This window comes from Pseudomonas sp. NFX5 (genome assembly GCF_049132125.1).
Lineage (GTDB): Bacteria > Pseudomonadota > Gammaproteobacteria > Pseudomonadales > Pseudomonadaceae > Aquipseudomonas > Aquipseudomonas marginalis.
This window is the reverse complement of the sequence record NZ_JAFMZG010000002.1, coordinates 1-57,671: the sequence shown is the minus strand read 5'-3', so window position 1 is coordinate 57,671 and position 57,671 is coordinate 1. Positions and strand designations below refer to the sequence as shown.

Below are 57,671 nucleotides of genomic sequence, written 5' to 3'. Positions count from 1 at the left end.
GAAAGGTCTATGAGTGAGCCTGTCATGGGTTGGGTTGTTTGCCGCCCACGCGCCGCACGCAGGGTTGCGTTGCTGGCCGCAGCGCTCTCGCTGTTTGGGACTGTCGCGTTGCCGACCGTTGTCCAGGCCGCCAGCGATAGCTCTTTTGCGATTGAATCCCTCAAGGCCGCCAAAGGCCTGATGATCGATGTCGTGCATGCCGGCAAGCGCCTGGTGGCGGTCGGTGATCGCGGGCACATCCTCTATTCCGATGACCAGGGCAGCACCTGGACCCAAGCCAAGGTCCCCACCCGGCAACTGCTCACGGCGGTGTATTTCGTCGATGACAAGCAGGGCTGGGCAGTCGGCCATGATGCGCAAATCCTCGCCAGCACCGACGGCGGTGCCACCTGGACCCAGCAGTATCAAGACCTCAAGCGTGAAGCGCCGTTGCTCGACGTGTGGTTCAACGATGCCCACCACGGCCTGGCCGTGGGCGCCTATGGGGCGCTGATCGAAACCACCGACGGCGGCAAGACCTGGGAAGACGTCAGCGACCGCCTCGACAATGAAGACCAGTTTCACCTCAACGCCATCGCCCGGATCAAGGACGCCGGCCTGTTTATCGTCGGCGAGCAGGGCAGCATGTTCCGCTCCAGCGACGACGGCCAGACCTGGGAAAAACTCGAAGGCCCCTACGAGGGCTCGCTGTTTGGCGTGATCAGCACCGCACAACCCCAAACCCTGCTGGCCTACGGCTTGCGCGGCAATCTTTACCGCTCCACGGATTTCGGCAGCACCTGGGAACAAGTCGAACTCAATGCCGCACGCGGGGCCCTGGAGTTCGGCCTGTCGGGGGCCACCTTGCTCGAAGACGGTTCGCTGGTGGTGGTCGGCAACGGCGGCAGCGTGGTGGTCAGCCATGACGACGGCCGGACCTTCAGCGTGTTCAATCGCCCCGATCGTATTTCATTGTCGGCCGTCACGGCGGCAGGCAACGGCAACTTGATTCTGGTCGGGCAGGGTGGTGTTCGCGTCGCCACACCCACTGGCGCCGAACCGACAAAACAATAAGAAGGCGGGGAACGCATGAGCAGTCATCACAACGATAAAGCGACCTTTCTTGAGCGCCTGATCTTCAATAACCGCCCGGCAGTCATCGTGATCTGCCTGCTGGTGAGCATTTTCCTGTTCTGGCAGGCGACGTTGATTCGCCCGTCCACCAGCTTTGAAAAGATGATCCCCCTCAAGCACCCCTTCATCGAAAAGATGATGGAACACCGCAACGACCTGGCCAACCTGGGCAACACGGTGCGTATCTCGGTGGAGGCCAAGGACGGTGACATCTTCACCAAGGAATACATGGAGACCCTGCGCCAGATCAACGACGAGGTGTTCTACATCTCCGGCGTCGACCGCTCGGGCCTTAAATCGCTGTGGAGCCCCAGCGTACGCTGGACCGAAGTCACCGAAGAAGGCTTCGCCGGCGGTGAAGTGATCCCGCAGAGCTACAACGGCTCGACGCAAAGCCTCGATCAACTGCGCAATAACGTGCTTAAGTCCGGCCAGGTCGGACGGCTGGTGGCCAACGATTTCAAGTCGAGTATCGTCGACATCCCGCTGCTGGAGTCCTACCCGGACCCGCAGGACCAGGGCAAGCTGCTGGCCCTGGATTACCGCAAGTTCTCCCATGAACTCGAAGACAAGATCCGCGACAAGTTCGAAGCCCAGAACCCCAACGTCAAGATCCACATCGTCGGCTTCGCCAAGAAGGTCGGCGACCTGATCGACGGCCTGGTGATGGTGGTGCTGTTCTTCGGCGTTGCCTTCGTCATCACCCTGGTTCTATTGCTGTGGTTCACCAACTGCCTGCGCAGCACCATCGCCGTGTTGAGCACCACACTGGTGGCGGTGGTCTGGCAACTCGGCCTGATGCACTTCTTCGGCTTCGGGCTGGACCCGTACTCGATGCTGGTGCCGTTCCTGATCTTCGCCATCGGGATTTCCCACGGTGTGCAGAAGATCAACGGTATCGCCCTGCAATCCAGCGAGGCGGACAACGCCTTGACGGCCGCGCGGCGCACCTTCCGGCAACTGTTCCTGCCGGGGATGATCGCGATCCTGGCGGATGCGGTGGGTTTCATTACCCTGCTGATTATCGATATCGGCGTGATCCGCGAACTGGCCATCGGCGCGTCCATCGGCGTGGCGGTGATCGTGTTCACCAACCTGATCCTGCTGCCGGTGGCGATTTCCTATGCGGGTATCAGCAAGCGGGCCATCGCCCGGAGCAAGAAGGACGCGCACCGAGAACATCCGTTCTGGCGCCTGCTGTCGAAATTCGCCAGCCCCAAAGTCGCGCCGGTCTCGGTCCTGCTCGCGCTGGTCGCCTTTGGCGGCGGCCTCTGGTACAGCCAGAACCTGAAGATCGGCGACCTCGACCAGGGCGCGCCGGAGCTGCGCCCGGACTCGCGCTACAACAAGGACAACAACTTCATCATCAGCAACTACTCCACCAGCTCCGACGTGCTGGTGGTGATGGTCAAGACCAAGGCCGAAGGTTGCTCGCGCTATGAAGCCATGGCGCCCATCGACCAGTTGATGTGGAAGATGCAGAACACCGAGGGCGTGCAGTCGGCCATCTCGCTGGTGACCGTGTCCAAGCAGATGATCAAGGGCATGAACGAGGGCAACCTGAAATGGGAAACCCTGTCGCGCAACCCCGACGTGTTGAACAACTCCATCGCCCGCGCCGACGGCCTGTACAACAACAATTGCTCCCTGGCGCCGGTGCTGGTGTTCCTCAATGACCACAAGGCCGAGACCCTCGACCGCGCGGTGCATGCGGTACAGGACTTCGCCAAGGAGAACAACAAGGACGGCCTGGAATTCATCCTTGCTGCCGGTAACGCCGGGATCGAGGCGGCCACCAACGAGGTGATCAAGGAATCGGAGCTGACCATCCTGATCCTGGTGTACCTGTGCGTGGCGACCATGTGCATGATCACCTTCCGCTCCTGGGCGGCGACCCTGTGCATCGTGCTGCCGCTGGTGCTGACCTCGGTGCTGGGCAACGCGCTGATGGCGTTCATGGGCATCGGCGTCAAGGTCGCGACCTTGCCGGTGGTGGCCCTGGGGGTGGGGATCGGCGTGGACTACGGCATCTACATCTACAGCCGCCTGGAAAGTTTCCTGCGTGCCGGTTTGCCGTTGCAGGAAGCCTATTACCAGACGCTCAAGTCCACCGGCAAGGCCGTGCTGTTTACCGGCCTGTGCCTGGCCATCGGCGTGTGCACCTGGATCTTCTCGGCGATCAAGTTCCAGGCCGACATGGGCCTGATGCTGACCTTCATGCTGCTGTGGAACATGTTCGGTGCGTTGTGGCTGCTGCCGGCGCTGGCACGCTTCCTGATCAAGCCCGAGAAGCTGGCGGGGCAGAAGGGTAACTCGTTGTTTGCCCACTGAGCCTGGCTAAAGAGCAGCGAGCGGGCTTGTCCCAATTCCAGGTAGGAGCGAGCTTGCTCGCGAAGCACTCAGGGCCATCGCGGTTATCGAGAATGAACGCGTTGCCTGGGCGTTTTTCGCGAGCAAGCTCGCTCCTACCTGGCATTGTGGCAAGTCCCCTCGCTACAACAAGCGGGCCTGCCACAGTCTTATCAGCGGGCCAGCGGCAGGAACCAGCGCTGCGCCAGCGCCTTGCCGATCAAGCCACGATGCACATCCACCACGGCCTGTGGGCTTTGGGCCCTGGCCAGTTGCGAGTAGTAACTGACCCGGCGCTGTTCGCGGGTCTTCAGGTGGGCGGCGGTGTAGGCCTGCTTGGGCGTGTCGGCTGCCGGGTAGTGGAAGTGGGCGTACCACAAGGGGTAGCCACCCTGGTCGTTGATTGCGTATTCCTGGACAAAGTCCCGGCGGTCGCCGATCAGTTGAATGCGTTCGCCCAGCAGCGCCATGTTCGCGCGCTTTTGCTCGATCAGGAATTCCAGGTTGCCGTGGGTGGGGGGGAGCTCCAGGCACAGTTGAATACGCAGGGCCAGGCCGCGCTCGCTCAGGCGTGCCGCCGCCTGGCGCATGTCACGCTCCAGGTTCTGGTCCGCGAGCGTGCGGGCCTCGGCCGATTGGGCCTGGATGGCCTGATGCAGTTCGGTCGCCAACTTGTCGTAGCGCACCGACTCATACTGCAGCACCTCCTGGACCTCTTCCGGATGCCTGGAGATTTTCTTGTATTGATCGCCGCGTTTCAGGTGCTCTTCCAGCATGCCCAGCAGTTTGCGCGCTTCCCCCTTGACCAGGCTCAGGCTGCGGGGAGCCGGCGCGGTAGGTGAGGGCGGCGACTCCTTGAACTCGATCCATTGTTCGCCCCGTTGCGAGTAGGTGCCCAGCACCTCGCCCGTGACTTCCGAGCGAACCTCCACGGTTTCCAGCGTGCCCAGCGGTTTGACCTCGCCGATAAAGGTGCCTTTTTTCGAGGTGCGGATGACCTTTTTCTGCGGTCTGCCCACCGCCGTCGGGCTGCGCCGGCTCGGGCGCGGGGCGGGCAGGGCAAGCGGCTTGATTTCGCTGGCCAACTGACTGGCGGCCTCCTCGTACAGCGCCTGCACCAGCTTGACCAGCTTGGCGAAATAGTCGCCATCGAACTCATCGGCGTTGACGATCCCAACCCCCTGCAACGAGTCCAGCCCCCGGCCATAGTGCTCCACCAGGCTTTCCAGCACGTTGACGCGTTCCTCTGCCGACAGTTCCAGGTCGTTCAGGTCGGCCTGGGTACGCAAGTGTTCCTGGAGCGGCTCGAGGATATCGATCAGCACCTCCACCAAGGGATGACCAGGGTGTTTATGGGTCATCAGTTCGTAGTTGCGCATCAGCAGGTCCTTGACGGCCAGCACGCTGATTTCCTGGGGGCGTTCCGCGGTCAGGCGAATGTAGTCTTCCGCGCTGGCAGTGCCGAGGTTGAACAGCTGCTCGAGGTAGCGATCGCGCAGTTCGAGCCAGCGCACCGAGCGCTCATTGATGGCAATCATTGCGCGAATGAACTGGCGGTAGGCCGGGAAATCGGTCAGCACCGCTTCGGCCAGGCGGCCGCCCTTGGTAGTGAAGTGAGGGTGGCTGCGGTAGAGCGCCGCGCGGTCTTTTTCGGCCACCACCACGTGTTTGCGCACGTTGTTGATGACATTTTCCAACAGGCTCGCCACCGACCGGGGCGGCAGGGCAATCCCCAGCCTGCTGCGTTCCGGCAGGCTGTCCAGTTGCTGCTGGTAGCCCTGGGTCTGTTCCTGCAGTGCGGTATCGAATCGTTGGCGACTGTCGGCGTGTTGCGCTTCGCTGAAGCGCGAGTCTTCGGCGGTTCTGGTCATCACCGCCAGGATCACGTCGAGCCGTCCCTGCATGGCCACCTGGCCCTGGATGAACTGTTCGAAACTCTTCTTCAGTTCGCTGATGCGTTGCGCCTGGCGCTGGCGTTCGGCGGCAATCCGTTTCGGCGGCATGCCGCCACGCAGTCGCAGGCGGGTGTCTACCGACCACTCCCCGTGGCCGTCGCTGCGCAAGTACGGGCCGTTGAGGCTGGCGTCGCCAGGCATCACCACGCGGATATCGCCTTCCGGCTCCAGGGCAACTTGCAGCCACTGGTTGTCCACCAGGGCATGCCAGCGGTTTTCGACGGGGTAAAGCCCCCGGCGCGGCCCGTTCAACACCGGTTGGGGCAGGGGCGTCGGGCGTGGGGTGCTGAAGCTGGCCAGGCGGCGGCGCTGGAGCGTGGTCAGGCGCGAGCGAGCCTGGGTAAAACTCAAGTCCAGTACGGTGTTGTCCACCCGCTCCAGCGCACCGGGCAGGATAACCGCGCCTTCGCGGATGGCGGGCGGGGGCGGTTGCGGCCACTGCTCGGCGACCCACGGGGCCAGGGGCGGGGGCAACGCTTGGTCCTTGAGCCCCGCCGCCAGCGCGGGGGGCGCGGCGGTGATCGCGGGCACGGCTTCGAACAACAGCAACCCCAGGTTGAGCAGCAGGTCGACGCTGGCCAGTTCGCGCGCTTGCGGGTCTTCGGAGGCCAGTGCCGGAATGTCCTCGCCCAGGCTGGCCATCAGGCCCCACAGCCAGCCGGTCAGCATGGCCGGCCCACGCAGCAGCGGAAGCAACAGGTTGCCGAACAACAGGCTGCTGCCTTCGCGCAGCACCTGCCAGCGGCTTTCGCTGTTGGACACCGATTCGCGGTTGGCCTGTTCGATCAGGGCCCGGGCGTGATCACTGTACAGGTACGTCATCAGGCGCCCGGTCACCAGGCACTGCTGCAACTCGTCATTGATGCCATCGGCGGCCAGGGTGGCCGGCGCTGGCCTGTGCAAGGGGGCAAACTCGTCGCCCTGGCCAAAGCGCAATGAGTGGGGCTCGCGGAACCCGCCATTGGCGTAGATCGGCCGGGCCCTGTCACTCAGCCAGGTCAATACGCTGTCCTGCAGCGGCCCGGTTTCGGCGATGGCCTCCAGCAGCGCCTCACGGCTGGCAAATTCCTGCAGCGCCTCGGCGTACAGCGGGCGATACAACACATGGGGGCCGCCGCCGATGTCCTGCGGCTCGATCAGGTACATGGCGCTGACCGTGTCCGGATGGGCGCCGGGTGCCGACAGCAGGGCCAGGTGACGGATCACCACCGGCTGCTGGTCGACCTTCTGGTTGGCGGCTTCGGGCTCCATCAGTGCCGCCACCAGGCGTGCGCCCCGGGCGCTCAGGCCGGCTTGCTGCTTGAGGGCCAATTCCAGGGCCAGCAACGGCAACTGCACGGCCTGTTGTTGGGCGAACAGGGTTTCGCGCCGGAGTGCCTCGGGGCTTTCCCCCAGCCAGTGGGCCTCCAGCAGCCGCGGGTAGTGCTGGCCGATGTCCACGCGCGCCACCGGGCCGTCGGCTCCCATCAGGTAGTCGGCGGTCAGCCAGGCCGGCAGGGGCAGGCCGTGGCGGTGGGTGAGGGTCACGCTGCCGCTGGGACGGCTGGACAAGTTGTCGATGGCCAGGTCGGTCAGGCTCATGCGTTCATGGCGAATGATCCCTGACGTACCTGGGTAGCCGGCGGCAATGGTGAAGGTCAGTTGCAGGTCATCGGGGTGCAAGGCGCCGACGGAAGGCAATGCGAGGGCCGAGCTGCCCAGGGTCACGGCATCCTGCTGCAAGGCCTGCAACAACGCCTTGACGGTGTAGGTGCGCAGGTCATCGATCTGGCTGAAGGCCGTACGCCCCGCCGCGCGCCGTTTGGCGCCGGCCATGGCGAGGGCGTAGCGCCGGTACGTGGCCTGGTCGTCGGCATCGGCGTCGCGCAGCCAGGCCGGCAGGTGCTGGCGCAGGGTGTCCAGGGTCTGGGGCGGGGCGGTTGGCGTGTCGCGGAAAAACCGCCCCGGGTCGGTGATCTCGGCGTACAGCGCCTGCCAGGTACTGAACGGCTGGCCGGTGGGCAGGCGCAGGTTGCCGAGGTCTTCGAGCTGGCGATCGAGGATCATCGACGCCTGGTGCTCGAAGATATCGCCATCGGGCTCGTAGCGTTGAATCAGGATGTCGTCGACCTGGTACTGGCGGCCCAGTCGCTGGCCACAGGCCTGGATCAGGGCGTCCATGCTCGGGAAAACCTCGGCGGTGTGCTGCGGGTCACACAGCACCACCGAGACCTTGCTGTTGACGGCACGAATCAATGCCAGCTGCGGCCCCATCCGTGTGACCGAGCGTTCGGCGTGGGTGAGGGTGGCTTGCAGGGCGTAGGCAAACACCGCATTCACCCCATGCCGCGCAAGGCGGGCCTCGCGGTCAGGGCAGTCGATCAATTGTTCCAGGGTTTCCCTGGCGGGTTGGTCCAGGCCGGCCTGGCCCAGGGCGCCGATGCGCAGGGTGTCCCGCAAGACGCCGGCCAGCCAGTGCCAGGGGCCGGTGTCCCAATACGCCGCCAGCGCATTCTGCAGGGCGATGGGCAGCGTTTGCGGCAGTTCGCCGACCTGCTTCGCGATGACCTGCATGTCGAGTTTTTCCTCGGTCAGGCCGGGCAGTTTCAGGCGTTTGGGTGGCTCGTCCGAAAGGTACCAGGGCGAGCCGTTGACCTCGCTGAAATCCAATGGCGCACCACTGGCCAGGGCATCGTGGACCACCGGCATAAAGGGTTGCAGCAGCCAGCCGCGGCGTTGTGGCCGGGCCAGGCGGGTGCGGCGCAGGTCCAGGCTGAGGCTGGGGTACGTGGCGCCGATGGCCGTGGCGAGTTGCTCGCGAATCACGGTTTCCAGCGCCGGGCGCTGGGTGAAGCGTGCGCTGACGGCGTGGGCAATAGGGTCAGGTAGTTGCATAAAAATCCTTTTCAGGCGATGCCATGCATGGCGGGGGTTCAGGCGGGCAGCAGGCTCAGGAACAGACGCTGATCCAGCGGTGCCGTGATCGGGTTGTACAGGTCGCGCACGATGCTTCGGTTATCTGCCCCGGCCTGGGCGATCAGGTCCCGGAGGGTGACAAAACGCTGTTCGGGGCGCTTGAGGTGGGCCGCCGTATAAGCGCCCGGCGGGCTGTCGGCCTGGCTGTAGTGAAAGTGCGCATACCACAGCACCGTGAGGCGGTTTTTCTCGCGCACGGCGAACTCCGACACATAGTCCTTGGCGGCGGTGCGTTGCGGGCCGTGGACCAGGCCGATGTCGACGGCGGCATGGGCGCGCAGGAATTCGATGTTTTCCTGGCGCGGGCGCTGGGCCTTGTAACCCTCGATGCAATGCTGGCGGCCTTGGGTGCGCAAATCCTCGGCGCGCAGGCGCAGGCGCTCGACGGTTTGGAGCACGTCCGGCTTGTCGGCCGCGTGGCTGGACAATTCTGTCGCGACGCTGTCGAGGCGCTCGGCCTGGTGCGCGAGCATGTCGTGCCAGTCACGCGGGTTGAGGTCATCGCGACGCGTCGGGTCGCTGAGTTTGCGTTTCTGGAAGTCGATGGAGCGCTCGATGGCCGGCACCTCTTCCAGCAATCGTTGCGCCTGTGCGCGCAGTGTGGACAGCGCCGGAGCCTGGGGTGGCTCGGCGGGACGGCTGGGCCTGGCCTCGACAATTTCCACCCAACCCTCGTTGGGGTGCTCCATAAAGCGCCCGCTGACCTGCTGGGTAATGGGGTTGCGGGTCACGATGGTGGGGAAGGGCTGGTCACGCTGCGCCGGCTCCAGGTCACCCACCAGGGGGCCCTTGTCCCGCGACTTGAACACCCGTTTGGTTCTTGACGGAGCCTGTACCGGTTTGAAGGCCCCCGGTTGCGGCGGCAGGAATTCATCTTCGCGCAGCAGCGCCGCCAGGTCGGCCTCGGCGCTGTCGCGCACGGTGTTCAACCGCTCGATCAGCAGCGGCATGTAGCGCGGGTGCGCCAGGGGCGAATCGAGTTCCAGCAGGCTCTGGTAAATCTGCAGGCGCCGGTTGTAGTGCCTGACCAGGTTGGTCAGCACCTCCTTGCGTTCGGTCGTGGTGAAACCTTCGGTGGTCAGCAGGTCCAGGTGGGAGTCTTCCAGGGCAGACAGGGAGGATTGCAGGTGCCCATGGCGCGCGAGGAAATAGTGCTCCTGCGGGGTGCTGGCCGGGATCGTCCGGTCGATGCTCAACTCGGTGAGCACATCCAGGGATTCGAGGGTGGCATTGAGGCGGTTGTAGAACCGGCGCTTGGGATGCCCGTTGAGGTAATTCAGGCGCTGGGCCGCGCCGGTTTTCAAGCGTGCGGCCATCGCCTCCAGGGTGTCCTCGATGGCAATCATCGCCTGGGCATGGCGCTCGGACACGGCAAAGTTGGTTTCCAGCAGGTCGTTGACATAGCTCAGCGCCTGCACATCCTGGGCGCTGCCTTGCAGCTCGATCAGCGATTCGCCCTGCTCGGACACAAACGTGGCCAGGTACAGGGACGACAACTGGCTGACGCGAATTTCATCGGTGGCCAGGATCGACTGATATTGCTCCACACATTGCCCTTCGTAGTCGAAGCGGCTGTCCACGGCTTTCATCCGCCCGTAGGCCTCGATCAAGGCGCGCCGTTGTTGCAGCAACTCGGCGGCGGCCGCATCGAAGCGCTCCTGAAACACCTGGAACCCGGCCCTGGCCCGGGAGCGCTGGGCGACGCTGGCGAGGTGCTCGGCCACCCGCGCCGGGTCGTCAGGTGCGCTGCGCAAGCGGGTGCGGGCCAGACCCAGGGCGTTATGGGCCTGCTCGAACTTCTGCCGGGCGGCATCCAGCACCTGGTCGATAGGCTGCAGGCGTTTGATCAGGCCGCTGACCTCATCACTGATGCGATTGATCTCCTCCGACGCTTGGGTGCGCTGCTGGTCGATGTGGGCCAGCTTGGCCTTGAGGCGGTTTTTCGGCCCGCCGCCGCGCAGTTTAAGACCCAGGTCCAGGCCCCATTGGCCCTGGGCATTGCGCACCAGCACGAAGCCTGGATGCTGCGGTTTCTGCGGATGGATCAGCCACACCTCACCCAGGTCCGCGGCGATGTTTACCCGAAACAGCAGGCCGCCCACCGAGGCATGCCATTGCTGGTCGATGCGATACAGCCCTTTGAACATGCCGGCGTCCAGCGGCTCGGGGGCCGGCACCGGCCATGGCACATGCAGTTCGCGCAGGGCTTCGAGCAGGCGCCGGCGGCTGGCGTCGCGGGCGTTGGAATGGACAAAGTCGACCAGGGTGCGGTCGCCGGCCGGCGGCTCTGCGGGCAGGCCCACCGGGCCCAGTTCCACTGGTGTGGCCGGACGGGGCGCAAGGCCTGGCGGGCGCTGCAGGGCCGCGAGGGTGGCCGGTAAGGCGGGCTCCGAGGGTAACTCGAGGGTCGGGTGTTGCCGGGGGGCCATGTGCAGCAGGATCAGGCCGATGTTGAGCAGCACGTCGACCCAGGCCAGTTCGCGGGCGGCGGCGTCGTCGCCGTGCAGGGCGGCCATATCGTGCCGCAGGCTGACCGCCAGTTGCACCATCCAGCCTGCAACCAGCGCCGGCCCGCGCAGCAGCGGCAAGAGCAGGGCGTTGAACAGCAGCCAGCCACCTTCGAGCAACACCGCCCAACGGCTTTCGGCATTGGACACCGCGTCGCGATCCGCCAGGTCCACCAGCGCCCGGGCGTTGCTGCCGTAGAGGTACTGGGTCAGGTTGCCGGTGGCCAGGCATTGCGCCAGGGAACCCTCGACTTCGCTGCCATTGAACTCCTGTACCAACTGCGCGGGCGGCGGCGCCGGCCACTGCACCGTGTCGTCGCCCTGGCCGAAGCGCAGGATATGCGGGCTGCGGAAGCCGCCGTGGCTGTAGATCGGTCGGGCCTTGTCGCTCATCCAGGCCAGCACGCTGTCTTGCAGTGCACCGGGCTGGGCGATGGCGTCGAACAGGGCCGCGCGGCTGGCGAATTGCTGCAACGCGTCAGAGTACAGCGGGCGATAGAGAATCGACGGCCCGGCGTCGATGTCACGGGGTTCGATGATAAACATGTTGCCGACGATATCCGGCACGGCAGCGGGCTTGCGGGCGAAGGCCAGCGGGCGCATCACGATGTCGAGGGTGTCGACCACGCGCCCCGCCGCGCTGGCGTGCAGCACCGCCTTGACGTAGCGATACCCCAGGAAGCTGAAGCCCTGTTGCCCGCGAATCGCCAGTTCCAGGGCCTGGTGCGGCAGTTGCACGGTCAGCGCCTGGCCGAACAGCGTCTCACGCCGGCGTACCTGCGGGTTGTCGCCCAGCAGCAGGTCGCGCAGCTGTTGCGGGTAGCGCCGGCCGATATCCACTTGGCGGATCAGGCCGGGCGTGCTGTGGAACAGGCCTTTTTCCCCGAGGATATAGTCCTCGGTCAGCCAGGCCGGGAGGGCGGCCCCGGAAGTGTCCTGCAGGGTCATGCGGCCGTGCGGCGCGGCGGCGAGGTTCTTGATCGCCAGCTCGGTCAGGCCCAGGGTCACCGGTGCCAGGTAACCGCTGTGCAGGTCACCCACCGGGACGTGGAAGGTCAGCCGCAGGTTGTCCGGTTCCACGCTGGCGCCAGGGTGGTCGCGGCGCATCTGCTCGCGCAGGGTGCGGGAGGCAAAGGCCGGCAGGCTCTCGACCCCGTCCAGGAACGACGCCCCGGCCTGCAGGCGTTGCAGGCGGGCCTGTTCCAACAGCCCTTGGCGATAGGCGAAACGCTGCTGGGCATTGGCGCTCTGCAGCCAGGCGGGCAACGCCGTCTGGATGGCGTCCTGATGTGTCGGGTCGGGTGCCGGCGCAGCGACAAAGGCGGCGCTGGGGTCTGTCGCCAGGGCAAAACGCTGCTCCAGGCTGCGCACGCCGTCGGAGGCGGGCAGGGCGATGGCTTCGAGGTCATCCAGTTGCTGGTTGAGCAACAGGGCGGCCTGGGTATCGAAGAGATTGCCATCGGGCTCGTAGCGCCTGACCACCACCTTGTCGACCTGCAACCGCTGGCTCAGGCGCTGGCCCCAGGCCTGGGTGAAGACCTCCAGTGAGGCGAATGGCTCGACGCTGCCCGACGCCTGGCACAGCAAGGCCTGGTGGCCTTGCACCAACAGCAGGTCGCTGCTCAGCAGGCGGGCTTCACGGCCGTGCCGGATCACACAGGCTTCCAGGCAGTAAGCATGCACAAAACCATTGGCCCCGGCCTGGCGTTCACGCCGGTCAGGCTGGCGGGTCACGCTGTCCAGCATGTTCCGAGGTGTGCCGGCGGGCAGCAGGCTGGCGCTGCTTTTGAGGGTGTCCGCCAGTAGATCGCCAAGCCATTGCCAGCGGCTGGAGCCGGTGTCGGCAGCGCCGTTCCAATAGGTGGCCAGGGCTTGCTGAAAAGCGATGGGCAGGGTGAAGGCCAGGTCCAGGATCAGCCGTTCGATCACCGCCATGTCCGGCTCGCGGGGGCCATTGGCCTCATAGGTCAAGCGCGAGGGCGGGCGCTGGGACAGGAAGCAGCGGCGTTGGTCGACCACCTGGGTCAGGTTCAGGGCCGTACCATTGCCCAAATGCTCGAGGACCACATCGGTCAAGCGCCTGAGGTCCCAGCCGCGCCGCTGGTTGGGGGTGGCCAGCTTGAGGGTGGGCAGGTCCAGGGGCAGTGCCGGGAACTGTTCCTGCAGGCGTTCGTGCAGGTGCCGTTCGACCACCTGGCGTAACGTCGGGCGTGTGGCGAACTGCTGGGTGACCGCGAGGGCCGGGGTGTTGCTGCGGTGGGCGAAGTGCAGCGGCCCTGTCGGCGGGGCGTTTGAAGTGTCTGGCATAGGAGATTCCATTCTGTGGGGAGTTCGCCCCCAGAATGGCAAGCGCCGGCCGCTGCCGTGCGGTAGCCCGCTATCGCGACACGACGGCGTGGCCGGATTGGCCTATCATCAGCGTTTTTTCCAGCGATGAATGAGCCTGATGACTGCCGCTTCCCTGCTTACTGAACTCCACACCAGCGACATGCTCGAAATCGATGGGCTGCATGCCTTTGATTTCAGCCTCGACGATCAACAGTTGCTGATCAAGAGCATGGACGGCCGGGCCGAGAAACGTTGGTCCTTCAGCCTGGTGCAGGTGCAGGCCGCAACCTTCGATGACGCCTTGCAAAGCTGGACCCTCACCGGTGATTCGGGCGAGCACCGCCTGGTGTGCATGGCCGCCTTCACCGGCAACAATAACGACGAGGAAGACGAGCATGATGATGCGTAAATTCTGGCCGCTGCTGATGGCCGGCAGTGTGGGTGCGATGTCGGTGCAGGCTGCACCGGCGGACACCTATGAGTTGCTGGTGGGCAGCTACACCGCCGGCTCCAGCGAAGGCATTTATCGCCTGCAATTCGACAGCCGCACCGGCCAGTTCCAAGGCAAGCCGGTACTGGCGGCGAAGTCCGCCAACCCTTCGTGGCTGACGGTCTCCAAAGACCAGAAGCACCTGTTTGTGGTCAATGAAAACGGCCCGGGCCAGCAAGACCCGGTCGGCCGCGTCAGCAGCTACCGCATCGACCCGAAGAATCATCAGCTCACCCTGGTCAATCAGGTGCAGAGCCTGGGCAACGAGCCGACCCATTCCAGCGTCGCGGCGGATGGGCGCTACCTGTTCGTCGCCAACTATTCGGTGCTGGAAGATCCGGGCGGCAGCCTGGCGGTGCTGCCGGTGGATGCCGAGGGCAAGCTGTCGGCACCGGTGCAGTTGAGTGCACACCCGGCCAGTCGCGTGAACCCTGAGCGCCAGGCCTCCAACCATGTGCATTCGGTGGTGTCGTCGCCGGATGGCAAGTACGTGTTTGTGCAGGACCTGGGGGCGGACAAGCTGTTCGCCTATCGCTACGACCCCAAGGCCAACCACGAGCTGCCGCTGACCCCGGCCGATCCGGCCTTTGTGCCACTGCCACCGGGCAGCGGCCCGCGTCACCTGTTGTTCAGCGCCGATGGCAAGCATGCCTGGCTGACCACCGAGATGAGCGCCCAGGTTGCGGTCTTCGATTACACCGATGGCAAGCTCAGCCAGACCCAACTGGTGGACTTCGCCGCCGGCCAACCGGTATCCGACAAGGCCGGCGCCGCACTGCACGCCTCCAGCGATGGCAAGTTCCTGTACGTGAGCAATCGCGGCACCGCCAACCAGATCATCGTATTTGGCGTGGACCCGGCCACCGCCCACCTCACGGAGCTGCAGCGCCGCAGCGTCGAAGGCGACCACCCGCGGGAGTTCAGCCTCGATCCGAGCGGCAAGTTCCTGCTGATCGCCAACCAGAAGAGCAACGAAATCGTGGTGGTCGAACGTGACCCCAAGACCGGCCTGCTGGGTAAAACCGTGCAGAAACTGCCGATCGATGCCCCCAGCGACCTCAAGTTCCTGGTGCGTCAATAAGCCACAGGCCCCGCCATGCGGGGCCTGACCCTTAGTATTAATTGTATTAATAGCGGCTACTGTTTCAAAGCATTTCTAAGGTTCAATCCTCGGGCGTAAGTTGGGTTCCAAGGCCTTCCCCGGCCATCCAACCGAACGAACACAAGGGTTACCGACATGAACTTGAATCTCTTCTCCGTCATCGCCGCCTCCGCCGTTTCCGCCACCGTCGCCCTGCCTGCCGCCGCCAGCGTGGAAGTCAGCGGCAAAAAATCCAGCACCAGCGCCTACACCCAGAAATACCTGCAACAAAGCGCCAACTTCTACGCCGCCCTGGATCACAAGACCCAGCAATGAGCGCTGATTGACCCTGCACACAAGCAGACGCCAAACCACTGGAACGTAAACGCGCGTTCGAGTGGTTTGGCGTTTGTGCAGCTGTCGAAGAAAAAAATGAGGTAATGGCGCATTGCCATGTGTTTAAATTGACGCTTAAATATTGACGCGCTCTTTCATGGAATCGACAGCATGGCACTTCGACTCGCCGCACTTATCCTCGCCCTTTATTCCACCCCGATCCTGTCATCCGTGCAGTTGACGGACGGCGAACCGGAGATCGCTCGCGAGCGGTTGTTGAGTCTGATCGAAGGCTAAGTCTTCGCCATCACGCCGATAAACAGGGGCGATTGCAGGAATTCTTCCAACCAGCGTTGCAACGCTTTGTACGGCGTACCGGCAAACCATTCGCGGTCCACGTGGGCAAACTGCCGTATAAACGGCGCCAGCGCCATGTCCGCCAGGCCAGGGTGGTCGGCCAGCAGATAGGCGCGAGTGGCCAGCAACCCCTCGAGCTTCTGCAAGAACACCTCGCCTTCGGCTCGATAGTGTTCCACCGGCTGCTCGGGATAGCGTTCGGGGTACTTGTATCGATTCAAGTGATGTTTAAAGGTTGAATCGTTCTCGGCGATCAGCTCAAGTACCGCCGGATCCCCCTGCAATAACCAGTTATCCGGATCATGCCGGGCCAAGGCCCATTGCATGATCGCCAGGCTCTCGTCGATCACCTCGCCATCCACCACCAGCACCGGCACCGTGCCCTTGGGCGACAGTGCCAGCATCTCCGCCGGCTTGGCCTTGAGGCTCACCTCGACAATCCGCACCGCCACCCCCGAGTAGCGCAGCGCCAGGCGTGCGCGCATCGCATAGGGGCAGCGCCGGAACGAATACAGCAGCGCCTCGCTCACTTGACCTCCAGGGTGCTCAGGCCGTTGCCCTGGCGCTTGACCTGGATCTGCACCGGGATGCGTTCGTGCATTTCCTGCACGTGGGAGATCACCGCCACCTTGCGCCCCTGGGCCTGTAAGCCGTCGAGGGCGTCCATGGCCAATTGCAGGGACTCGGGGTCGAGGCTGCCAAAGCCCTCGTCGATAAACAGCGATTCGATCTTCAAGGTGCTGGAGGCCATCGATGCCAGGCCCAGGGCCAAGGCCAGGGACACCAGGAACGTCTCGCCGCCGGACAACGAATGCACCGAGCGCAGTTCATCGCCCATTTCCGTGTCCATCACCAGCAGGCCCAACATGCTGCCGCCGCGCTTGAGACGGTAGCGGCGCACCAGTTGACGCAGTTGCACGTTGGCATGGTGCACCAGCAGGTCGAGGTTGTAGGCCTGGGCGATCTTGCGGAAGGTGTCGCCGGTGGCCGAGCCGATCAGTGCGTTCAGGCGTGCCCAGCGTTGCCACTCGTCATAGGCCTTGGCGATCTGTTCGGCCAGGGCACTGTTGGCGTCCTGGCGACGCTGGTCTTCGGACTGGCGCGCGCGCAGTTCGGCGCAGTGTTTTTCGCCGTCGGCCAAGTGTTGATTGAGCGCAGCCAGGGCGCCGTCGAGTTGTTCGGCGTCCAGGTTGCCGTTGTGCAGGGCCTGGTGTTCGGCGAGGCGTTGTTCGCGTTCCAGCAGCAATACCTTGGCTTGCTCGACGGCTTTTTCGCTGCTGTGCAGATGTTCGCGCAGCGTGGCGATGTGTGTGTCATCAAACGCCAGCAGACGCGCCAGGCCCTCGTCATCCAGCTCGGGGTGCAGGGAGCGCCATTCGGTGGTGCGGGCATCGAGGCTGTGCTGTTCGGCTTCGAAAGCTTGCTCGCGCTCCTGCTGGGCCTTGAGGTCGGCGGCCAGTTGGATCAGTTGGTTGCGGATGTCCTGCAACTGCTGGTTGGCGTCCGTCTCGCTCTGGCGTGCCTGCTCCACGGCCTGTTCCAGTTGCTGTTGCCAGTGTTCGGCGCTGGCGTGCTCGCCCAGCAAGGCCCCGAGTTTTTCCTGGGCGGCCTGCTGCTGCGTGGCCAGCTCGGTAAATTGCTGGTTCAGGGCCTCGAGTTGCTGTTGGCGATGTTGTTGATGGGTCTGTTCTTTCTCGATGGCCTGCTGGCGTTCCTGCTGCTCGGCCAGCTCATCCTTCTGATGGCCCAGTTGTTCAAGGCGTTGGCTGACCTGCTGGTCCAACTGCATAAAGGTCGCGGCCGGGTCGCTGCGCAGGCCTTCCAGGGTGTCGGCGGGGAGCAGGCTGGCGAAGGCGTTGAGTTCTTCGTCGAGGCGCTCGCGGTCGTTGGACAGCTCGCGCTGCTGGTCCACCAGCAATTGGCGCGCCTGCTGGCTCGCGTCCTGGGCGGCTTGCAGTTGTTGCTGCAAGCGCCCGGCGTTTTGCTGCAGGTTGAGCAGGGCGCCCTGGCGCTGTTCGTCCTGGGTGATGCTTTGGCTCAGTTGGCTGAGTTGCTGGGCCAACCAATGGCTGCGTTTGGCTGCGTCCTGATTGAACAGCGAGGCTGCCAGTGGGTGCGCGTCCAGGCTGGGCTGGAGCGCCTGCTGTTGGGTGACCAGCTGTTCCTGTTGTTGCAGGAATTCTTTTTGCTGGGCGATCAGGCCGCCGACTTCACCGCGCAGTTCGGTGAGTTTTTCCTTGAGGGTATCGACCGCTTTCTGCGCCGTGGCCTCTTCGTTGTCGTCGTGGCGCCCGAGGCTGTGCAGCAGGGCTTCGGGCTGGTGGTACGGGTGTTCATGGCTGCCGCACACCGGGCAGGGCTGGCCGTCCTGCAATTGTTCGCGCAATTCCTCGACGCTGGCACTGCGGGCCAGGCGCTGGCGCTCCAAGAGTTGCTTGGTCACCGTCAGGGTCTGTTCAGCCACGGCCAGCTCGGCCTTGGTTTGCAGGCCGGTCTGGTTCAGTTGGTCGCGTTGCCGGGCGGCATCGGCGAGCTTTTGCGTGAGGGCGACCGCTTGCTGCTCCAGCTGCTGCTGGCTGTCCCACAGGCGTGACAGGTCTTCGAAGGCGCGCTGCTGCTTGCGATTGTCCTGCAACAGGCTGGCCAGCAGTTGCACCTGTTCGGCCACGGCATGGGGTTCGGCGCCGGCTTCTTGATACAGCAGGTCGAGGGCTTCGCGTTGCTGGGCAAATTTTTCTGCGGCGCTGGTAGCACGCTGTTCAAGGTCTGGCAGTTCGGCCTGGCCTTTTTTCAGGCGATTACCGATCAGCATCAACTGTTGCAAGCGATCGCGGTAGGCGTTCCAGGCATCGCCCAACGGCGCGAGGGCGCTGCTGCGCTCCAGTTCGGCGGCGAGGCGCTGCAGGCGCTCGTCGACTTGTTTTTGCTTGTCGAGCAAGCCATTCAAGTTGGCTTGACCTTCAGTGCAGGCGGTTTGCGCCAACTGTTTTTCAGACGCAAATTTGCCCAGGCTCTCGGTCAGGTGGGCGAGGGTGTTTTGCGCATCGAAGGCTTGGCGTAGCAGGGGCGCGGCGGCAGTTTGTTGCTGCTGTGCGTCAACCAGCGCCGTCTGGGCCGCGGTCTGCTGTTGTTGCAGTTGCGCCTGGCGGGTCTGCAGTTCAGCCTGTTGCTCGGTGTACTGCTGAATCTGCGCGGCCAGTGGCGTCAGCAAGGTGAGCAGTTCAGCCCTGCGCGCAAACTGATGGCGCTGCGGTGCCAGTTGGTCGAGGCGGCTCAGGTCCTGGCGCTGCGTGGCCTGGTTGTCCCACTCCGCTTGCGCACGCTGGAGCTGCTCGGTGGCACTGCGCTGGCGGTCCTGCCATTCGCGCAGTTCCTTGAGCCAGGTGTGCTGTAACTCCAATTGCTTGAGTTGGGCCTGTTGGGTCTTGAGCTGTTGCTGGGCCGCGTCGAATTGCCGGTCCAGTTCGGCGCGCGCCTCGGGGGCCAGGGGCACCACGCCGGTGGCCTGGTCCTGCAGGTGTTTGTGCGCGTCCTTGGCGTCCTTGGCCTTGTCGAACGCACGGCGGCCGAGCTGGGTGTACAGCGCGGTGTCGGTGAGCTTTTCCAGCAGTTCGCTGCGTTCGTTGTCGTTGGCCTTGAGGAAGGCGCTGAACTCACTCTGGGCCAGCAGCACGGCGCGGGTGAACTGCTCGAAGTTCAGGCCCAGGGCCAATTCCAGCTGGGTCTTGTATTCGGTCTTCTGGCTCGCCAGCAGTTGGTCGCTGTCCAGGTCGATCAGGCTCTGCCGACTGTTCTGCAATTTGCCGCTGGCCTTGTCGCGGGCGCGATTGGCTTCCCAGCGCGCCCGGTAGCGACGGCCGCTGACACCGACAAAGTCCACTTCGGCGTAGCCGCCACCGGTGCCGCGCCGGATCAGGGTGCGTGGATCGCCGATGGAGATATCGCTGTCGGCATCCGGCATCTTGGCCTGGCCGGTATCGCCCAGGCGTGGCACGGCGCCAAACAGCGCCAGGCACAGGGCATCGAGCAGGGTGCTTTTACCGGCGCCGGTCGGCCCGGTAATCGCGAACAGCCCGGCACTGGCCAGGGGCTCGGCGGTAAAGTCGATCTCGAATGGCCCGGCCAGGGAGGCGAGGTTTTTCAGGCGAATGGCAAGAATCTTCATGGCTGTTCACCTGCCTGTTGCACTTCCTGGAGCAGCACGGCGAAATCCTTCAAGGTCTGTTCATCCACTTCACTGCCGTAGCTGTCCTGCCAGGCACGGCTGAACAATTCCTGGGGCGTGAGCTGGTCGAGTTCGATCAGTGCGTCTTCGTTGCTGTCGTCGCGGCGGCCTTGGCCGGCGTATTCGGCGGCGATGCGCACCAGGCGTACGGCCTTGCCTTGCAGGGCGGTTTCGATTTGCTGGCGCAGGTCCGGTTGCGGTTCGTCGAGGCGTACGCGCACTTCCAGCCAGGGGTGGCGCTGGGTTTCGGCGAGCAGGTCGATGTCGGGCAGCGCCTCCAGGGCCTTGAGGATGTCCGCCAGGGGCGCGGCTTCCAGGCGTTGCAGGTTGACCGAGCGGGGAATCAGCAGCGGTTCGACGCTGACCAGTCGTTCGCCCTGGAACGTCACATCGAGGATCTGGTGCTTATAGCCAATTTCGGAAAACGACAGCGGTATCGGCGAGCCGCTGTAGCGAATGCGCTCCTCGCCATTGACCTTTTGCGGCTTGTGCAAATGGCCGAGGGCAACATAGCCGACACTTTTGTCGAACAGTTTGGCCGGCAGCGCCTCGGCATTGCCGATGATCAGGCTGCGCTCGGAATCTTCCGACACCGAACCGCCGGCCATGTGCGCATGGCTGATGGCAATCAACGCCTGGCCTTTCTTGCGTTTGGCGTTGGCCGCCGCGATCAGCCATTCATGGACCTGGCCGATACCCTGCAGGTAGTCGTCACCCAGGTGGGCACCGGTGACTTCCGCCGGGCGCAGGAACGGCAGCGCCAGGCACCACGCGGCGACCTTGCCCTTGGCATCCGGCAGGGGAATCAGCAGGCGTTCGGCGTCCAGCTGGCCGTCGTCCAGCCACAGCACGCGGCCCAGCGCATGGGTGCGCAGGCGCCGCATCAACGGCGCGGGCAGCTCGATCCGCGAGCCGGAGTCGTGGTTGCCGGCGATCATCACAATGGTCAGCTTGGGGTTTTGTTCGTGGGCGCTGATGATGAAATCGTACAGGCGCTCCTGGGCCTTGAGCGGCGGGTTGACCGTGTCGAAGATATCGCCGGCGATCAACAGCACATCGGGTTGCTGGGCCGCGATCTGGCGCAGCAGCCACTCGAGGAAGCAGGCGTGTTCGAAGTCGCGTTCCTGGCCGTGGAGGTTTTGGCCCAGGTGCCAGTCGGAGGTGTGGAACAGACGCAAGGCGAACTCCGTAGAGGAAAAGAGGATGAATGGCCGCCGAAAACAAAGCAGGGCGATAAAGCCGGAGAGTTTACCTGTAAATACCCTGTTACCAGGCGCGCTTGGAACTGACCGCTGATGAACATGCACTCAAAACAGGTCCCAGCTGAAGGTGGGATACCTATGAACTGTTTGAAGGATAAATTGAATATGATTGAAACTAATCCCGGTGGTGATCACCTTCGTTACTCGTTCACCTTACCTCCCCTACATCATCAGACGCCGGAAAGAAAAAGCGAGTCAAAGGAAAAGCCAATGACTCCCAGGGAAGTGCTTGAAAGTGTGACCAATGGAAAGCGCGATCAAAAACTGGCTGAGGCTGGCGCTGATTACGCGCGGTTTATGGTCAACTGGTTCGATTCCGGAAAACCCACATCATAAGGAGCCGATGCAGGAGTGCTCATCGGCATTGTCTGCCAATCAGTAGGGCCTGCTTTAACGCCTTCGTGAACCTTTAGACGGTGGATGTCCTTTGATTGATTATTTCCACGCCCCACGCGGGAATATTCAAAGGAGGGTGTCCACCCTGGATGCGGCCCGCCGCTCCGTCGGCGAGGGTGGTGGCGTTGCTGATCAAATGCACGTCCTGCAATTTTAACGGGCTCTGGATTGCTGGCCTTTAACAATGCAGGTCCCCAGGCAGCACGAGTCAAATCTGGGAGGGCTTATTTGGGATACAGCGGCGGCAAACTGGTGGTGTCCGTCGCCGGGTCCTGCTCGCGCTCGGCCATGGGGATGGCCTTGACCGCACGCCACAGCTCTTCGCCCAGCCAGTATTGACCGCTTTCGCTGTACAGCGCGCCATTGAGCCCATCCAATGCATCCGACAACGGCACGAACCGTGCCGCCATATCCGCCAACGTTTCCGGCTGTTGCCGCGCCCAGGCATCCAGCGCCTGGCGGGTGGCCTGGGGGTCGTTGGCCTGGGTGGCACGCTTGAGGTCGTCGAGCAGGGTGCGCGGGCTCGGGCCGGTTTGCGTGGCGCGCAGTACCGCCGGTTGCCGACGGGCCCGCCACCACAGGCCGAAGCCCAGCAGGGTGGTGCAGGCCAGGAGCAGGGTGCTGAGTTGCCACAGCCACAGGCGGCTGTCGTCCGGTGCGGTGATGATGGTTGGGGTGGCCGGCGTGTCCACCGCCAGGCTGGGGTTGTTGGCCACTTGCAGGGTGCGGGCCGGCAGGCTGGTGCGTTCCAGATGGTCCTCGTGGGTGTTCCACCACACCACCTCGACGGCAGGCAGTTCCAGGGCGCCGACCCGGTTGGGCACCAGGGCCTCACGGTCCTCGCGACTGCCGATCAGGCCACGGTCACTGGTCTGGTTGCCGAGCACCGGCTGGTCCGGGTAGCGGCGCAGGCCGTTGATGTCGGTGCTGGGCAGGGCCGGCAGTTGGGCGCTGGACAGGCCCTCGGCCTTGACGGTCAGGCTGCGGGTCAGGGAGTCGCCGACTTGTACATGTTCCGGCTCCGGGTTCCAGCTCTCGGTGAGCGTGAGGCTGCGGGCCGGCAGCCAGGGGGCATCGACGGGGTACAGCGCGGGCTTGGGCTTGACCGCCAGTGGCAGCGCCGCCGAACTCACATGGATCAGCTTGCCGGGCTTGGTGCCCTGCAGCGTGTTTTCCTGGGGCGGACGCGACTCCACCAGCGTGGCGCTGAACGTCTGCGACGGAATCTCCAGGGTGCCGCTGTGCTGCGGGTAGATCGCGTAGCGGGTTTCGATCACGCCATGGCGGATGCTGTTGATGACCTTTTCGTAGGTGCGCGACTCGCCCAACTGTTCGACACGGGCATCGGGGATCTGCAACGGCGTGAGACTGCTGTCGTCATACAGCGACACCGAGTGGTACACGCGCACGGTCAACAATGCCTGGGCCTGCACATAGACGCTGGTCTGGTCGAGGTTGGCTTCGACAAACACCGGGGCCAGCTCGGCGTTGGTGTCCTGGCTGGTGGTTTCCAGCACTTGCAGGCTGATCGGCTGGGTCGTGTACTCACCCACTTGCAGTGGCGGAATCACCACCGTGCCGTTCTGCTTGGGCAGCAGGGTAATGATCCAGCGCGTGGTCGCATGGTTATCGCCACCCAGTGTCGTGAGTTGGTTGAGCTGGCGCGTGCCGCTGACTTCGAATTGCGCATCCAGGGGCGACAGGTCGGGCTTGCCGAACTGGGTGACATCGCTGGATTCCACCGTCAGTTCCACCGTTTCCCCGGAATTGAGACGGTTGCGGTCGACGCTGGCGACCAGGCTGGCCGCCTGGGCGTGGCCTGCCGACAACGCGAGCAGAAGCAGAAGGGTGGTGCGGCGGCTCATCGAGTCTTGTCCTGATGCTGTTGCTGTTCGTACCAGAATTTGCGTCGCAGCAGTTCGCCGGGATTGTCCGGGATCTCCTGCAGCCATTGTTCCAGGGCCTGGCGGTGTTCACCGTCGAGGTTGGCGTCGGCAGCAAGCAGCGGCGGGGTGGTGGTGTGCTCATCGCCCAACTCGCTGCCCGGCACGTCGTTGCCAGCGGCTGGCGGCGGGGTGCCGGCCTGGGTATCGCCGCTGCCGGCTTCGCCCTGGCCCTGGGACGACTGCTCGCCACCTGTGGCATTTTGCCCAGTGGCGCCCGGTTGCGCAGTTTGGCCGGGTTGGGTGGTTTCGTCATCCTCGTTTTTTGCCTGCGTTTGCGGCTCGGGTTCTGCCTGTTCCTGGATCAGGGCTTCTACCAGGGCCTTGTTTTTCAGTGCCGGTTGCAGGTCGGGCTGGGCTTCCAGGGCTTGTTCGTAGGCGTCGATGGCCGCTTCGAGTTCACCGGACCTGGCCAGGGCGTTGCCGCGATTGTAGTGGGAATAGGCGTCATTACCCTCGGCAAACCGCTTGATGGCCTCGGCATAGTTGCCGGCCTCGTACAGGGCGACGCCTTGCCATTGGGCATCCTCGAAATGTTCGGCGGCTTCGGCGGGGCGTTTCTGCTTGAGCAGGTATTGGCCTTGCTGGTCCGGACGCAGCCACAGATCCTGGAATTCAAAGGCATAGCTGGGTTGGGGCGAGCCCAACAGCAGCAGCGGTAGAAAGAACAACCAGCCGCGCCGCCCGGCGCAGGCGGCCAGCAGCAACAGCGGCAGCAGCAGCCAGTAACCCTGGTCGGCCCAGGTGTCGAGGTGCAGCAACTGGCCGTTATTGCGCAGGGCTTGGGGCGGGTCCAGCACGCCGAGCTGGCGCAGGTCTTTATCGTCCAGGCGTGCGGCCCGGTAGCGTCCGCCCATTTCGCTGGCGAAGGCCTTGAGCGTCGGGCTGTCGAGGCGCGGTACCAGGATTGCGCCTTGTTCGTCCTTGAGGAATTCGCCGCTTTCCTGGGTCACCGGCGTGCCTTCACGGCTGCCGATGCCCAGGATCGACAGGCTCGGCGCCTGGTTGCCCTGCAGCAGCAGGCGAATGCCCTGGCGTTCCTGTTTGGACAGCGATGAGCCGACCAGCAGCAGGCGACCCTGGCCCAGGCCGCCATGCTTGAGCAGGTCCAGGGCTTTCTCCACGGCCAGGTCGGCGCGGTGGCCGGACTCCGGCATGATCGAGGGGCGCAGGGCCTCGAGCAGGTTGCGGCTGGTGGCCAGGTCGTCCGACAGCGGCACCAGGGTGTGGGCGCTGCCGGCATAGACGACGATGGCGGTTTGCGCATCGCTGCGCGCCTGCAACAAGTCGTAGAGTTTGCGCCGTGCCTGTTCGAGGCGGTTGGGCGGGCTGTCGGTGGCGAGCATTTCCGGGGTCAGTTCGAGCAGCACCACCAACGGGTCGGAGGGTTTCTGGCTGGTTTGTTCAACCCGTTGCCAGCTGGGACCCAGCAACGCCAGCACCGCCAACAGCCAGGCGAGGCCCAGCAACACCCATGGCGATTTGCTTTCGCGCCCGCTGCCACCGCTGAGCAGTACGGCGTGGAAGGCCGGCGGCAGGATCATCTGCCAGCGCCCGGCGCGCTTTTGCCGGTGCCACAGCTGCCACAGCAACCAGCCAAGCAGCGGCAGCAGCAACAGCCACCAAGGGCGGAACCAATGCGGCCACAGGGCGATCATCGACGCCTCCGCAGACGCAGGCGTTTAAGGCGCTGGCGCCATTCCGGATGCTGTTGCAGGAAGATCCCCTTGCTCGACAGTTTGTTGAACCCGCGTTGCAGAGCGTTGTTCGGCCAGCGTTCGTGGATCACCAGCAACATGCTCAGGATCAGCGCCAGGGCCAGCGGTCCGCTGTACAGCGCCTGCGCGGGGCGCGCCTGGGTGGGTTGCTGTTCGACGGGCTCGAGCTTGTCCAGTGTCTGCTTGATCGCTTCCAGCTCCTGGCCATCGCGGGCACGGAAGTATTGGCCGCCGGTGGCCTCGGCAATCGCCCTGAGTGCCGGCTCATCGAGGTCCAGGCTCGGGTTGACGCCAAGGATGCCCAGGGAACCGGTTTGCTCGGGGTCGGCACCGATGCCGATGGGGTAGATCTTCACCCCTTCTTCGGCCGCCAGGCGCGCGGCGGTCAGTGGGTTGATCTGCCCGGCGTTGTTGGCACCATCGGTGACCAGGATCAATACGCGGCTTTGCGCAGGCCGCTGGCGCAGGCGTTTCAACGCCAGGCCAATGGCATCGCCAATGGCGGTGTTCTTGCCGGCGATGCCGATGCGCGCTTCATCCAGCCAGGTGCGCACGGTGCGGCGGTCAAAGGTCAGCGGCGCCTGGAGATAGGCCTGGCTGCCGAACAGGATCAGGCCCACGCGGTCGCCTTCGCGGCCTTCAAGGAAGTCGCCGAGCAGGTGCTTGACCAGGTTCAGGCGGCTGACGTCTTCGTCCTGCCAGTGCATGTCGGGGAAGTCCATGGAGCCGGACACGTCCACCGCCACCAGCAAATCGCGGCCGCTGGCGGCAATCGGCAGTGGTTCGCCCAGCCATTCCGGGCGCGCAGCGGCGGTCAGCAGCAGCAGCCACAGCACCACGAAGGGCGCCTGTTGGCGCCAGCCCGGCAGGTTCACCCGCGCACGGCGGCGGGCCAGGCTTTCGAGATCGCCGAGGTAGCTGACTTTAAGGGCGGGCTCGCCGCTGTCGGCCGCCGGCAGGATGAACCGCATCACCCAGGGCAAGGGCAACAGGACGAAGATCCACGGCCAGGCGAACTCAAACATGTTTGCGAATCCAGGTGTCGACCGCTTGGGTCAGGCCGGCGATGGCCTTGTCGTCGAGTTTACATTCGGGTTTGTAGGCTCCCTCCACCAGCACCATCCAGCGCGTGAGGCCGGCGGCGGGGCAACGGTTGTCGAGGAATGCCAGCCATTTGCGGCCGTTGAGGGTATGGCTCTGGCTATAGGGATAGTCGTTGCGGCACAGGCGCTTGAGCAGGCCATTGAGCTGTTGCAGCCAGGCACCGGCGGGCGCGCCATCGTAGGGTTTGGGTATCAGCGCCAATTCCGCCAGGGCGGCGATGCGCAGCGGGTCCAGCGGTTGTTCGGCGCGGGCCAGGGGGCGTCGAGTCGGCAAGAAGCGGCGCAGCGACCACACCCCCCAACCCAGCAGCGGGATGACCAGCAGCAACAGCCACCAGCCCGGCGCGGGCGGCCAGAAGCCGATGGGCGGCGGGGCGATCAGCGGTTGCAGTTGGTCGAGGCTGCTCATTGCTTTTTAACCGGGCGTTGCGGGTTGAGGTATTCGCGCAGTTGTTCGACCATTTCGCTCTGGGTGCTCAGGGGCATCAGCAGGATCCGCAGTTTCTGCGCGAGCAGTTCCCAGCGGGCGATGCGCGCTTCGGCCTGGGCCTTGTAGGCCTGGCGCAAATCGAAGTTCAGGGTATCCAGTTCCAATTGCGCCCCACGCTGCGCAAAACGCAGCAGCCCGGCGGCAGGGAGCGCGTGGTCCAGCGGGTCGGAGATCGGCAACAGCAGCAAGTCGCAATGGCGTGACAGCAGGCTCAATTGCTGCTCGGCGCCCTCGGTGAGGGCACGTTCGTCGCAGATCACGATTACCAGGCTGCCGGGACGCAGCACTTCGCGGCCACGGCGCAGGGCCATGCCCAGGGCGTCGGCCTCCGGGCGGCTTTCGGTGTCCAGGCTCTGGTTGACGCGCACCAGGCGGTTGAGCAATTGCAGCAGGCTTTGCTTGCTGCGGCGCGGCTTGATTTCGTAGTGCTCGTTGTCGCCGAACACTAGCCCGCCGACGCGGTCGTTGTGCCCCAGCGCGGCCCAGCCGATCAGGCTGGCGGCTTGAGCGGCGAGCACCGATTTGAACATTTGCCCCGAGCCGAAAAACAGCCGGCAGCTTTGCTCCACCATGATGAAAATCGGTCGTTCGCGTTCTTCGTGGAACAGCTTGGTGTGCGGCTCCTGGGTGCGCGCGGTGACGCGCCAGTCGATGGTGCGCACGTCGTCGCCGGCCTGGTACACGCGCACCTGGTCGAAGTCGACACCGCGCCCGCGCAGCTTGGAGTGGTGCAGGCCGATCAGCGGGCTGCGCTGGCTTGGCGTGGAAAACAGCTGCACTTCGCGCACGCGGTGGCGCATCTCGATCAGCTCGCTGAGCGTGACGCGCACCCCATCGCTTGCGTTCATCGACTTCAAGCGACGGCAACGACGTCGAGAATGCGTTGCACCACACGGTCCTGGTCAATCCCGGCCGCTTCGGCTTCGAACGACAGGATGATGCGATGACGCAGCACATCGAACAGCACCGCCTGGATGTCTTCCGGGCTGACAAAGTCGCGACCGGCCAGCCAGGCATGGGCGCGCGCGCAGCGATCGAGGGCGATGGAGCCACGGGGGCTGGCGCCGTAGGCGATCCACTCGGCCATCTCGGGATCGAACTTGGCCGGGGTGCGCGTGGCCATGACCAGTTGCACCAGGTATTCCTCCACCGCATCGGCCATGTACAGGCCGAGGATTTCCTTGCGCGCGGCAAAGATCGCCTGCTGGCTGACACGGCGCTCGGGCTTGGTTTCGCCGTTGAGGGCTTCGCCACGGGCCTGTTGCAGGATGCGCCGTTCGACGGCCGCGTCGGGGAAGCCGATCTTGACGTGCATCAGGAAGCGGTCGAGCTGGGCTTCGGGCAGCGGGTAGGTGCCTTCCTGCTCGATGGGGTTCTGCGTGGCCATCACCAGAAACAGCGGGGACAGGTCGTAGGTACTGCGCCCGACGCTGACCTGGCGCTCGGCCATGGCCTCCAGCAGCGCCGATTGCACCTTGGCCGGGGCGCGGTTGATCTCGTCCGCCAGTACCAGGTTGTGGAAGATCGGCCCTTGCTGGAACACGAAGCTGCCGGTTTCCGGGCGATAGATCTCGGTGCCGGTGATGTCGGCGGGCAACAGGTCGGGGGTGAACTGGATACGATGGAACTGCGCTTCGATGCCTTCGGCCAGCTCTTTGATCGCCTTGGTCTTGGCCAGGCCCGGCGCGCCTTCCACCAGCATATGGCCGTCGGCGAGCAGGGCGATCAGCAGGCGATCGATGAGTTTTTCCTGGCCGAGAATCTGCGTAGAAAGAAAGGTTCGCAGCGCGAGCAGCGCTTCACGATGTTCCATCGATGACGGTTCCTGGAGAGATGAGCCTGTGCGTCATGTAACAAACGACAGCCTGGGGCGCCTACTTTAATGCATGGCAGGGGGTGGCGACTAACGGCACGCGGGGTATTTTTAGCAAAACTTGTAGGAAAATTGTGTGAGAGGCACAAAGGGCGGTGAGCAGGCGTGCCCGCTCACCGCCTCTGCTTCAACGGCAGGGCACCCCGGGATGCCAAGGCTGGCTGTGCACGGCAGAGTTGAGATCCGGGCGTTTGTCGCGGCTGTAGAAGTTCTGTTTGTAGACCATGCCGTTGTACGCCACCGACTCTGCGTAGGTTGAATACACCTTGGTGGGCGACCACGCCGGAATGTCGCGGCAACTGCCCGAAGGTGGCGGGGCCTTGACGGTGATCGGTTTCTCCAGTCGCAGCGTACCGCCGCGCCCGTCACTGACCACGACACTGACGGTGACGCGGGTATCGCCGCTGACGGCAGGGGCGGTGAGGGTGACGCTGCGGGTATTGCCGATGGTGCCGGTGAAGCCGGTCGGGCGCGTCCAGGTGTAGCTCATCGGGTCGCCGTCAGGGTCGCTGGCGTTGGCGATGAAGCTCACGACCTGGCCCGAATCGACCGTTTCGCTGCCCTGCAGGCTGCCGACGGGTGGGCGGTTGGCGGGGGTGCCGGTGGTCACCGTGAGGGTGTGGCTGGCGGTTGCGCGGCGCTCGCGTTCATCGGTGACGGTCAGGGTGATGACGCGTGTTCCCGCCGTATTCGGGGCAATGAAGCTGCTGGACGCTTGCGCCGAAGAATCCGGGTTGAAGCCAGTGGCCGCCCAGGCGAAGCGCAAGCCTTGGCCCGTGGAGGAAGCCCCCGATAGCAGCACCGCCTTGCCGGCTTCAACACTGGAGGGGCCGGTGATCCTGGCGACCGGCAGCCCGCTGCCGCAGGTGCCCAGGCGTCGCCAGGGCTTGGCGGAGCCGGTTTCAACAAAGTTCAGATCGGGACGAGCGTTTTGCGTCCAGTGCGCCACTTGGTAGCTGTAACCGCTGTAGGAGACTTTTTCGCCGACCACGGCATACACCTTGCTCGCAATCCAGGGAGCGGCGCAGTCGCCGACCGGAGGCGCGTCAGGGGCCTTGATGGTGATGTTTTCCCTCAGGTTGAGGGTGTGGGTGCCGTCGGACACCGCCACGGAAATCGAGGTCAGGGTATCGGCGGTTACGGGCGGTGCGGTCAATGACAAGGTCGGCCCATCCCCGTCCGGAGGGGTAAACCCGTCGGCATTCCAGCGATAGGTCAGCGGTTTTTGCGTGGGCGATTGCGCATAGACATGGCCGTTGAACGTCTCTCCCGATTTGGCTTGCTCGGGGATGGCCAGCCGGCCCGTGGGCGGTTGGCCGGTGCCGTCGGCAAGCAGTTTGCGGATGGCGGCCTCCAGGTCCGGCTGCACGCCAATCTCGGTGCGGTTGCCGTTGGCTTGTGGATAGCCGGTTTCTACCAGGATCCTGCGCAGTTCCTTGGGGGCGAGGTTGCCCAGGCCATTGGCCCGCGCCACACCTTGCAGCGATGCCATCACCCCGGCAATGATCGGGTTGGCGGACGAGGTGCCGCTGTAGGTGTGGGTATAGGCGCTGGTGGGGTTGGCGGTGGTCCAGGTCGTCGTGGTGACGGAGCCGCCCCAACTGAACAGGTCGACGCGTCGGCCGTATTGGGAATAATAGGCTCTCAAACCGCTCGTGGGGTACACGGCGCCCGCGTAGATGCTGCCGGAATCGAATCTGTTGCGATCAAAGTAGCCGTTGAAGTAGGGGTGGTCCAGGTTGATATTGCCGTTTGCCGCAGCCAGTACGACATGCACACCTTTTTCCATGGTCAGGTAGGTAATGATGTCGCGTACCGTTCGGTTGTATTCCACGGGCATGTAGCAGTTATGGCTGCAACCGACTGCTGGAAAGGGCGTGTAATTCATATGCACGCCCAATTGCACCACATCGCCGGGGCTCAGCAGTTCGGCGGTTTGCAGCAATCGGCTGGGGCCATATTGCGAATAACCCAGTTGTGCATGGGGCACGATGCCGGTGGTGCCGAAGCCGTTGTCCCTGGAGCCGATGGTGCCGACGCTGGCCGTGTCGTGGTAGCCGGTGATGGCCCCTGCATCGACTTCCAGAAAAGGTTTGGGCAGGTCCACGTGGTTGTAGGCCCAATGATCGATCTCCGAAGAGATCACCCGCATGTTGTTGCCCTTGCCACCGGGTACGGTCCAGGCCTTCACCGCGTTTACACCGCCGATGTTGTAGGGCGGTACGGCTTGTCGGCCGAGCAGGTAGTACTGGCGTCCGGTATGGTCCGGTATGCCGCTGCGCGCACTGCCCGCGATGGGTTCGGCCTTGTCCTCGTGCATGCCCTCCACCACGGGTTCAAAGTCGACGTCTTCTATGACCGGGTCTTGCTTGAGTTGCTGGCGCAGTGCGTCAGCCTGCCTGTGGCTCAAGTGGCGGGTGTCGACGATGTAGTAGCGGTCCAGTCGATGCCGGCGCAGGGCTTCTACATCCGCCAGCGTGCGGGCCTTGCTCGGCGTTACCAGCGGCTTGATGTTGGGCACGCGGTGCTGGAAGGTGCTGGAGGGGTCGACGAGGTCCTGAAGATTTCGCGACCTGGATCCGTCGTCTTTGATCAGCAGGATCAAATGTGAGTAGTCAATGTTGGCTGCGGATGCCGCCAGCGCTGATGAAGCCGTGGCCAAAAGGCCAATAGCCAGAAACTTGCTGATGGATTTCATCGAGGCACCCGTGCAGTCACCGTTGCTTTGCTCAGCTAAGGCCGGAAACACGGGGCCGGGTACTGTTAGAAATAACAGTACCGACCAACGGTCAAGGGCATCGGTGAAGGCTGCGCCAGTGCGATTCAGGCGCGGATGTAGGTGCCGGTGCCCTTGAGAATGTTCTGCAGGGTCTGTTCCACTTCTGCCATCTCCGCTGCGGCGGTGGCGTGGGTTATCTCCAATTGGTCCTTGCCGCCCAGTGCATCGGCATCGCCCGCCGCCAGCTCTACCCGCAATGTCGTATCGCTGAGGGTGACTTTCAGCCCATCCAGGGTCGACGGCTCGTAGTCCCAGGTCAGCTCCACTTCGTCTTCGTCGGGGTAGCGGGTGAGCATGAACATCTCGCCGTTCCTGCCGTGGCAGCAGAGCATGGCCATGTTGTCTTCTTCGTCGTCGCACGGGGTGGCCATCAGGGCGTCGGTTTTCAGTTGCAGCATGGGGAATCCTGTCTGGGGTAGGGCGTTGCGTAGGCAATTGTGCCATTGCGGCGAATTTTGTGCTGCTTCCTGTGTCAGACCCAGTGCATGACCTGTCGGGCTCTACCAGTCATTTTCGGTACTCGGTGGCGGAAAAATAGCCGGTTTTTCTACCGGAAATTCCGGGTTGCCCAAGTCGCAACCCCAAGCCTGCGTACCGATGACCGAATATGTCGCAGCACCGCAAGCACCCGGCTTCCCACACTCGTTAAGCTGCGCAACGGATGTGCACGTGCCAGGCGCCTGACCTGCCCGTCGTACCGTCACCCGGCAAGGTGCGCATCTTATGGAAGTTGTATGTGACCTCATTGTCTTGTCCAGCTTCACCCACCTGTCACCCTGATTCGTTTATGGTGCTTAACTCGTTACCTGCGAACAGAGCTGACGGTCTCCCCACCAGGGGATAACACGCGACGCTTCCATCAATAACAAGCCCAAGCGGAGTACCACAGATGGCGTTCTTCACCGCAGCCAGCAAGGCCGACTTCCAGCATCAACTGCAAGCGGCACTGGCGCAGCACATCAGTGAACAGGCACTGCCACAAGTGGCGCTGTTCGCTGAACAATTCTTCGGCATCATTTCCCTGGATGAACTGACCCAGCGTCGCCTTTCCGACCTGGCCGGTTGCACCCTGTCTGCCTGGCGCCTGCTTGAGCGCTTTGATCACACCCAACCGCAAGTGCGGGTCTACAACCCCGATTACGAACGTCATGGCTGGCAATCGACCCACACTGCGGTCGAAGTGCTGCACCATGACCTGCCATTCCTGGTGGACTCGGTACGCACCGAGCTGAACCGCCGTGGCTACAGCATCCACACCCTGCAGACCACCGTGCTCAGCGTGCGCCGTGGCACCAAGGGCGAGTTGCTGGAAATCCTGCCCAAGGGCACCCAGGGCGAAGGCATCGAGCAAGAATCGCTGATGTACCTGGAAATCGACCGCTGCGCCAACGCCGCCGAACTCAACGTGCTGAGCAAAGAGCTTGAGCAGGTACTGGGCGAAGTGCGCGTGGCTGTGGCCGATTTCGAACCGATGAAGGCCAAGGTCCAGGAGCTGCTCGACGGTATCGACGCCAGCCCGTTCGGCATCGACGGCGAAGAAAAAGCCGAGATCAAGAACTTCCTGGAATGGCTGGTGGGCAACCACTTCACCTTCCTCGGCTATGAAGAGTTCGTGGTACGTGACGAGGCGGACGGCGGTCATATCGAATATGACGCCAACTCGTTCCTCGGTCTGACCAAGCTGCTGCGCGCCGGCCTCACCGCCGACGACCTGCGCATCGAAGACTACGCCGTGTCGTACCTGCGCGAGCCGACCGTGCTGTCGTTCGCCAAGGCCGCGCACCCAAGCCGTGTACACCGCCCGGCTTACCCGGACTACGTGTCGATCCGCCAGATCGATGCCGACGGCAAGGTGATCAAGGAGTGCCGCTTCATGGGCCTCTACACCTCGTCGGTGTACGGCGAAAGCGTACGCGTCATCCCGTATATCCGCCGCAAGGTCGCGGAAATCGAGCGTCGCTCGGGCTTCCAGGCCAAGGCGCACCTGGGCAAGGAGCTTGCTCAAGTCGTTGAAGTGCTGCCCCGTGACGACCTGTTCCAGACCCCGGTCGACGAGCTGTTCAGCACCGTGATGTCGATCGTTCAGATCCAGGAACGCAACAAGATCCGCGTGTTCCTGCGCAAAGACCCGTACGGTCGTTTCTGCTACTGCCTGGCCTACGTGCCGCGCGACATCTACTCCACCGAAGTGCGCCAGAAGATCCAGCAAGTGCTGATGGATCGCCTGAAAGCCTCGGACTGCGAGTTCTGGACCTTCTTCTCCGAATCCGTGCTGGCGCGCGTGCAGCTGATTCTGCGGGTCGACCCGAAGAACCGCCTGGACATCGACCCGTTGCAACTGGAAAAAGAAGTGGTGCAGGCCTGCCGCAGCTGGCAGGACGACTACTCCAGCCTCGTTGTGGAAAGCTTCGGCGAAGCCCACGGCACCAACGTGCTGGCGGATTTCCCGAAAGGCTTCCCGGCCGGCTACCGCGAGCGTTTCGCTGCGCATTCGGCTGTGGTCGACATGCAGCACCTGCTCAGCCTCACCGAAGCCAACCCGCTGGTAATGAGCTTCTATCAGCCGCTGGGCCAGGTGTCCGGCCAGCGCGAGCTGCATTGCAAGCTGTATCACGCCGATACCCCGCTGGCGCTGTCCGACGTATTGCCGATCCTGGAAAACCTCGGCCTGCGCGTGCTGGGTGAGTTCCCGTACCGCCTGCGTCATGCCAACGGCCGCGAGTTCTGGATCCACGATTTTGCGTTCATCGCCGCCGAAGGCGTGAACCTGGACATCCAGCAGCTCAACGACACCCTGCAGGACGCGTTCGTGCACATCGTGCATGGCGATGCCGAGAACGATGCGTTCAACCGCCTGGTACTCACCGCCGGCCTGCCATGGCGCGACGTCGCGCTGCTGCGTGCCTACGCCCGTTACCTGAAGCAGATCCGCCTGGGCTTCGACCTCGGCTACATCGCCAGCACCCTGAACAACCACACCGACATCGCCCGCGAGTTGACCCGGTTGTTCAAGACCCGCTTCTACCTGGCGCGCAAGCTCACCGCCGATGACCTGGAAGACAAGCAGCAGCGCCTGGAACAAGCGATCCTCACCGCCCTGGACGACGTCCAGGTGCTCAACGAAGACCGCATCCTGCGTCGCTACCTGGACCTGATCAAGGCCACCCTGCGCACCAACTTCTACCAGACCGACGCCAACGGCCAGAACAAGTCGTACTTCAGCTTCAAGTTCGACCCGCGCGCGATCCCTGAGCTGCCCAAGCCGGTGCCGAAGTTTGAAATCTTCGTCTACTCGCCCCGCGTCGAAGGCGTGCACCTGCGCTTTGGCAACGTGGCCCGTGGCGGCCTGCGCTGGTCCGACCGTGAAGAAGACTTCCGTACCGAAGTGCTTGGCCTGGTCAAAGCCCAGCAAGTGAAGAACTCGGTGATCGTGCCGGTGGGCGCCAAGGGCGGCTTCCTGCCGCGTCGCCTGCCACTGGGCGGCAGCCGTGACGAGATCGCGGCCGAGGGCATCGCCTGCTACCGCATCTTCATTTCCGGCCTGTTGGACATCACCGACAACCTCAAGGATGGCGCCCTGGTGCCGCCGGCCAACGTCGTGCGCCATGACGACGATGACCCGTACCTGGTGGTAGCAGCGGACAAGGGCACCGCGACCTTCTCCGACATCGCCAACGGCATCGCCATCGACTACGGCTTCTGGCTGGGCGATGCGTTCGCCTCCGGTGGTTCCGCCGGTTACGACCACAAGAAAATGGGCATCACCGCCAAGGGCGCGTGGGTCGGTGTGCAGCGTCACTTCCGTGAGCGCGGCATCAATGTGCAGGAAGACAGCATCACCGTGGTGGGCGTCGGCGATATGGCCGGTGACGTGTTCGGTAACGGCCTGTTGATGTCCGACAAGCTGCAACTGGTCGCGGCCTTCAACCACCTGCATATCTTCATCGACCCGAACCCGAACCCGGCCACCAGCTTCGTCGAGCGCCAGCGCATGTTCGAGCTGCCGCGTTCGGCCTGGACCGACTACGACACCAGCATCATGTCCGAAGGCGGCGGTATCTTCTCGCGCAGCGCGAAGAGCATTGCTATCTCGCCACAGATGAAGGAACGCTTCGACATTTCGGCCGACAAGCTGACTCCGACCGAACTGCTGAACGCCTTGCTCAAGGCGCCGGTGGACCTGTTGTGGAACGGTGGTATCGGCACCTACGTCAAGGCCAGCACCGAAAGCCACGCCGATGTAGGCGACAAGGCCAACGACGCGCTGCGCGTCAACGGCAACGAGCTGCGCTGCAAGGTGGTGGGCGAGGGCGGTAACCTCGGCATGACCCAGCTGGGCCGTGTGGAGTTCGGCCTCAATGGCGGCGGCTCCAACACCGACTTCATCGACAATGCCGGTGGTGTGGACTGCTCCGACCACGAAGTGAACATCAAGATCCTGCTCAACGAAGTGGTGCAGGCCGGCGACATGACCGACAAGCAACGCAACCAGTTGCTGGCGAGCATGACCGACGAAGTCGGCAGCCTGGTGTTGGGCAACAACTACAAGCAGACCCAGGCCCTGTCCCTGGCTGCGCGCCGTGCCTACGAGCGTGCCGCCGAGTACAAGCGCCTGATGAGCGACCTGGAAAGCCGTGGCAAGCTGGACCGCGCCATCGAGTACCTGCCGACCGAAGAGCAGCTCACCGAGCGCGCTTCTACCGGCAAGGGCCTGACCCGTCCGGAACTGTCGGTGCTGATCTCCTACAGCAAGATCGACCTCAAGGAAGCGCTGCTCAAGTCGCTGGTCCCGGATGACGACTACCTGACCCGCGACATGGAAACCGCGTTCCCACCGAGCCTGGTGGCCAAGTTCGGCGAAGCCATGCGTCGCCACCGTCTGAAGCGCGAGATCGTCAGCACCCAGATCGCCAACGACCTGGTCAACCACATGGGCATCACCTTTGTTCAGCGACTCAAGGAGTCGACCGGCATGAGCCCGGCGAACGTGGCCGGTGCCTACGTGATCGTGCGCGACATCTTCCACCTCCCGCACTGGTTCCGCCAGATCGAAGCCCTGGACCACCAGGTCTCCGCTGACGTGCAATTGCAGTTGATGGATGAGCTGATGCGCCTGGGCCGTCGTGCCACGCGCTGGTTCCTGCGCAGCCGTCGCAACGAGCAGGACGCCGGCCGTGACACCGCGCACTTCGGTCCGCACCTGGCCGCGTTGGGCCTCAAGCTCGACGAACTGCTGGAAGGTCCGACCCGCGAAGGCTGGCAGACCCGCTACCAGGCCTACACCGAAGCCGGCGTGCCGGAGTTGCTGGCGCGCATGGTTGCAGGCACGACCCACCTGTACACCTTGCTGCCGATCATCGAAGCCGCTGATGTGACCGGGCATGACGCCGCCGAAGTGGCCAAGGCCTACTTCGCCGTCGGCAGCGCCCTGGACCTGCCGTGGTACCTGCAGCAGATCAGCGATCTGCCCGTGGCCAACAACTGGCAGGCCCAGGCCCGCGAAGCGTTCCGCGACGATGTGGACTGGCAGCAGCGGGCGATCACCATTTCCGTCCTGCAAATGGCCGACGCGCCACAGGACATGGAAGCCCGCGTGGCCCTGTGGCTTGAGCAGCACAAGGACATGGCTGATCGTTGGGTCGCAATGATGGTGGAAATCCGTGCTGCGGTCGGCACGGACTACGCCATGTACGCGGTGGCCAACCGTGAACTGCTGGACCTGGCGTTGAGTGGTCAGTCGGTGCTGCAACCGGCTTGATGCCTGGGTAAAACCAATGTGGGAGGGGGCTTGCCCCCGATAGCGGTGGGTCAGTCATGTATGTGTTGACTGACACTCTGCTATCGGGGGCAAGTCGAATCGTCGCACCGCCCCTCCCACATTTGGATCTTTATTTATCTGGTGGTCAGTGGTGTTTGAGTAATTTGCTTTCCAGGTGATCCAGGTGCCGGGTCATCAAGCCCACCGCAGCAGTCACATCCCGCTGCTCAATCGCATCCACAATCGCCACATGCTCCTGCCACGCGCAATACGTGCAGGCTTTCGCTTCGTACTGGGCAATGATCAGCGACGTCAATGGCACCAGGCTGTTGAGAAACTGCGCCAACGGCGCGTTGCCCGCCATCTGCGCCAATTGCAGGTGAAACTCCCCTGACAACCGAATCGCCGGCCCACGCTGGTTGCGTTCCATACCGTCGCGTTCCCGTGCTATCAGCTCGCGCAGCTGGCGTATCTGCGTGGGCGTGGCCTGGGCGCAGGCCAATTGCACCACCGTGATTTCGGTCATGCGCCGCGCTTCGAGGATCTGCCGCGTCTGCTGGGCATCCGGCGCTGCGACCTGGGCGCGCTGGTTGGGGCGCAGGATGACCACTTGCTGGTGGGACAGCTTGGCCAGTACCCGGCGAATCACGCTGCGGCTGACGCCAAAGGTTTCGCCCAGGCCTTCTTCGGTAAAGCGGCTGGACGGGGCGATGCGCTGTTCGAGGATGGCGTCGAACAACCGTGGGTAGATGTCGTCCACCGAAGGCTTTTTACCGGCCACCAGGCGCAGGGCAGGAATGATCGGATCGCGTTGCAGGGCGTGGGCGGTCATGGCCTGTCTCCAAAAAATCAGTTGCCGAGATGGTCGTCCGGAATGTTCAAGTGAATGCCCATGCGCAGGCCTTCCTGGAGGATGTGCCGACGCATCTCGGCACTGGCCAGGGCGCTGTTCTTGTTGCGGATGGCGCGTACCACTGCTTCATTTTCCTGCAGGCGTTCCGCCAGGTGCTCGGGGGAATTGCGCAGTACCTGGGCGCTTTGCTTGAGGGCGGTGCTGGTTTGCTGCACCACGTTCTGGAAGATCGGGTTGGCGGTGAGCGCGAACAGTTCCTCATGAAAGTCGAGGTAAGCGTTCATGCCGGCTTCGGCGTCACCGGCATCCAGGGCTTCGCGCATGTCCATCAGGGTCAGGCGCAATTGGCCGACTTCCTTGCTGCTGATGGACTGGGCCACCAGGCCGACGATAAAGGGTTCGAGGGTGTAGCGCAGTTGCAGGATGTCTTCGAGGCTGGCATCGGCCACGGCGTCGCTCGATTGTGGTTCGCTGACGCTGGTTTCCAGCACGACCACACCTTTGCCGGGCATGGAGCGCACCAGGCCGAGGGTTTCGAGCACGATCACCGCTTCGCGCAGGCTGGGGCGGCTGATACCCAGCTGTTCGGCCAGTTCGCGCTGGCCCGGGAGCATTTCGCCCCGGCGCCACTGACCCTGCTTGAGTGCGGCGCGGAGTTTTTCTACGACTGAATTGACGACGGTTGAGGTGCTGATCACGTCGATGGTTCCTTGATGGGGCGAATCCAGTGTGGGAGGGGGCTTGCCCCCGATAGCGGTGGATCAGTTACAGATAGATCAACTGACCGTCCTCATCGGGGGCAAGCCCCCTCCCACATTAGCCAGTGTTGCCCATGAGACAGCATTAGAATTCCTGGTGGACCGGCACTACCGGCTTCCTGGCCTGGAAGGCATAGCCTTGCTGGCCGTCGAGCACCTTGTTGGCGCGTTGGATATCGATGTCTTTTTCCCAACGGGCAATGGCCACGGTGGCGACGCAGTTGCCGATCAGGTTGGTCAAGGCGCGACCGATACCCATGAACCAGTCCACCGCCAACACCAGCACCAGGCCGACCACTGGAATCGCCGGGATCGCCGTGAGCGTCGCCGCCAGGATCACCAGGGCCGAGCCGGGAATACCGTGGGCGCCCTTGGAGGTGATCAGCGACACCAGCAGGATGGTCAGCAGATCGGTCATCGACAGCGGCGTGCCGGTGGCATTGGCGATAAACACGATGGCCAGGGTCAGGTAGATCGAGAAACCGTCGAGGTTGAACGAGTACCCGGTGGGAATCACCAGGCCCACGGTGGAGCTGCCGATGCCCAGGTGTTCGAGTTTGCGCATGACCTGCGGCAGCACCGCGTCGGAGGAAGCGGTGCCCATCACGATCAGCAGTTCTTCACGCAGGTACTTGAGCAGCGGCAGCATGCGCAGGCCTGACAGGCGCATCACCACGCCGAGGATCAGCGCGACGAAGGCAAGGCAGGTCAGGTAGAACAGGCCCACCAGGCTGCCCAGGTGTTGCAGGGAGTCCAGCCCGTAGGTGCTGGTGGTGAAGGCGATCGCACCAAACACGCCGATGGGCGCCAGGCGCACGATCATGCCCATGATGCGGAAAATCACATGGCTCAGTTCATTGATCAGCCGAGTGATACCGGAGGCCGCTTCGCCCACCAGGTTCAACGCGCTGCCGAACAGCACCGAAAACAGCAGCACTTGCAGGACATTGTTGTCGGCAAAGGCGCCGATCACCGAGTTGGGGATCAGGTCCATCAGGAACTGGCTGGTGCCCTTGATGTGCTGGCCCTTGTCGGCCAGTTCATTGAGACCGGCGGAGGAGAGCTGTTCCAGATGGATATTGGCGCCGGTGCCGATCCCGGTGCTGAAGGCCATGACCAGGCCGATCACCAGGGCGATGGTGGTGAGCACTTCAAAGTAGATCACCGACTTGAGGCCGATGCGCCCGACCTTCTTCAAGTCGCCGGCCCCGGAAATACCACTGACCACCACGCAGAACACGATCAGGCCGATCAGCATCTTGATCAGCTTGATAAAGCCGTCACCCAGGGGTTTGAGTTGCGAGGAGAATTCGGGAAGGGCCAGGCCGCACACGATGCCGAGCATCAGGCCAATCACGACTTGCAGGAAAATCGAACGCGAGCACCATCTGAGCATGGGAGGGATCTCTATTCGGTGCCCCGGTGGTTCCAGGGCTTAATTGTTGTGGTCATACCGGTAAGTCCAGTGCGTCGCCAGTCTAGGCCAGGTATTTTTGAAATCACAAGTAAAAATTCGGCGGTTGGCAGGTCCCGGTCTGACCAGTTGGTCGCGAAGGTTGATGCTTGAGCGGTTGGCGGGGCGCAAATTTTTTCGCTTATCATCCGCCGCCTGGCACATGAGGTGATGGATGGACAAACCAGGACTGACCACTGACGACACCGGGCTGACCCACTGCACCTGGCGTACGACCGCGCCGGAATACCTCCGTTATCACGACCACGAGTGGGGCGTACCGGTGGCGGATGATGTTCAGCTGTACGAGAAGATCTGCCTGGAAGGCTTCCAGGCCGGCATGGCCTGGATCACCATCCTGCGCAAGCGCGAGCCGTTCAGGGCGGCATTCGACGGTTTTGATTTTCGCCGGGTGGCGCAGTACGGCGAGGCAGATATCGCGCGGTTGATGCAGGATCCGGGCATCGTGCGTAATCGGGCGAAGATCGTTTCCACCATCAACAACGCCCGCCGGGCGTGCGAGCTGGTGGCTGAAACCGGCTCGCTGGCGCAGTGGTTATGGGCGTTCGAACCCGGCCCTGAAGAGCGCCCGGCAGTGGTGGACCTGGCTTACTGGACGGGCAATCCCACCTCGCCGGCCTCGGTGCGCCTGTCCAAGGCCTTGAAGAAACGCGGCTGGACGTTCGTCGGGCCGACCACGATGTATGCGCTGATGCAAGCGATGGGGATGGTCAATGATCACCTTGATGGGTGCGTGTGCCGCCCAAAGATCGAAGAACTGCGTCGCCAGTTCAAGCGCCCGTGAGCCGCTGACGGTGGGAGGGGGCTTCACCCATGCTGCTGATTGGTGATGAGGCCAATCCCATCAATGGTCGAACGCAAGCCGGCTCGCCAGGTTTGCCGAGGCCAGCTCGATAAAGCCTTGCAGGGCCGGCAGCCCGAAGTGTGCGTTGAGCGGTTCGGCACCGGCCCAGCAGCCATTGACGGTCCAGAGGTCGGGGTCCACCGGGCTGCGCTGTACGGCGTAATCGAGGCAGCCTGGGGTGGCGCGCACGAGCTCGGCGATCTGCCGCAGGCGCTCGCCCAGTTCCCTGGAGCGCCCGGCAGCCGCGCGGACATGAACAGTGTTGAAGGCACGGTCGGGCATGGCGATGGTCTCCGAGGTCGGGTGTCAGCGCACAGGCTAGAGCCTCGACGCGCCAGGACCAATGACCAATCCCTCGGAAAACCCCCTAGCCAATCTGCTGGAGAATATCGCGCACCTTGTCCAGCGCCGGGTCGATGTCGAGGGTCTCGATGGCCCCAAACCCGATGATCAGGCCTGGGCGCACCGGCGTGTCGTGGAAGAACACGTCCAGCGGGTACAGGCCGACTTCCACCTGGCGTGCCAATTCCATCAGCAACGGGATATTCACCGGTACTTTGCACAACGCCGCCATATGGAACCCGGCGACGGTGGGCACCGCTTCGAACCATGGTGACAGGTCGCCCGCCAGGCGCTGCAAAATGCGCTCGCGGCGCCCGGCGTACACGGTGTGGCAGCGGCGAATATGCTTGAGCAAATAACCTTCGCTGATGAACTTGGCCAGTGCCCATTGCGGCAACGTGGAGCTGTGCTGGTCGGTCAATTGCTTGGCCTTGAGCACCGCGCCGTAGATCGCCGGCGGCAGCACCGCATAACCCAGGCGCAGTTCGGGCAACAGGGTTTTGGAGAAGGTGCCGACGTAGGTGACCACGCCACGGCTGTCCATGCTTTGCAGTGAGTCGGTGGGCCGGCCTTCGTAGCGGAACTCGCTGTCGTAGTCGTCCTCTATGATGATCGCACCCAGCTCGAAGGCCCGCGCCAGCAGCGCTTCCCGACGTGACAGGCTCATGGGCATGCCGAGGGGGAACTGGTGGGAGGGCGTGACGTAGATCAGCCGTGCGCCATCGGGGATCCGGTCGACCTGGATGCCTTGCTCATCGACGGGAACACCGATGACCCGCGCGCCCATCGCCATGAATAACTGGCGCGCAGGGCTGTAGCCGGGGTCTTCCATGGCGACGATGCTGCCCGGTTCCAGCACCACGCGGGCGATGAGGTCCAGGGCCTGCTGCGCGCCGTTGGTGACGACGATGTCGCTGTCGCGGCATTGGACCCCACGGGAAAACGCGATATGCCCGGCGATCGCGCTGCGCAGGGCCGGCAACCCTTCCGGCTGGCTGTAGAACCCGCTGTCCCGGGCGATGCGCCGCAACGCGTCCTGGGTGCAGCGCCGCCATTCATCCTGGGGGAACTGGTTGCGGCTGGTGGCGCCGCCGATAAATTCGTAGCGCAACGTGCTGTCGCGAGTGGGGTGGCGCATGGGCGAGGGCAGTGACTGCCACTTCGCCAGGTTGGCGGCGCAGGCCAGGTCGGTAGCAGTTTGCAGGCGCCCGGTCTGCGGCGTACGGGCGTTGACGAAGGTGCCGCGGCCGGTCTTGCCGACCAGCAGGCCTTCGTAGGTCAGGGTCGCGTAGGTGTCGGATACGGTCTTGCGGGATACCCCCAGTTGTTCGGCCAGCAAGCGGCTGGGCGGCAGTTGCGCACCGGCGGCCAGGCGCCCGGAGCCAATGGCCTCGCGCAACTGCTGGTACAGCTGTTCGGCCAGATCCTTGCGGCCATTGATGACGACGTGCAGTTCCATGTTTTATCCCGGGGTCTTCGCTCTGCGCCAAGGTTACTCGCTCGCGAGGTGCGCTCAAAATGGTCCCTGGGTAAACCGTCGGATTGGCTATAGGGCTGACACCGTGAGAGTTCTAGGCTGAACGGTCATTGCCCCGAGAGCTGCCCATGGAATCCCGTCTGGACTACTACACCGCGTCACCGCAAGCGCTCAAGGGCATGTTGCTGCTGGAGGCGAACACCTTTGGCCTGTCCATCGAGCGGCCGCTGCTGGAACTCATCAAGATCCGCGTTTCGCAGCTCAACCACTGCGGCTTTTGCACCGATATGCATTCGATGGCGGCGCGTCAGCGCGGCGAAACGGAGCGACGCTTGTTCGCGCTATGCGTATGGCGTGACTCGCCGTTCTTTACGCCGCGGGAGAAGGCGGCATTGGCCTGGTGCGAATCGGTGGCGATGCTGCCGACTTCCAGTGTTTCGGACGAACTTTTCAGCGCCGTGCGCGAGGAATTCAGCGAACAGGAACTGGTGGACCTGACCATGGCGGTCTCCAGCATCAGTGGCTGGAACCGCCTGGCGGTGAGTTTTCGCCAGCAACCGCCGAATGCTTGAGCGGGATATTCACCCGCGCTCTACCTATGCACCCCAGGTTCATCCCTCAACACTTCAGTATCGACGCAGTGCGCACACAGGGTGTTCGCGTTGATAACGACGAAGCGTGCTTCGTCAGTGACTGGAGTGCCGTAATGGAAGAGTTGCAGGACGACGGCGCGTCGGTCTTACCGCTGCGTCAACAGACCTTGATGGATCTGGATACTGCATGGGGCCCGATGGGTATCGGTGAGACTTCGGTTGGCCGCGTGGCCCTGGATAGCATGGGCGCGCGCCTGGAGGGCGCGGAACTTGATGTGGAGCGGTATCGCGTCAAGGAAGCTGATCAGGCATTGATCGATCAGATCACGTTTTCTGCCGTGCACCTTAAAGCGTATATGACGTCCGCCAGCGGTGAAAGCTGTGACCAGGCCACTGCCGCACTGTTTGAACTGGCGTCATTGCGTTCGGAGTGGGCGCCCGGCATGTTGAGCCCGCCGGATGCTTCGGACGAGGCGATTGTCAAACTCGATCGATTGCTGCGGCGGGTACAGAGCGTCAACCTCAACGACGTGAGTGCCATGGAAAGCCTGCCCGGCTGGGCCGATAAGCTCAGGAGCGGGAGTGCGCAAACCTTGGGAGTCGGGCTGCAGCTCTACGGTTTTTACAGTGCCATTCGAGGCATAGGCGAAGCGCTCAGAACGGGGGATACGGGCGAGCTGTTGTTCGAGGGCGGCGCCTTTTCCGCAGAAGTGGCGTCCCTCGGTGTGGAGTTGGCGTTGGAGCGTATCGGCCAGAAAATGATGAGCGCCGGCCATACGGTTTATCGCGGATTCTGCGCATCACGCGCGGGGTTGCTGTTGCGCCGTGGTGCCGGATTGATCGCCTCGGTATTGACCGTGCCTTTTGATATTGCCCAGGCGCTCATTGCGCTTTCAAACGCGCTGAAAGCAAAAGGCAAACAGGCGCAGGATCTCTACGTCGAGGCCGGTTTCAGTCTCGTCAGCGCAACCCTCAGTCTTGCACTGGGCGTCTCGGCGTTGGCGGGCTTCGGCGCGGCCGGGCCCGTGGGCCTTATCGCCGCAGCGGTGCTGATTGTCGGCGCGCGGATTTATGCCGCGTGTCGAGTGGTGGATGAGATCGATGATTACATCGAGCTGAGCACCCTCGAGCGTCTGCGCACTGGCTGGTTCGCGTTTGCCGGTGTGGAGTTGGATGACAGCGTACTCGATCGCTACAAGACCAGCCGCGCGCGCACTGCCTACGCAGAAAGCCTCAAGGCCCAAGCCCGGGCATTGCTTGGCGCAGAGATGAAGAACAGTGTGCAGGCCATCGTCAATGGCAGGTTCGAGGTCCGCCTGCAGACGATACGGCACTGGAAACATCAATGGGATGAGCAGGCGGGTGAGGCGCCTCACACGCTGGTGCGTGAACCGGTCATCCATGAGGTGGATGACTACTTCGACGCGAGCAAGGAGGGGGCCGTCGATTTATTGCCCGAAGCCACCTGGGGGGCGAAGGGCCCCGAAAAAGGTGTGCTCTGGCTGCTGGGTGGCGGGGATGACTCGGTGTTGGGCGTGCCCACCCGCCCGAACCACTTTCGTTACAGCGGTGGCCGCAAGCACCTGGTGGGCGGCAGCCAGGACGACGAATTCATGTTCGAGGTACCGCCGGATACTTTTTCTGGCGCAGAAGGGCGGGTGCCGATCTCGGTGTTGGTGGGCGGTACCGGGGCTGACACCCTGAGCTTTCTCGGCGAGACGCCGGGGCCGCGTGCAGCAGGCTTCAACGTCAACCTGGGGGCGGGCAGCGTGACGTTGATGACCGACAATGGCCGCGACGGTCTCAAGTGCATGGGGTTGTGGAGCATTGAAAATGTTGCGTCCCTTGCCGGCGCTTCCAGCGTGATTACCGGCAGTAACGAGGCCAACCGTATTGTCCTGAAGGGGGAGTACGACCAGGCCCACGCAATGGCCGGAGACGACCAGTTGTTGATACAGCGGGGCAGCGCCAGGGTGAATGGCGGGCCAGGCGCCGATTACTTCGAGATTCTTGAGAGCGCCAAGGACGTGGTTATCGAGGAGGACGGCCAGCAGCGCAGCCTCATCATGCTCAACTGGCCCTTCAGCCGGATTCAACGCTGGTGGATCTCGGGCAACGCTCTGAAGGTGGCGTCTACCCTGGGGCTGGACGGTGAACTGCCGGGCCCTTGTGTCGGGATCGAAAATGTCTACACGCTACGCGAGGGTAAACGCCACCTGGCCAACGCGCTTTTCAGCTTTCTCACCCAGGACGGCTATCGAATAGCGCCCTTGTTGCCTGAAACGTTGGACCCGACCGGGGAGCCGCAGGTGAGCATGGAAGTGCTGGCGCCTCCCGGCCCCAGGATCTCCCCGATTATTCTGGGACCCGGTCAGTCGGTTGCCTTGGCGGCAGGCACGTCCAGTTACTTTGTCAGCCGCGGCTACGGGATGACGGCCATTGATGCGCATGCAAGCCAGGAACAGGGCCGATGCTGTGTGTATGTGGACTATGACAGCCAGGAATTGGCAGGGGTGTATACGACCTATCATGTGGCCACGCGACGCCGGAGCCACTTCGACTACCTGGATTACACGGACGCGAAGATAAAGTTTGAGTGGGCTGATGGCCGCACGCTGTATCTCGACGAATACGCAGCGCAACCCTCAGCGACGTGGACGAGCGTGGGCGGTTCATTACAGGCGTCAGCCTTGAGGTTGAAGGCCGAATTTGTCGTGGTGATGCGCGACGGTGTTTCGTACCGGCTATTACCGCCGGTGCAGTCTTACGTCAGTGATTTCGCCAGCCCGGGTTACAAAATCAAGGACGCAATGGCTTCTCTGAACCTGAGGTACGGGCACTACCCGTTCTTGAGGCCGCGCAGGCCTAAAAGCCTGAATCTGACCGCTCACTCACAACGGGTGCACCTGGGCGCGGCCCCTCACCTGGCAACCTGTGTGTTATGCGGACGGGGCGGGGTGTACGAAATCTATCTGACGTCCTGGGCGATCGTTGAGCTGTCAACACCGCAGGCGCTGAATAAAGAGTCCGATGCATCGACCTGGGACTTCTTTTGTACAGCGCTGGCGGAAGATATCCGGCTCGACAGCATTGTTGTCAGCCCCGGTCACATCAAGGTGGGCAGCGTGTCGATTCGGGTCCCCCGGTATGACGACCCCGACGTGCCCTTGGAAAACATCCGGATTCATTCAAAGGACGGCGGGCGTTTCGACGTCAGACTGGACCTTGGCAAGGTGTATCTCGCCAGGGTCGCTGCCTCGGGCAATAGTTCGATTGCGCAACTGTTGAAGTCCTTGCGTCACCACCGGCAAAGAGCCGCCGTGTTTACGCCAACCATCAACGTGACCGGCATCGGCATGGCCGATGGGACAACGGGCACCGTTTACTACGACGTCATGGCGGATTGCTGGAGGCTGGAGGCTGACAGGCATCGGCGGCTATCCAGTGAGGAGCTGGCTGTTTCAACCTGAACCCATCAGCAGCCGAGGTGGTTCTGACGGGTGGCTGAACAACATAGTCCAAGGACATTCTATGAAGCAATTTACTTCCCCTTCCGTGCCACCGGTTACAGGGCGTCCGGTCGATCGCCCCAGCGGCGCAGCACCCAGTGCGCGTACCGCGTTTCCTGTGGTTGATTTTGCCGGCGGGCCCCTGCCGCCTGAAGCGATACCCGTGCGCAACACGCCATCCGCAGCGGTTCCGAGCGCGACTTATCAGCGCATGACTGATCTGCCCACGCCCCCCGCCGTCACCCGAGACGCCATTTTCGCCGCCCTGGGTGACCCCATACCGGCGCCTGATCCCGCTACGGGGTTGCGTGAATATGATTCGCGCACTTACCTGAACCTGGACGACGGCACCACCGTCCTGGCGGTGCGCGATCCGCAGACCGGGGAATGGCGTGAAAGACCGCCGGATTCGCGTTTGCCACAAGGCCTGGCACTGCACCGGGTGCCGCAGACGAACACCTGGCGCAGTCACTCTGCGGCCAGTTCGTCCTCGTCTTCCCCGAGCCTGAGTCATAGCTCATCGGCGTCGTCACTGAGCCACAGTGCTTCGTCTTCCTCGCTGACCGCCCCACTGAGCAGTGTGAGCTTGTCGGCGACCCAGCGTATTGATCCGGTATGGGACCTGGGGCTTTACACGTTGCCGGTGAGTCCGGCCCCCACCAACACCCTGGCGTTCCCGGGCAAGAGAGCCTTCATGATCGGGGCTGAGCAATATTTTATGGATGCCAATTATGGCAACCCATCAGGTGCCGTGCCGAATGCGCTACCCCATCTGTTTGCTGTGGGGGCGGGAGGCAATCTGGTAAACGCCGGGCGTATCGAACCGGATGGCCTGTTCAGGTTAAACGACAACCGACATTATTTGCCGGTGGACACCGGCTTTTGCTCCGTGAGCTTCGATAGTGCAAGGCTGCGTTGGAAGTTGATGGAGGCGGGCGGGCATGGCGGGGCAGGGATTTTTATTGAAATGGGTGGCGCGCCCGATAGCTGGGTGCCGATGCTGGCTGTCGATCAACTCTCGAATCTTTTTCAAGCGGCGCGGAATATCAAAGGTTATGCCGGGCGTGTGGGGGCAGTCGATCTGCTCAACAGCAGTATCGACCAGCGGGTTTATCACTACATGCAGGGCTACTTGCGGCAAATAGTCGGGTTTTGCGAGCCGACTGTCCGCAGTGCGCCAACCGCGCAAAAAGGCCGGCTGATCGATGCCTATATCTGGCGCAATGGTTACCCGTATGACTGTCTGGCTTCCATCTGCAGCGCCTTGAAAAGCCGACGCCCATTGCCGCCGGGGATGCCGATATTCGATGGGTTTCAAGGTTTGGGCACGGTCAGTTGCTCAAAAGACGGAAACTTCAATGTGGCGCGTATCAGCCGAACGATGCAACTGCACTATCCCGACAGAAGACGGTCGGTGGCCGAAGAGAAATTACTTGAGACGTGGCGGGAAAAAGACGCTGCCCGGGACAACAAACGCAAGGGCGAAGTGAACGAAGCGATGTATGAGGCCCGGTTGACGGAAGATGGCTATACGGTACTTCCCGGCGGAACCTACGGAGGCGGACAGAATGGCTTTGATCGGGTGTTTGAAGGCCCGGCAGGCGATATCTACATTCTGGAAGCCAAGCATGTCAGTCATACCTCTGCCGGCGAGCTTGCCAACGTCAGCCTGGGAGGGACGACAAACTCACGTCAAATGACCGACAGTTGGGTGCGGCAAGTGCTGGCGTTATCCCAACCCGATACGCCGGCGGCCAGGCGCGTTTCCGACGCGTTGTGGCGTGGCCAGTTATTCAAGTTATTAGGCGCGACGTCCAAGGACGGCAAACTTGTCATGTTCAAGATTGACATGAGCCCCGTGGACTTCTAGTCGTGCCGGTATGCCTGGGAGCAAGCGCACCTGCTCCCAGGCACGTGTTCAGGACAGGAAGCCGCCATCCACATTCAGCGACACACCGGTGGTGTAGCTCGACGCATCGCTGGCCAGGTACAGCACCGCACCGGCCATCTCGCTCGGGTCGGCCACGCGCTTGAGCGGGATCTGCGCCAGGGCCATTTTCAGGATCGCGTCGTTCTTCACCAGCGCCGAGGCGAACTTGGTGTCGGTCAGGCCCGGCAACAGGGCGTTGCAACGAATGCCGAACTCGGCGCATTCCTTGGCGAACACCTTGGTCATGTTGATCACGGCGGCCTTGGTCACCGAGTAGATGCCCTGGAACACGCCCGGCGAAATGCCGTTGATCGACGCCACGTTGATGATGCTGCCGCCGCCGTTCTCGCGCATCAGCTTGCCGGCTTCCACCGACATGAAGAAGTAGCCGCGAATGTTCACGTCAACGGTCTTCTGGAAGGCGCCGAGGTCGGTGTCCAACACGTTGCAGAACTGCGGGTTGGTCGCGGCATTGTTGACCAGGATATCCAGGCGGCCGAACTGTTCGCGGATGCCGGCGAACACCTGGGTAATCTGCTCCATTTCACCGATATGGCAGGCAATCGCCGTGGCCTTGCCGCCGTCGGCGATGATTGCATCCGCCACATGCTGGCAGCCTTCGAGCTTGCGGCTCGAGACGATCACGTGGGCGCCTTGCTGGGCCAGCAGCTTGGCGATGGCTTCACCGATGCCACGGCTGGCGCCGGACACAAAGGCAATCTTGCCGTCGAGGTCGAACAGGTGGGTCTTGGACATTAGCGATTCCTTAGAGGGCTGATTTACCGATGACATTCAGGCTCATCTGCTCCAGCAGCTTGTTCATGTGGATGAACTGTGCAAAGCGTTTGTCCTGGGTCTGGCCGTGGAAGAAACGGTAGTAGATCTGCTGCACGATGCCGGCCAGGCGGAACAGGCCGTAGGTGTAGTAGAAGTCGAAATTGTCGATCTGGATCCCGGCGCGCTCAGCGTAGTAATCCACGAACTGGCGGCGGGTGAGCATGCCGGGGGCATTGCTCGGCTGGCGGCGCATCAGTTGCACCGGCGCCGGGTCGTCGGCTTCGATCCAGTAGGCGAGGGTGTTGCCCAGGTCCATCAGCGGGTCGCCGAGGGTGGTCAGTTCCCAATCCAGCACGCCGATGATCTGCATCGGGTTATGCGGGTCGAGGATCACGTTATCGAAGCGGTAGTCGTTATGCACGATGCTCGAGGTGGGATGGTCGGCGGGCATCTTGTCGTTGAGCCAGGCACGTACCTTTTCCCAGTTGGGGGCGTCGGGGGTCAGGGCTTTTTCGTAGCGGTCGCTCCAGCCACCGATCTGGCGTGCCACATAACCTTCAGGCTTGCCCAGGTCGGCCAGGCCGCAGGCGCGATAGTCGACCTGGTGCAGTTCGACGAACTTGTCGATAAAGCTCTTGCACAACGCCTCGGTCCGGGTGGCATCCAGGCCCAGTTCGGCGGGCAGGTCGGAACGCAGGATGATGCCGTTGACCCGTTCCATCACATAGAACTCGGCGCCGATCACCGACGCGTCGGTGCAGTGCACATAGGCCTTGGGGCAATACGGGAAACCATCCTTGAGCCGGTTGAGAATGCGGTATTCGCGGCCCATGTCGTGGGCGGACTTGGCCTTCTGGCCAAAGGGCGGGCGGCGCAGCACGAATTCCTGGCCGGGGTATTCCAGCAGGTAGGTGAGGTTGGATGCACCGCCGGGGAACTGGCTGATCGTGGGCGTGCCGCTCAGGCCTGGGATATGGGCCTTGAGGTAGGGATCGATCAGGCTGGCATCAAGTTCTTCGCCTGGGCGAATCTGGGTCGATTGGTCGTTAAGCGCCATGCTTATCCCTTCTGCTTATTCTAAAGGCGTCGGACTATTTCCTAATCTAATGCGCACCACCGCCCAGCGACAAGGTCGGGGCGGCTTAATAGGTTAGCGTGTTGAAGGGTGATCAGCCTGCCTGATCGGTCATTTTTCGGGCGCGGGCAGTACGACCGGGGTAAGCACCGGACGGCCGGCGAAGTACTCCACCAGGTTGTCAGCCACGCGCTGCACGGTGTCGTGGGCGGCTTCCGGTGACAGCCCGGCTACATGGGACGTGAGCACGGTATTGCTCAAGCGCTTGAGGGCATCCGGCACCTTGGGTTCATCGTCGAACACGTCCAGCGCCGCGCCACCGATACGGCGTTGCTCAAGGGCGGTGATCAGGTCGGCGGTGACCACCACGCTGCCACGGCCGATATTCACCAGGTAACCGTTCGGGCCGAGGGCGTCCAGGGCGTGGCGGTCGATCAAGTGGCGCGTGCCGGCGCCGCCGGGCGTGGCCAGGATCAGGAAATCCGAGCTGCGCGCCAGCTCCACGGCCGTGGCGCAGTAGGTGTAGTCCACATCATCGCGCGGCTGGCGGTTGTGATAGCTCACTTCCATGCCAAAGCCCAGGGCCGCGCGCTTGGCGATTTCCAGGCCCACCGCGCCGAGCCCGAGGATGCCCAATTGCTTGCCGCCCAGGGACGGGCGCATGACCTTGGGCCATTCGCTGCGGCGTACCGCTGCGTCCGTCTGGGGAATGCCGCGCACCAGCGACAACAGCAGCGCCATGGCGTGGTCGGCCACCGACGGCGCATTCACCCCGGCGCCATTGGTGACCACGATGCCGCGATTGCTCGCCGCCTGCAGGTCGACATGCTCATAACCGGCGCCGATCACGCAGATGATCTCCAGCAGTGGCAGGGCGGCGATTTCCTCGGCATACAGGCCCAGCGGGCCACGGGTCAGTACGGCCTTGATCTGGCCGCCGTGGGTTTTGATCGCCTGGGCGCGCTCGCTGGGTGTGGGCGCCAGGATCACATGAAAGTCGTTGCTCTCGATGATTTGCAGGTATTCATTGATGGTTTCAACCAGAACCAGAACAGTGGTGGTCATCGGAAGGCTCTTCCTGAAGGGTTTGAGGGCATCAGTATGCGGGATTTGCAGCAGGGCGCGTTTTGCCCGGGTAGAAAAAATCTACGACTGCAGGCGCAAGCACGCTTGCTCCTACAGTCTGTACCGGTCAGAACCGGACGTCAGCGGCTTTCACACTCAGCCCGAACGCCCCCGCCAGCGTGGCATTGTGATGCGCGATGATCGCCTCGGCCTTCAGCGCCGGGGTGTCCATGCAGGTATGGGCGTCTTCAGGCACGATCACCGAGAAGCCCAGCTCTACCGCCACGCGGCAGGTAGTGTCGATGCAGTACTGGGTTTTCATCCCGACGATCACCAGTCGATTAACCTCCAGGGCCCGCAGTCGTCGGGCCAGGTCGGTACCCAGGAAGCAACTGGGGCGGGTTTTGTCGAAGAGATGGTCGTGAGTCTCGTCTACCTGCAGCCCTTGCCACAGTTGCCAATTCGGACTGCCCGCAGCTATCGGCGAGCCCGCCGGGCCGGTATGGCGGGCGACCAGGATCGGCGCGCCGGCTTCACGGGCGCGGCCGATCAACGAGTTGATGGTGCCCAGCACGCGCTCCCGTTCAAAGGGTTTGTCGGGGCCATCGTACAGGCCGGTTTGCATATCGATGATCAACAGGGCGTCAGCCATGGTATTGCTCCTTGTGAGTGCCAGTCGACGGAGCAATAAAAAGGCCCCGTCCATTGCTGGCGGGGCCTTGGGTTGAATCTGGGTGGTGTCTAGCTCGAGCACCCACGGCAACCGCACGACCCGCCTGGAGCGGTCGTGGTGGTGGTGCGGGTGAGGAGCTGCTGGAAAAAGGTCATGCCTCGATCATGCTGGGACAGGGGCGAGGCTGTCAAATGCATCAGGTGCCGAAAAAGTTGCGCCCCAGCTGGAACAGGGGCGCTGCTGCCAGCAGGAGATCACTGCGGGGGGCTAAGTCGTGCCTTTTCCTGCTCGGCCTGAGCGATGGGCATGAAATTGTAGGTGGGGAAGAATTCCGTGGTGTAGACCCCCCATGCGGTGTTTTCAATCGCCAGGTTGACTTCCGCCAGGCGCGACGCTGGCAGGCGCAACACGACGACCTGCCCGATACCCATGGTGATGTTCCAACTCAGCACTTCCACCCCGGCAGGCGGGAACACCTTGTGAAATTCCTGCTTGGCCAGTTGTTGTTTCAATTCGCTCAAGGGGCGTGATTGATCGTGTTTAAGAAATACGGTCAACATGACGGCGTTTTCCGCTGTGGCAGCAGCGTTTTCTGCAGGAAGGGCTGTTGAAGTGTGTGCAATCGCTGCACCGGGTAACAGTGTCGCGGCCAGCAGTGCGGGTATTAACCGTTTGCGCATATTCATTATCAGGTGCCTTGTTTATTATTCGGTTTTATCACTAAACATGAGTGTTTAATCAGTTCGACATGACTGTCTTTATGGGGCCGGTGTAGGGGGCGTGTACCACATAAATTCGAACGGGCGGGTTAGTGCTGACCATGTCGCGCGACACTTCGCGGGAATAAGTGAATTCGCTGCTGTCGAGTTTTTCGAGTCTTCTGACAATGGTTCTGGTCGGGCCAAGGTCAGGGACCAGGATATGGGTCTTTTTATCGCCGGTGACCAGGAAGTAACCGCCGCCGCCATCGGCGTATTTCGAGCGGCCGGTATCGGTGTAGAAGAACTCATAGCGATTGCGCTGCGGGTCCCACATCGATATGCCTACCACCCCAGGGTAGCTGGCCTTGACGTCGGTGTCCGGCTCGCCTTCGATATAAACCCTGGTGGTCAGCCATTGAGGCGAGGACGCCAGTGCGTGAACGTCAGTGGCGTAACTTTCGGACGAACAGAGTAGGCCCGTGATCAATAATCCAGCAAAAACAACAGTAGGTCTTCGCATATTGGAGTCCTTGTTATTTTAAATAAGCATGTTGTTCTTCGATTGGAACGGGGCGATGTTAGTTGGGTTTTTGGCGATTGCTCAATGGCTATGTAGGGTTGTGTAACAATTGCAAAGGCGTCGTGGTTAAACTTTTAACTGGATACGAGAGATTTCTTTTTTTGCTGTAGGTGACTTCTCTAAAAGTATGGAGAGTCTATTGACTAGAGTCATGGATCGCTCTCGTCAATGGCGCCTGGCAGCCACTCGAGAAACCCGCGGCGGCTCCCCGAAACGACTGCCCAGGGCCGCGCTTGAGCCTCTGCACCGCATAACCGTTCCTCAGCTAAGTCTTTGCTTATTCACGAGAATCCCGGACAATCCGGCCCCTTCTATGGTCGGGGCGCTGCCTGTCAGGTTTTTCTGACTCGTCCCGGCCGTGTAAATGCGGAGATCCGACCGGATGAATGATCAGGCCAATAGCGTCGACGAACGCTATGCAACGACACCTGCAACCCTCTCAAGCTGGAGCCGCCAGGACACCACCTGGATGCTTGGCCTGTTCGGCACCGCCATTGGCGCCGGTACCTTGTTCCTGCCGATCAACGCCGGCCTGGGCGGCTTCTGGCCCTTGGTGATCCTGGCAGTGCTGGCGTTCCCGATGACGTTCTTTGCCCACCGTGGCCTGACCCGTTTCGTACTCTCCGGTCGTGCGGGTTCCGACATCACCGATGTGGTCGAAGAGCATTTCGGCGTCAAGGCCGGTGCGTTGATCACGCTGCTGTACTTCTTCGCGATCTTCCCGATCCTGCTGATCTACAGCGTGGCCCTGACCAACACGGTCAGCAGCTTCATGGAGCACCAGTTGCACATCATGCCGCCGCCACGGGCGTTGCTGGCGTTTGTGCTGATCCTCGGCCTGCTGGCGGTGGTGCGTTGCGGTGAGCAGGTGATCGTCAAGGCCATGAGCCTGATGGTGTACCCGTTTATCGTCGCCCTGCTGTTCCTCGCGGTGTACCTGATCCCCCATTGGAACGGCGGCATCCTCAGCACCGCCAGTGTGGTACCGGCGCCGTCCGCGCTGCTCAACACCCTGTGGCTGGCGATTCCGGTGATGGTGTTTTCGTTCAACCACTCGCCGATCATCTCGGCATTTGCGGTCGACCAGAAGCGCCAGTACGGCGAACACGCCGATGAGCGCAGTTCGCAGATCCTGTCCCGCGCGCACCTGTTGATGGTGGTGATGGTGCTGTTCTTCGTGTTCAGTTGCGTGTTGACCCTGTCGCCGGCGCAACTGGCTGAAGCCAAACAGCAGAACCTGTCGATCCTGTCGTACCTGGCTAACCACTTCAACAACCCGACCATCGCGTTTGCCGCGCCGTTGATCGCGTTCGTGGCGATTGCCAAGTCGTTCCTGGGTCACTACATCGGCGCCAGCGAAGGCCTCAAGGGCCTGGTGCTCAAAAGCGGTCGCCGCCCGGCCGCCAAGACTCTCGACCGCATGACCGCCGCCTTCATGCTGGTGGTGTGCTGGATCGTTGCCACGCTGAACCCGAGCATCCTCGGCATGATCGAGACTCTGGGCGGGCCGATCATCGCGTCGATCCTGTTCCTGATGCCGATGTACGCGATCCGCAAGGTGCCGGCCATGGCCAGGTACCGTGGGCAGGCGTCCAACGTGTTTGTCACGGCGGTGGGCCTGGTGGCGATTACCGCATTGATTTATTCGCTGCTGTCCTGACCCCGGGGCTCACGCCCGCAAGCCGATTCGCGTCCACCGCGAATCGGCTTTTTTTTGCCTGCGCAAAAGCTGACGTGGCGCAACCGCAGTCGGGCAATGAGGGCTAAGCTTACCCACGCTTTTTGCCAGGATGGGTTAGGCCGATTGAAGACTGAAACCGATGCACCCGTTGCCGTACCGTCGAACCGCATCCAAGACCTGCTGGCCGGCTTATCCATTGCCGGTTTGCTGCTGCCGGAGGCCGTGGCCTATTCCAGTATTGCCGCGCTGCCGCCCCAGGCCGGGGTGATCGCTTTGTTTGCCGGGCTGGTGTGCTACGGCCTGTTCGGCAGCAGCCGTTTTGCGATTGTCTCGGCCACTTCGTCGTCGGCGGCCGTGCTGGCGGCGGCCACGGCGAGCCTGGCGGGTGACGACCCGGCGCTGAGGCTGTCCCTGGCCTTCGGGCTGGTGTTGCTCACCGGGGTGTTTTTCCTGTTGGCCGGGCTGTTCAAGCTCGGCGGCGTCACCTCGTTTATCGCCAAGCCGGTGTTGCGTGGCTTCGCCTTCGGCCTGGCGCTGACCATCATCCTCAAGCAATTGGCCGGTGTGGTGGGTGTGCACCTCACCGATAACAACCTGATCCGTTTTCTGCCGCAGTTGCTGGAACAGCTGCCGCGCTGGAACTGGCCTGCGGCACTGGTGGCGGGGCTGGCATTGCTGGTGCTGTGGCTGTGCGCACGCCTCCCGCGCCTGCCCGGTGGCCTGGTGGTCGTGGTGCTCGGCATCGTTGCCGGGCAGTACCTGGACCTGCAGGCCTATGGGGTGGCGCAGATTGGCATGATCGACCTGCGCCTGGAGCTGGGGCAGTTGCCGGTGCTGCCGTTTGCCGACTGGCTGCGCCTGGGGGAATTGGCGTTTGCGCTGGTGATGATCCTGTATGCGGAGTCCTACGGCTCTATCAGTTCGTTCGCGCTCAAGCATGGCGACCGGGTGTCATCCAACCGTGACCTGCTGGCGCTGGGCGCGGCCAACCTGGTTTCCGGGTTGTTCCACGGCATGCCGGCCGGTGCCGGGTATTCGGCGACGTCGGCCAACGAGGCGGCCGGCGCCTATTCGCGCCTGGCGGGGATTGTCGCGGCGCTGGTGATCCTGCTGATTGTGCTGACGGTGCTGCCCTATGTCGCGCTCACGCCGGAGCCGGTGCTGGCCGCCGTCGTCATCTATGCCCTGGGGCGAGGCTTGAGCGTGCAGCCGCTCGGGCGTTATTTCCTGTGGCGGCGCGATCGCGTGCTGGTGATCTGTGCGGTAACGGCAGTGCTGGTGCTGGGTGTGCTGGATGGTTTGCTGCTCGCGGTCGCGATCAGTGTGATGTTGATGTTGCGCCAGATGTCCTCAGCCGACATCCAGGTGCTGGGGCGCCTGGGTGACAGTCATGACTTTGTCGATCGCCAGCACCATGCCGATGCCCTGGCCGTGCCGGGGGTATTGATCGTGCGGCCCAGCGAAGCGCTATTTTTTGCCAATGCCGAGCGCATCCTTGGCGCGGCCTTGCGCCTGATGCGCCAGTCGCCGGTCGAGGCGGTGGTGTTGAGCCTGGAAGAATCCCCGGACCTGGACGGCACCAGCATCGAAGCCCTGGCGGCGTTTTTTGCCCAGGTGCGCGGGGAGGGCAAGCGCCTGGTACTGGCCCGTGTGCGGCATGACGCCCGCGAGGTGTTGCAGGGGCTGCCCGAAGCGCTCGCGCCCCATGTGCTGCTCAGTGGCTTGAGCGTCGATGGCGCGGTGCAGCTGGCGCTTGAGGTGGGTAAAGCGTGACGCGTGAGGCTTGCTCCAGATAGCGGTGGGTCAGTGGCAGATGCGTCAACTGACACTCCCTCATCGGGGGCAAGCCCCCTCCCACATTTGGAGCGATGTACATCAGTCGGCTCATTCTCAGGCTCAGGATCAGACGGTGGCGCAGCTGAAGGTATAAGGTCGCCTGGCGCGGTCGAAACTGTGGGAGGGGGCTTGCTCCCGATGGCGGTGGGTCAGTGGCAGATGCATCAACTGACACTCCCTCATCGGGGGCAAGCCCCCTCCCACATTTGGAGCGATGTACATCAGTCGGCTCATTCTCAGGCTCAGGATCAGACGGTGGCGCAGCTGAAGGTATAAGGTCGCCTGGCGCGGTCAAAACTGTGGGAGGGGGCTTGCTCCCGATGGCGGTGGGTCAGTGGCAGATGCGTCAACTGACACTCCCTCATCGGGGTGTAGAACCGTAGACATCGTTTACATCTGAAACCGGGGACATCGTTTACACATTTGAGGCCTGGACGCGGGTCATACCTCGTCCAAGCCTCCCCAAGGGATAATCACACAGGTAC

Annotated in this window: 38 protein-coding genes; 14 read left to right on the top strand and 24 right to left on the bottom strand. The window is 63.0% G+C overall.

Annotated elements, in window-relative coordinates; translation table 11 throughout:
* Positions 1–24 precede the first annotated feature (24 nt).
* Together J1N02_RS00345 and J1N02_RS00340 are read left to right on the top strand one after the other, a co-directional pair.
* Positions 25–1,053, top strand: coding sequence for a WD40/YVTN/BNR-like repeat-containing protein (locus J1N02_RS00345; protein ID WP_421147070.1), 1,029 nt, complete (start codon positions 25–27; stop codon positions 1,051–1,053).
* Between the two features lie 15 nt (positions 1,054–1,068).
* Positions 1,069–3,444 (top strand): efflux RND transporter permease subunit, encoded by a 2,376-nt coding sequence (locus J1N02_RS00340; protein ID WP_027608582.1) that lies wholly within the window; start codon positions 1,069–1,071, stop codon positions 3,442–3,444.
* A 191-nt stretch (positions 3,445–3,635) separates the two neighbouring features.
* On the opposite strand, the gene J1N02_RS00335 is transcribed toward J1N02_RS00340, so the two are convergent.
* Together J1N02_RS00335 and J1N02_RS00330 are read right to left on the bottom strand one after the other, a co-directional pair.
* Positions 3,636–8,291, bottom strand: a complete 4,656-nt coding sequence (locus tag J1N02_RS00335; protein WP_421147040.1) for a hypothetical protein — start codon at positions 8,289–8,291, stop codon at positions 3,636–3,638.
* Positions 8,292–8,329: 38 nt separating this feature from the next.
* A complete protein-coding gene (locus J1N02_RS00330; RefSeq protein ID WP_421147039.1) occupies positions 8,330–13,186 on the bottom strand; it encodes a hypothetical protein in 4,857 nt (1,618 codons plus the stop codon).
* Between the two features lie 139 nt (positions 13,187–13,325).
* Between J1N02_RS00330 and J1N02_RS00325 the strand changes: the two genes are divergently transcribed.
* From J1N02_RS00325 to J1N02_RS00310, 4 genes are all read left to right on the top strand, one after another.
* Complete coding sequence (locus J1N02_RS00325; RefSeq protein ID WP_027608579.1) at positions 13,326–13,616, top strand: DUF5629 family protein; 291 nt, start codon at positions 13,326–13,328, stop codon at positions 13,614–13,616.
* Positions 13,603–14,778 (top strand): lactonase family protein, encoded by a 1,176-nt coding sequence (locus J1N02_RS00320; protein WP_027608578.1) that lies wholly within the window; start codon positions 13,603–13,605, stop codon positions 14,776–14,778. The genes J1N02_RS00325 and J1N02_RS00320 overlap by 14 nt, the downstream gene beginning before the upstream one ends.
* A gap of 156 nt (positions 14,779–14,934) precedes the next feature.
* A complete protein-coding gene (locus J1N02_RS00315; RefSeq protein ID WP_027608577.1) occupies positions 14,935–15,114 on the top strand; it encodes a hypothetical protein in 180 nt (59 codons plus the stop codon).
* Between the two features lie 171 nt (positions 15,115–15,285).
* Positions 15,286–15,411 carry a hypothetical protein gene (locus J1N02_RS00310; protein WP_256097795.1) on the top strand — a complete coding sequence of 42 codons (126 nt, stop codon included), beginning with the start codon at positions 15,286–15,288 and terminating at the stop codon, positions 15,409–15,411.
* Here J1N02_RS00310 and J1N02_RS00305 read toward each other — a convergent pair.
* The 3 genes from J1N02_RS00305 to J1N02_RS00295 are packed head-to-tail and all read right to left on the bottom strand — an operon-like array spanning position 15,408 to position 20,874.
* Positions 15,408–16,001: a glutathione S-transferase gene (locus J1N02_RS00305; protein WP_092356824.1), complete on the bottom strand. Its 594-nt coding sequence runs from the start codon at positions 15,999–16,001 to the stop codon at positions 15,408–15,410. The genes J1N02_RS00310 and J1N02_RS00305 overlap by 4 nt on opposite strands.
* Entirely contained in the window at positions 15,998–19,636 is a 3,639-nt protein-coding gene (locus tag J1N02_RS00300; protein ID WP_421147038.1) for an AAA family ATPase, read from the bottom strand. The genes J1N02_RS00305 and J1N02_RS00300 overlap by 4 nt, the downstream gene beginning before the upstream one ends.
* The gene (locus tag J1N02_RS00295; protein ID WP_092356830.1) at positions 19,633–20,874 is read right to left on the bottom strand and encodes an exonuclease SbcCD subunit D C-terminal domain-containing protein; all 1,242 of its coding nucleotides are present in this window, start codon (positions 20,872–20,874) and stop codon (positions 19,633–19,635) included. Before J1N02_RS00295 ends, J1N02_RS00300 begins: the two co-directional genes overlap by 4 nt.
* A 189-nt stretch (positions 20,875–21,063) precedes the next feature.
* Between J1N02_RS00295 and J1N02_RS00290 the strand changes: the two genes are divergently transcribed.
* Complete coding sequence (locus tag J1N02_RS00290; protein WP_133822098.1) at positions 21,064–21,294, top strand: hypothetical protein; 231 nt, start codon at positions 21,064–21,066, stop codon at positions 21,292–21,294.
* Between the two features lie 284 nt (positions 21,295–21,578).
* Here J1N02_RS00290 and J1N02_RS00285 read toward each other — a convergent pair whose 3' ends face one another.
* From J1N02_RS00285 to J1N02_RS00250, 8 genes are all read right to left on the bottom strand, one after another.
* Positions 21,579–23,219, bottom strand: a complete 1,641-nt coding sequence (locus J1N02_RS00285; RefSeq protein WP_027608573.1) for a BatD family protein — start codon at positions 23,217–23,219, stop codon at positions 21,579–21,581.
* The gene (locus tag J1N02_RS00280; RefSeq protein WP_421147037.1) at positions 23,216–24,955 is read right to left on the bottom strand and encodes a tetratricopeptide repeat protein; all 1,740 of its coding nucleotides are present in this window, start codon (positions 24,953–24,955) and stop codon (positions 23,216–23,218) included. Before J1N02_RS00280 ends, J1N02_RS00285 begins: the two co-directional genes overlap by 4 nt.
* Complete coding sequence (locus J1N02_RS00275; protein ID WP_027608571.1) at positions 24,952–26,040, bottom strand: vWA domain-containing protein; 1,089 nt, start codon at positions 26,038–26,040, stop codon at positions 24,952–24,954. The genes J1N02_RS00280 and J1N02_RS00275 overlap by 4 nt, the downstream gene beginning before the upstream one ends.
* Complete coding sequence (locus tag J1N02_RS00270; protein WP_421147036.1) at positions 26,033–26,527, bottom strand: DUF4381 domain-containing protein; 495 nt, start codon at positions 26,525–26,527, stop codon at positions 26,033–26,035. The genes J1N02_RS00275 and J1N02_RS00270 overlap by 8 nt, the downstream gene beginning before the upstream one ends.
* Positions 26,524–27,456, bottom strand: a complete 933-nt coding sequence (locus J1N02_RS00265) for a DUF58 domain-containing protein (RefSeq protein ID WP_027608569.1) — start codon at positions 27,454–27,456, stop codon at positions 26,524–26,526. Before J1N02_RS00265 ends, J1N02_RS00270 begins: the two co-directional genes overlap by 4 nt.
* Before the next feature lie 5 nt (positions 27,457–27,461).
* Positions 27,462–28,421 (bottom strand): AAA family ATPase, encoded by a 960-nt coding sequence (locus J1N02_RS00260; protein ID WP_003174327.1) that lies wholly within the window; start codon positions 28,419–28,421, stop codon positions 27,462–27,464.
* A 187-nt stretch (positions 28,422–28,608) separates the two neighbouring features.
* A complete protein-coding gene (locus J1N02_RS00255) occupies positions 28,609–31,179 on the bottom strand; it encodes a S8 family serine peptidase (protein ID WP_421147035.1) in 2,571 nt (856 codons plus the stop codon).
* A 125-nt stretch (positions 31,180–31,304) separates the two neighbouring features.
* Entirely contained in the window at positions 31,305–31,658 is a 354-nt protein-coding gene (locus J1N02_RS00250) for a hypothetical protein (protein WP_065927991.1), read from the bottom strand.
* Between the two features lie 491 nt (positions 31,659–32,149).
* Between J1N02_RS00250 and J1N02_RS00245 the strand changes: the two genes are divergently transcribed.
* Positions 32,150–37,018 carry an NAD-glutamate dehydrogenase gene (locus J1N02_RS00245; RefSeq protein WP_092356836.1) on the top strand — a complete coding sequence of 1,623 codons (4,869 nt, stop codon included), beginning with the start codon at positions 32,150–32,152 and terminating at the stop codon, positions 37,016–37,018.
* Between the two features lie 145 nt (positions 37,019–37,163).
* Here the strand turns inward: J1N02_RS00245 and J1N02_RS00240 are convergent, their stop codons facing one another.
* From J1N02_RS00240 to J1N02_RS00230, 3 genes are all read right to left on the bottom strand, one after another.
* Positions 37,164–37,850 carry a GntR family transcriptional regulator gene (locus tag J1N02_RS00240; protein ID WP_065942031.1) on the bottom strand — a complete coding sequence of 229 codons (687 nt, stop codon included), beginning with the start codon at positions 37,848–37,850 and terminating at the stop codon, positions 37,164–37,166.
* A gap of 17 nt (positions 37,851–37,867) precedes the next feature.
* Positions 37,868–38,569 carry a FadR/GntR family transcriptional regulator gene (locus tag J1N02_RS00235; RefSeq protein WP_027608565.1) on the bottom strand — a complete coding sequence of 234 codons (702 nt, stop codon included), beginning with the start codon at positions 38,567–38,569 and terminating at the stop codon, positions 37,868–37,870.
* A 145-nt stretch (positions 38,570–38,714) separates the two neighbouring features.
* Positions 38,715–40,040, bottom strand: coding sequence for a C4-dicarboxylate transporter DctA (locus J1N02_RS00230; protein ID WP_169899436.1), 1,326 nt, complete (start codon positions 40,038–40,040; stop codon positions 38,715–38,717).
* Between the two features lie 217 nt (positions 40,041–40,257).
* Between J1N02_RS00230 and J1N02_RS00225 the strand changes: the two genes are divergently transcribed.
* Positions 40,258–40,887, top strand: a complete 630-nt coding sequence (locus tag J1N02_RS00225) for a DNA-3-methyladenine glycosylase I (protein WP_098479318.1) — start codon at positions 40,258–40,260, stop codon at positions 40,885–40,887.
* Positions 40,888–40,947: 60 nt separating this feature from the next.
* On the opposite strand, the gene J1N02_RS00220 is transcribed toward J1N02_RS00225, so the two are convergent.
* The gene (locus J1N02_RS00220; RefSeq protein WP_092356842.1) at positions 40,948–41,229 is read right to left on the bottom strand and encodes a putative quinol monooxygenase; all 282 of its coding nucleotides are present in this window, start codon (positions 41,227–41,229) and stop codon (positions 40,948–40,950) included.
* Positions 41,230–41,314: 85 nt separating this feature from the next.
* A complete protein-coding gene (locus tag J1N02_RS00215; protein WP_169899365.1) occupies positions 41,315–42,748 on the bottom strand; it encodes a PLP-dependent aminotransferase family protein in 1,434 nt (477 codons plus the stop codon).
* A gap of 146 nt (positions 42,749–42,894) precedes the next feature.
* Between J1N02_RS00215 and J1N02_RS00210 the strand changes: the two genes are divergently transcribed.
* The 3 genes from J1N02_RS00210 (at position 42,895) to J1N02_RS00200 (ending at position 48,738) form a co-directional block, all read left to right on the top strand.
* Entirely contained in the window at positions 42,895–43,338 is a 444-nt protein-coding gene (locus tag J1N02_RS00210) for a carboxymuconolactone decarboxylase family protein (RefSeq protein ID WP_027608560.1), read from the top strand.
* A 134-nt stretch (positions 43,339–43,472) separates the two neighbouring features.
* Positions 43,473–46,829: a hypothetical protein gene (locus tag J1N02_RS00205; protein WP_141543014.1), complete on the top strand. Its 3,357-nt coding sequence runs from the start codon at positions 43,473–43,475 to the stop codon at positions 46,827–46,829.
* Positions 46,830–46,890: 61 nt separating this feature from the next.
* Positions 46,891–48,738 (top strand): hypothetical protein, encoded by a 1,848-nt coding sequence (locus tag J1N02_RS00200; protein ID WP_414887128.1) that lies wholly within the window; start codon positions 46,891–46,893, stop codon positions 48,736–48,738.
* 48 nt (positions 48,739–48,786) lie between these two features.
* On the opposite strand, the gene J1N02_RS00195 is transcribed toward J1N02_RS00200, so the two are convergent.
* The 6 genes from J1N02_RS00195 to J1N02_RS00170 all read right to left on the bottom strand — a co-directional run bounded on the left by J1N02_RS00195 (position 48,787) and on the right by J1N02_RS00170 (position 53,609).
* Positions 48,787–49,554, bottom strand: a complete 768-nt coding sequence (locus tag J1N02_RS00195; protein WP_027608558.1) for an SDR family oxidoreductase — start codon at positions 49,552–49,554, stop codon at positions 48,787–48,789.
* 10 nt (positions 49,555–49,564) lie between these two features.
* Complete coding sequence (locus J1N02_RS00190) at positions 49,565–50,632, bottom strand: phosphotransferase family protein (RefSeq protein ID WP_414887129.1); 1,068 nt, start codon at positions 50,630–50,632, stop codon at positions 49,565–49,567.
* A gap of 129 nt (positions 50,633–50,761) precedes the next feature.
* The gene (locus J1N02_RS00185; RefSeq protein WP_092356854.1) at positions 50,762–51,715 is read right to left on the bottom strand and encodes a 2-hydroxyacid dehydrogenase; all 954 of its coding nucleotides are present in this window, start codon (positions 51,713–51,715) and stop codon (positions 50,762–50,764) included.
* Positions 51,716–51,842: 127 nt separating this feature from the next.
* Positions 51,843–52,367 carry a cysteine hydrolase family protein gene (locus tag J1N02_RS00180; RefSeq protein WP_027608555.1) on the bottom strand — a complete coding sequence of 175 codons (525 nt, stop codon included), beginning with the start codon at positions 52,365–52,367 and terminating at the stop codon, positions 51,843–51,845.
* A gap of 275 nt (positions 52,368–52,642) precedes the next feature.
* Positions 52,643–53,074: a hypothetical protein gene (locus J1N02_RS00175; RefSeq protein ID WP_421147034.1), complete on the bottom strand. Its 432-nt coding sequence runs from the start codon at positions 53,072–53,074 to the stop codon at positions 52,643–52,645.
* A gap of 52 nt (positions 53,075–53,126) precedes the next feature.
* Positions 53,127–53,609, bottom strand: coding sequence for a DUF4822 domain-containing protein (locus J1N02_RS00170; protein ID WP_027608553.1), 483 nt, complete (start codon positions 53,607–53,609; stop codon positions 53,127–53,129).
* A gap of 442 nt (positions 53,610–54,051) precedes the next feature.
* Between J1N02_RS00170 and J1N02_RS00165 the strand changes: the two genes are divergently transcribed.
* Both J1N02_RS00165 and J1N02_RS00160 read left to right on the top strand, forming a co-directional pair.
* On the top strand, positions 54,052–55,329 hold the full coding sequence (locus J1N02_RS00165; protein ID WP_027608552.1) for a serine/threonine transporter: 1,278 nt from the start codon (positions 54,052–54,054) through the stop codon (positions 55,327–55,329).
* Between the two features lie 144 nt (positions 55,330–55,473).
* Positions 55,474–57,123 (top strand): SulP family inorganic anion transporter, encoded by a 1,650-nt coding sequence (locus J1N02_RS00160; RefSeq protein ID WP_092356857.1) that lies wholly within the window; start codon positions 55,474–55,476, stop codon positions 57,121–57,123.
* Positions 57,124–57,671 lie beyond the last annotated feature (548 nt).

Coding starts and splice junctions, on each gene's coding strand:
- J1N02_RS00220 (WP_092356842.1), bottom strand. CDS start 41,229: ATGCCCGACCGTGCCTTCAACACTGTTCATGTCCGCGCGGCTGCCGGG.
- J1N02_RS00265 (WP_027608569.1), bottom strand. CDS start 27,456: ATGAACGCAAGCGATGGGGTGCGCGTCACGCTCAGCGAGCTGATCGAG.
- J1N02_RS00180 (WP_027608555.1), bottom strand. CDS start 52,367: ATGGCTGACGCCCTGTTGATCATCGATATGCAAACCGGCCTGTACGAT.
- J1N02_RS00280 (WP_421147037.1), bottom strand. CDS start 24,955: ATGATCGCCCTGTGGCCGCATTGGTTCCGCCCTTGGTGGCTGTTGCTG.
- J1N02_RS00210 (WP_027608560.1), top strand. CDS start 42,895: ATGGAATCCCGTCTGGACTACTACACCGCGTCACCGCAAGCGCTCAAG.
- J1N02_RS00250 (WP_065927991.1), bottom strand. CDS start 31,658: ATGCTGCAACTGAAAACCGACGCCCTGATGGCCACCCCGTGCGACGAC.
- J1N02_RS00170 (WP_027608553.1), bottom strand. CDS start 53,609: ATGCGAAGACCTACTGTTGTTTTTGCTGGATTATTGATCACGGGCCTA.
- J1N02_RS00320 (WP_027608578.1), top strand. CDS start 13,603: ATGATGATGCGTAAATTCTGGCCGCTGCTGATGGCCGGCAGTGTGGGT.
- J1N02_RS00325 (WP_027608579.1), top strand. CDS start 13,326: ATGACTGCCGCTTCCCTGCTTACTGAACTCCACACCAGCGACATGCTC.
- J1N02_RS00275 (WP_027608571.1), bottom strand. CDS start 26,040: ATGTTTGAGTTCGCCTGGCCGTGGATCTTCGTCCTGTTGCCCTTGCCC.
- J1N02_RS00290 (WP_133822098.1), top strand. CDS start 21,064: ATGATTGAAACTAATCCCGGTGGTGATCACCTTCGTTACTCGTTCACC.
- J1N02_RS00205 (WP_141543014.1), top strand. CDS start 43,473: ATGGAAGAGTTGCAGGACGACGGCGCGTCGGTCTTACCGCTGCGTCAA.
- J1N02_RS00185 (WP_092356854.1), bottom strand. CDS start 51,715: ATGACCACCACTGTTCTGGTTCTGGTTGAAACCATCAATGAATACCTG.
- J1N02_RS00195 (WP_027608558.1), bottom strand. CDS start 49,554: ATGTCCAAGACCCACCTGTTCGACCTCGACGGCAAGATTGCCTTTGTG.
- J1N02_RS00255 (WP_421147035.1), bottom strand. CDS start 31,179: ATGAAATCCATCAGCAAGTTTCTGGCTATTGGCCTTTTGGCCACGGCT.
- J1N02_RS00190 (WP_414887129.1), bottom strand. CDS start 50,632: ATGGCGCTTAACGACCAATCGACCCAGATTCGCCCAGGCGAAGAACTT.
- J1N02_RS00315 (WP_027608577.1), top strand. CDS start 14,935: ATGAACTTGAATCTCTTCTCCGTCATCGCCGCCTCCGCCGTTTCCGCC.
- J1N02_RS00245 (WP_092356836.1), top strand. CDS start 32,150: ATGGCGTTCTTCACCGCAGCCAGCAAGGCCGACTTCCAGCATCAACTG.
- J1N02_RS00260 (WP_003174327.1), bottom strand. CDS start 28,421: ATGGAACATCGTGAAGCGCTGCTCGCGCTGCGAACCTTTCTTTCTACG.
- J1N02_RS00200 (WP_414887128.1), top strand. CDS start 46,891: ATGAAGCAATTTACTTCCCCTTCCGTGCCACCGGTTACAGGGCGTCCG.
- J1N02_RS00300 (WP_421147038.1), bottom strand. CDS start 19,636: ATGAAGATTCTTGCCATTCGCCTGAAAAACCTCGCCTCCCTGGCCGGG.
- J1N02_RS00335 (WP_421147040.1), bottom strand. CDS start 8,291: ATGCAACTACCTGACCCTATTGCCCACGCCGTCAGCGCACGCTTCACC.
- J1N02_RS00165 (WP_027608552.1), top strand. CDS start 54,052: ATGAATGATCAGGCCAATAGCGTCGACGAACGCTATGCAACGACACCT.
- J1N02_RS00340 (WP_027608582.1), top strand. CDS start 1,069: ATGAGCAGTCATCACAACGATAAAGCGACCTTTCTTGAGCGCCTGATC.
- J1N02_RS00215 (WP_169899365.1), bottom strand. CDS start 42,748: ATGGAACTGCACGTCGTCATCAATGGCCGCAAGGATCTGGCCGAACAG.
- J1N02_RS00175 (WP_421147034.1), bottom strand. CDS start 53,074: ATGAATATGCGCAAACGGTTAATACCCGCACTGCTGGCCGCGACACTG.
- J1N02_RS00330 (WP_421147039.1), bottom strand. CDS start 13,186: ATGCCAGACACTTCAAACGCCCCGCCGACAGGGCCGCTGCACTTCGCC.
- J1N02_RS00345 (WP_421147070.1), top strand. CDS start 25: ATGGGTTGGGTTGTTTGCCGCCCACGCGCCGCACGCAGGGTTGCGTTG.
- J1N02_RS00285 (WP_027608573.1), bottom strand. CDS start 23,219: ATGAGCCGCCGCACCACCCTTCTGCTTCTGCTCGCGTTGTCGGCAGGC.
- J1N02_RS00225 (WP_098479318.1), top strand. CDS start 40,258: ATGGACAAACCAGGACTGACCACTGACGACACCGGGCTGACCCACTGC.
- J1N02_RS00240 (WP_065942031.1), bottom strand. CDS start 37,850: ATGACCGCCCACGCCCTGCAACGCGATCCGATCATTCCTGCCCTGCGC.
- J1N02_RS00270 (WP_421147036.1), bottom strand. CDS start 26,527: ATGAGCAGCCTCGACCAACTGCAACCGCTGATCGCCCCGCCGCCCATC.
- J1N02_RS00310 (WP_256097795.1), top strand. CDS start 15,286: ATGGCACTTCGACTCGCCGCACTTATCCTCGCCCTTTATTCCACCCCG.